The organism is Planctomycetia bacterium (genome assembly GCA_016795155.1).
Taxonomy (GTDB): Bacteria; Planctomycetota; Planctomycetia; order Gemmatales; family HRBIN36; genus JAEUIE01.
In genome coordinates, this window is record JAEUIE010000059.1 from 57,672 (window position 1) to 115,342 (window position 57,671).

The following is a 57,671-nucleotide window of genomic DNA, read 5'->3' on the forward strand; positions in this document are numbered from 1 at the left end:
ACAATGGCAGCAAATCCACCGAAAAATAATAGAAGTGTCAGGATGATGTGGGTCTTTATTGACATCAGCATTAAACCCTGAATGAAATAGGCCTCAGCAAACTCATTTCTGGTGAAGAATAACTATCCCGTTGAGTAAACGTTGGCGAAGCCAGAGTATCAGGTGAGGCATGCCTGAACAACTCTGATTATTTGCATATTACTTTTCAGGTTTCGCCATCCATTTACACGCGGATTACATCCTTCATCGCTTCTTGTTCACCGTCATCGCATCAAACAGTCTGCCTTCCGCATCGAATGCTTTGAAGTGCAGCGTGGCGTCGTGAACGGTGACGTAGCAGTAATGATAACACGAACGTTGCTCGGCTTTGAACCAGTGAGGCGTGGCGGAAAAGTCTTCGAGTTTGCCGCCGCCGCCACCACTGGTAATGTAAGTGGTACCTTGCTGATGGTCGATTTTCTTCTCCCGTAGAGGCCAGGTGCGTTCATAGACATGAATGTGGCCGTTGAACACGACATCGACCTTGTGCTTTTCGTAGAGGGCCACGAGGTGGCGTTGTACTCGAGGTTCGCCATCACCATTTTTGCCGTACCAGGAATAGCCAAAATCATCATCATCGGATGAATAGGCGGGGTGATGGTGAAAGACGACTTTCCAGGTCGCCTTGGATGCGGCTAGTTCTTTATCGAGCCATTGATATTGTTCACCGCTTGGGCTGAGATTTCGCAAATCGTTGGAATCGATGGCAAAGAAATCTGCGTTGCCATAGGTGAAACGGTAGTAATACTTCGGATCGGGCATGCTGAAGTAACGGTAATAGTGCGGATCGTTCTTCTCGTGGTTGCCAATGGTGGGAATCACTGCCACGCGGCGGAACAGCATGTTGGATGGCCCAAAAAGATCGTAAATCCACTGGCTCTTTTCTCTGCCATCGTCAACAACGTCGCCACAGTGCAGCACAAAGTTGGGCCGCCGATCCCACATCTGCCTGGCAATGCGGCCTGTGATTTCTGGGTTGCGTTGCGTGTCGCCCACCACCGTAAACGACCAGGCTTCATTAGATCGAACGGCTGTCATAAAGGTACTGAAATCGCTTTGCAGGACGCTGCCATCGCCAGCGGTAGTTTCAACCTGGTAGATATAGCGAGAGCTCGGCTTGAGGTTGGAGAGTTCCACACGATGCATCTCGCCCGCTACGCCTTCGATGCGATGCTGCAGTTTGGGCGCGATAGGCTTTTTAGTCTTGGCATCGTATTTGACGGTCTCCGCTTCGCTGTAGTGCAGCACGGTGGAGCCAGACTGATTGGTTTCCCACATGATGGTGATGCCATTCTGGGTAGGGTATTGCAGATAGGGTTCTATGAGAAATTTCAACTGCGGGTTGCTGCTGGTATGTTTGGTCTCAGGCTCGCTGGGTGAAGAACTGGCAACGCTGAGCCACCAGGTGGCCAGCACGAGGGCAAGAGCGCCGATGGCAACGAGGTAGTTTGATTTGCTCGTGGGCATGTGGAATCCGATCCAGGCGGGGACGATAAGTGCAGTATTCGGGCAGGAAGATATTCTACAGACGATCAAGACCTGATTATTGCTGCATCTGTTTAGGTTCAGTTTTATTTATTGCAGCCTGTGTTACAGATCGAGGATCGTAGCCATAGTATTCCTGGCCAAGTTGCCTGAGTTTCATCACCAGTTGTCTTGCTCCTTCGTGCCGTTCAAGACGTTGCTGAGGGGTCAGCGCCTGCAAGTCGCGCAGTTGCTCCATATCCACCTCAGCAATTTGCTCAGGCGTGGGGTTGAACCAATCTGAATTCATTTCCGGCAAGTGTGAACCCTTACTCTGCCTCTTCAAGATAAGTATACCCTTCCAGGCCTGCTTCGTAAAAGCGAAGGAACTCGCGTGATTCTTCGACACTGATGCGGCTGTTCTTGACTGCTTTCTCCACGTCGCGACGCATTAACTGGGATAACTTGTCTGCAGAGTATTGCACATAAGCCAGCACTTCACGGACAGAATCGCCCTTGATGACTTCCTCTATCACCGGGTCGCCATCTTCATCAATCTTGACGTGTACTGCGTTGGTGTCACCCAGCAGATTATGGAGATCGCCAAGAATTTCCTGATAGGCACCCACCAGGAATACACCCAGGTAATAAGGCTCATTGTGAGCAACGGTATGCAATTCGAGCGTGTTCTTGACATCTTTTAAATCAATGAACTGATCGATTTTGCCATCGCTATCACAGGTGATATCGCCAAGAATGCCCTTCCTCGTCGGGGCTTCTTTCAGGCGGTGAATCGGCATGATCGGGAACAGTTGCTTGATGGCCCACGCATCCGGCATCGACTGGAAGACGGAGAAATTGCAGAAATAGGTATCGGAGACCATCGCCTGCAAGCCGACCAGTTCTTCAGGAACATAATCTATTTCCTTGATGAGTTTCAGCAGTTTGCTGGAGAAACTCCAGAAGAGTCTTTCGGTCAGCCCGCGTGTCTCCAGGTCCAGGTGGCCTGTGTTGAAGAGCGTCAGTGTTTCATCGATAGCCTGCGAGGCGTCGTGATAACATTCCAAGTAGTTTTTCTTGTTTAGTTCTGTGCAGGCAGCGTAGAGTTCCGCCACAGGCTTGGGTGCATCTTCGGGCAGCTTGGGTGGAATCTGGAAGTGATCAAACCCACTGGTTCCGAGAACATCGAATACCAGCACGCTGTGATAAGCCACCATGCCTCGACCACTTTCGGTAATGATCGTAGGGTGAGGCACATTTGCTTCGTCACAAATATCCTTGATGCGGAAGACGATGTCGTTGGCATATTCCTGAAGCGTGTAATTGATGGATGATTCAAAGTCAGTCTGGGAACCATCGTAATCGATGCCGAGACCGCCCCCGACATCGAGGTATTTCATGCCCGCACCCAGGCGGTGCAGCTCTACATAAACACGGACTGCTTCGTTGATGGCGCCTTTGACGTTGCGGATATTGGTGATCTGGCTGCCCAGGTGGAAGTGGAGCAACTGCAGGCTATCCGCCATGCCTTCCTGCTTGAGATATTCAACTGCATCGAGAATTTCAGTGATAGTCAGGCCAAACTTGGAGCGATAGCCTGCAGAAAGTTTCCACCGGCCTGCACCGCGAGCCGCCAGCTTAGCGCGAACGCCGATTACGGGTTTGACACCCAACCCCTTCGCATGCTTCACAATGCTGGTCAGTTCGGTGAATTTTTCGACCACGGGAATGATGTTTTTTCCCAGCTTGCGTGCCAGCATGGTCATCTTGATGAATTCATCATCCTTGAAGCCATTGCAGATAATGGGTACATCGTGCCCACTGGTGAGAGCGAGCACTGCCAGTAGTTCCGGTTTGGAACCTGCTTCCAGTCCGAACTGTAATGGAGCACCGAAGTTAATGATCTCTTCAACTACCTGGCGCTGTTGATTCACCTTGATGGGATAGACGCTGCAATAACTGTTTTGATACTGGAACTCGAGCATGGCCTGCTGAAAGGCCTGGTGCATCTCGGTAATACGATGGCGAAGGATATCGGTAAATCTGAGCAGGATGGGTAACTGAATGCCTCGTGCCTGTAACTGGTCGATCAGTTTTTTCAGATCGATGCCGGGCTGATCGTTCTTATTCGGATGAACCACGACGTGGCCATCAGCATTTATGCTGAAATAGCCTTTGCCCCAGTTGCGGATGTTATAAGTGTCGTAAGCGTCCTGAATGGTCCACTGGTCCATCAGCTTCATCGTCGGGGTTCACCTGTATTAGAACATGAAAACAGTATTGCCATGATCGGTGTTTCCACGCAATCGTCAAGAACAGAACCGACAAAGGTACTGAAAGTTGCAATCTGACTGCTTGCCAACGGGAAAAAGTCGTTTATGCTGAGTTGCAACAACACCCTTTGAGAATAGACCATGTTACGCAAAGCTTTGCTCTTCTGTTGTCTCTGCAGCGTCGCATCCTTCGTTGGATGTGGAAGTTCCAAGTCGACCAGTGTGGTTCCCAAAGGCTCGGCAATCAGTGGCGATCTGCGGGTTACATTTATCAGCAACAATGCCCATGAATTCTGGAAGCTCGCTGAACTAGGTGTCAGGCAGGCCGAGAAAGACCTCGGCGTGAAAGCTGATTTCCGGATGCCCGCCAAAGGTAGCGCTGATGAACAAAGGCAGATTATCGAAGATCTGATTACCCAGGGTGTGAAACATTTTGCTGTCAGCCCTAACGATGCTGAGAACCAGGGCGAATACTACGATGCCAAGAGCAAGGAAGGGATTCAGATTATTACCGTCGATAATGATCTGCTTCCCGGTAGCAAACGGCTGTGCTTCCTGGGCACCAACAATTTTGCAGCAGGGCAATCGGCTGGTGAACTGGTGAAGAAAGCTGTACCTGGTGGGAAGGTAGTCATTTTTGTAGGCAAGTTGGATAACCTTAATGCACAGCAACGTCGCAACGGTGTGATTGCTTCGCTAGCCGGGTTAAAGACTATGGAAGAGGCCAACGCACTGGTGAAGAAAGGTTACCCCATTGCCGCTGGTGCTTATCAGATTCTCGATACCATGACGGACAATGCCGAAGATGCCCGCTGCAAAGCTAATGCCGAAGACATGATGATCAAACATCCAGATGTTGCATGCATGGTAGGTCTCTGGGCTTACAATGCGCCGCAGATTCTTCTGGCAGCCAAGGATCAGAAGAAATTAGACAAGCTGAAAATCGTCAGTTTCGATGAGCAGAAAGAAACGCTGGATGGCATTCGCTCCGGTGAAATCGTTGGCACCATTGTTCAGCAGCCTTATGAATTCGGCTATCGGAGCGTGAAGACTCTGGTGGAAGTGGCAAAAGGAAACAAATCCGTGCTGCCTGCCGATGGCATCGGTTACATTGAGCATCAGGTAATTGAAAAAGGCAATGTTGATGCCTTTGAGAAAAAGCTCAATGAATTACGTTCCAAAAAATAGCCGCTCAACCTATTTAACGTGGCACCAGATAAACCCCGGCTAGTCGATCATATAAGCCTCGCTGGGGCCAGATCAAAGTGCATACGGCACAGGCTGCGAGATAGATCAGGGCCAGCCACCAGGGTATCCAGTATATCCACCAGGCGCCGGAAGCAGGCTCGCTTCCCTGGCTGGCATCCTGAATCCAGACTGATGCAAGAATCAAAGCAAAGAACGGCAGCCAGATCAGGATCGATCGCCAGCCACACTGCAGCATGCTTGCTCGGTTCCCCACGCTGTTTTGCAGGTCGATGCCCATCAGTTTGAACGATAACCCGCCATGCGCAATCATCGCCCAGATTACCCAGAGAAGAAACCATGGTAAAATGGTCCAGAGGGCCAATTGCCAAGCAGTCAACCGATTGACTAGTGGCAGAACTTCCTGATCAAGCGGTTTGGGAACCAGTGCATGTCGCAACGTGCGCTGCAACTCATGAACTAGAACGGGATCACGTTCACCATTCTGGCTGTCAGCTCTGCTGTTGGATGCATTTGCCATGATCTCGACTGCAGCCAATTGAGGAAGAATGGCTGCCATGCTCAGTTGATTCCGCAATGCCTGCAATTGACTTCGATCAATCTGCTGCTGTTTGATCAACCAACCCTGACAGGCGGACATCAGTAGTTGATCGCGCGTCGTCGGGCTGAACAGGCGAATAGGTGCAGTCGATGCAAATTCGAGCAGCCCAGCTTGCCGAATCAATCGCGATTCAAAGACATTGTCACGCAGAAACTGCTTAAACAGTGGAATATTTTTTGGATCGCTGAACCATTCAATGTACCGATCCGCGCGGCGAACCTGGTGCGTTAGCTGAAGCGTGGGTTTGATCTCGGCGTAATATCGGCTGACTACCAGAATCGCCAGGAGGATGGGACTTAACAGCGTGCCTGCAATAAGCAGTTGCCCTAAGCGCATCATGGCGGTGACTTCGGCAGGTCTCTCTTTGGTCTTGCGCAGATCATCAGCCACTTCATCGGGCGACGTATAAGGTTCACGGGTCAAGCCTGATAAACGATTTAAAATCGGTCGATCGAAAGCTGGCACTGGAGCACGAACTGCACGCGGCTTGGCAGGTAGTGCAGCATTGCCTTCGAGCATGAACTGTGCAGCCTGTTTGAGAAACTGTACTGAACGCTGTGCTTCGCTGCTGGCAGTATCATCGATGCTGTCTTGAGTTGTATTGTGAAATCTCGCGCCGACAACCAATACCTGGCCTTCCGGCAACAGCCAGATTTGCTCCAGACTGAGTTCATCGGGGAAGGTATCGTCTTTCACTGCTGAAGCCAGTTCATCAGCCAGTTGCTTGAGCAGATACCGGGTAACACCCCAGGACAGTTTGCCTTCACTGGCTACCAGCTGAGTCAGTGAACAGCCTGTGTTGGGGGCAATGTAAGCATCCCAGTGATGGGTGATTTTGCTGGATCGATTGCTGAGTGCAACTTCACCACCGCCGAGCCAGCGGATGCGCGTGCTGCGACTGATCTCACGTCGTGCGGTGCTGATCTTTCCCTCTTCATGGGGCCGCATCACCAGCCATACTTTTCGATCGAGTATCAGATCTTTTCCAACCAGGTAAATTCGATCATCCAGGACACGATGGATACCATCAATGGCATAGTTGCCAATACGCGCCGGAATTCCCGGAGGCAACGGAGCCGGTGGTTCTGGGGGAAAGTATGGAAATTGAATCTGCTGGGGGGTGGGAGGCACCAGCACGACACAAGTTCTGCTGAGGATTTCATGCAACCCGCGATAGCCGCCCTGGGCACGCATGGAATCAAAGAGCAGCAAGATACCGATGCCGTGAAATATCCACTTGAACCAGTCGCTGCCAGTGAGAGCCAGCGCCAATAATCCTGGCAATGCCACAATGACAAAAAAACCTAATGCCCGCAGCAGCAGTTGTCTTCGCTTGGGCGGTTTTCCCGGTCGAAGGCCACCCACTTTCAGATGCAACAGCCATTTGCCGAAACTGGCTCCAGCCATCACCTCGGTGACGAGAAAATAAGCCAGAATCAATAGCCACATTCCGAGATCAACTGTCAGGTCGACCAGTTCAGGCCCCCAGATGATAGGAGGCATCAAGCGGGGAACCAGTTGGTGAATCAGAATCAATCCAGGAGATAACAACGCAAAATCGATCAATGCAGCACGGATGCGAACTCGCCTGGGCGCGTTCTGCAGATACCCTGGCAGAAACTGCAACAACGCTTGACGAAACTCCTGCAGGCTCATGTAACGAGCTTCACGGTCACGCTCCAAGCCGCGGAGAATCACACGATCCAGTTCGACCGGTACATCTGTTCTGAAATTAAGAATACTCTGCGGCTTTTCACTGACGATCCGGGCAATGGTGGCGGTGTTGTCACCACCTTCAAAGGGCGCCTGCCCGGTCAGCAGGAAGTACATGGTCGCAGCCACCGAATAAACATCGGTGCGGAAGTCGACCATTTCGCCCTTGATCTGTTCCGGCGATGCATAAAGCGGCGTGCCAACAAACGCCCCGGTTCGCGTGATGCCCTCCTCGTTCTCGCCAGTGGTCTGATCCTTATCGGGCGATTTACCAAGGTAGCTGTCTGAAACTGGCAACACTTTGGAGAGACCGAAGTCACCAACCTTGACATGTCCATCCGTGAGCACGAAGCAGTTGGACGGTTTGACATCACGATGAATGACGCCTAACTGATGTGCAGCCTGCAGGCCATCCATAACATCAAGAATCTTCTTGATAGCCTGCCCGATCTGCAACGGGCCTTGCTGGTTCACAATATCCTTGAGCGTAGCTCCGGGCATCAGCTCCATGACAATGTAAGGGCGGCCCTTATCTTCATCAGTATGGTAGACGAAGACACAGCGAGGATTGGTAATCAGGCTGGCCAGACGGCCTTCCTGTCGAAAGCGTTCGAGATTGTCTTCCGATGCTGCAATCTGAGGCTTGATCAGCTTAACTGCCACGCGTCTGCCGTTACTCGCATCCTCGGCTTCATAGACCGTTCCCATTCCACCGGCACCCAACTGGCGGATGACGGTATAACTGCCAATCTGTTTGGGGATAAGAGGCGTGCCACCGGCAAAGGTAATGATGCGGTCAGGCGGGGGAAGCTGGGTAACGCTTTGTGGATCGGTTGATGGCGCATCCTTAAAGGAATGCGTGGTAACCAGGTCTTTCTTGACGAGTTTCTTTCCGCAGAAAGCGCAAAACGAGGGACGATCTCCGCTGAACTCCAGGCTGCGCTCACAAGCATCGCACGTAACAACCATGAAGTTTGCCGAGTCTCCCTGAAATGTTCACTGTAAGGTAACATTGTGAATGGATGGGATGCATCAACAACCCATCTGCCATGCCGCGATTGGCACGGCTTCACCCCGCTACCTATCTTAAGACTTTGCAGCAGGTGCCCGCAAGTGAACATGAACAGCAAATCAATTGCTGCATCAGTTTTGGCAAGCAATAATGATCGTAACGAACTCATCGGCCTTCAGGCTGGCCCCGCCGACGAGTAACCCATCAACATTGGGCTGGGAAATCAACTGCTTGGCATTTCCCGCATTGACGCTGCCGCCATACTGGATGCAGAGTTTCTCTGCAACGGCTGCAGAATACTGCCTGGTCAACCAGCCACGAATGAACTGATGAACCTCTTCCGCCTGATCGGGAGTGGCAACGACACCGGTGCCGATGGCCCAGACAGGTTCATAGGCCAGCACCAGCTTTTCGGGGTCAGGCGTAATACCCTCCAGGCTGCCGACTAACTGGGATTCAACCACTTTTTCAGTCTGGTTCTGCTGTCGCTGTTCGAGCGTTTCACCAATGCAGAGAATGACATTCAGCCCGGCAGCCAAAGCTGCTTTCACTTTTTTATTGATCAGCTTATTGTCTTCACCTATTACCAACCGACGTTCGCTGTGCCCCACCAGGGTCCAGGTGCAGCCACAATCCAGAGCCATAGCCGGACTTACTTCACCGGTGAAGGCCCCTTTGGTTTCGCAGTAGACATTCTGGCTGCCGAGCACAACGGGACTGTTCTTAATCTGTGCATGAACCGTCATGAGATAGGGAAACGGCGGACACACCCCGGCACGCACACCCTGCAATTGGGGCAGTTTAACTGCAATGTGCTTCGCCAGCGACTCACACCCCTGGCGATCCAGGTTCATTTTCCAGTTACCTACCACAAACGGAATACGCATTGTCTATTTTCCTGAACTGTGATGACGCTATTTAAGGGGAGTTTGACTTGAAGGCAACAGGACTTCGGCAGCACGCAGATATCTGTTGTTTCAGAGAATTGATCTGGTAACATCAGACTCGCCTGAATGCTTTCTACCTAATTAGTGATCACTGGTTGAATACATGACCAAAATTGACGAAATTGCACCTGATGTTTTTCGGCTGTCGATCTATGTGCCTGGGATTGACATGCAGTTCAATCATTTCCTGGTTCGTGATGAGGAACCATTGCTGTTTCATGCTGGCCTTAAGAAAATGTTCCCTGCATTGCGGGAGGCGGTAGCCACATTGATAGACCCCACGACGCTACGGCATATTGCCTGGAGTCATTTCGAATCGGATGAGTGTGGCGGACTGAACGAGTGGCTGGAGCAGGCACCACATGCCCAGCCTGTCTGCACGCTGGTTGGCAAGATTGTCAGTGTGGATGACTTTGCCATCCGCCCTGCTTTGGGCATGACGGCAGACGATGTCCTTGTCACGGGCAAATACCGATACCGTTTCTATCGTTCACCTCACATACCGCATGGCTGGGATGCAGGTGTGCTGTTCGAAGAGACACAGAAAACATTGTTCTGTTCCGATCTGTTTCATCACTTCGGAGACGTTGCTCCTGTTACAACATCGGAACTGATTGAACCAACCCAACGGGCTATGCAGCAAATGCAGCAAGGCCCGCTGGCAGCTTACATGCCGTACACGCGGCAAACCGAAGGAGTGCTGCTATCACTGGCTGATCTCCAGCCGCAATCGCTGGCGGTGATGCATGGCTCGTCCTACATCGGCCAGGCTGGCCGATTGTTAAGTGAACTGGCAGGAGTGGTGAAGGCGAATTTTGATGTGGGGTAGGAGGCAGTAACAAATTTCCCATAACTATGCATTCCAACTGCAAGTGCACTAAGGCGACGTTGATAAGTGTGTATTGAGGAATGGTTCAGTAAAATTCAACAATCCAAGCTCTTCCAGTTTATAATGCTACCATGCAAAGATTGGCATGCTGGAGTTGATCCGTGCTGAAGTCAAGATATGAGTGGTCTACGTTGAAATTCCCGTGGTGGCAGCGATGGCTGCTACTGGCTGTATCTCTTGTATTAGTCATGCTGGCGTTTTTCGTATCTCTTATCGTCATGACTTGCTTTGCTGTAACATCAGTCTTCCGCCGACTCCGGCCAGCATCGTGGAGGGCTGCAGGAAGTGAGCGGCCAGTCGAATCTGAAGTATGCCCCTGGTGCAACGCAAGCCTCAAAGCAATGTTCGTAAAAGATGGCGTACAACTGGGAATTTGTCCGAGTTGTGATCGAGAAATGGAACGTTGGGCACTCGGCGGACATTGGTCACCCTGGCAGGCAACGGAGGCTATCGCGGGACGTCAGTTAACGTCATGAGCCAGAGCATATGAAAGTAACAACCAACGTTGGGGAAATACTCTCCCAACAGTGCAACACAGTAGTTAAACCACTAGCTCCTTCATCACATGCCCATGCACATCGGTCAGCCTGCGGTCGATGCCGTTGTTTCTCACTGTCAGTTTCAGATGATCGATCCCAAGCAGATGCAGCATGGTGGCATGGATGTCGTAAACCTGCGTCGGGCTGTTTCGATTCAGTGGTTTGTAGCCAAACTCGTCGCTGGGGCCGATGGTGATGCCGGGCTTGATACCGCCGCCGCAGAGCCAATTGGTGAAACAGAAGGGGTTATGATCACGCCCTGCTCCGCTTTGACTGCTGGGCATGCGGCCAAATTCGGTGGTCCACAGCACGATAGTGTCATCGAGCAAGCCACGTTGTTTCAGATCGGTCAGAAATGAAGCGATGCCTCGCGACATGCCTAGCGCCAGGGGGCCGTGGTCGCGGGCGATGTTCTCATGCGAATCCCAATTACGGCGGGGGAAACTGTTGTCGTTGCCGAGCCAGACCTGAATGAACCGCACGCCCCGTTCCAGCAGTCGACGGGCAATCAGGCACCGTCGGCTGAAGCAGATGGTTTCTTCCAGATCGTTAATCTCCGTGGAGAAACTCGGTGGTATAGCATCCAGATGATACAGCTTTTTAACATGCTCCGGCTCCTTTTCCCATTGCAACGCTTCGGGGGCAGCCAACTGCATGCGTGCTGCCAGTTCGTAACTGGCCAACCGGCCTGAGAGCCGCAGATCGTCAGCACGGCTCTGTGCGTGATGAGCATTCATCTGCTTCAGCAATTGTTGAGTTGCTGTTTCGCTCTCTGAGGAAACGTAGGCCCCCTGTTTATCGGGAAAAAGATACTGCACCGGCTGTTTCGATTCAGTACGGATGACCGTAGCACTGTGTTGTGATGGCAGGAAAGATGCATCCCAGTTTTTGGTGCCGTTGGAACCATAGCCTCGGTGATCGGGAAGCACGACAAAGGTGGGAAGATTGTCGTTCAGACTTCCGAGTCCGTAACTCACCCAGCATCCCATGCCGGGGAATCCTGGACGAGTGAAGCCGGTGGTCTGCAACAGTGTGCCCTGGCTATGTACTCCCGAACTGTTCACCATGTTGTGGACAAAGGCTAGATCATCCACCAGCGAGCCGAGTGGTGCAGCGATATCACTGAGCATCTTTCCCGATTTGCCGTAGAGTTTGAATTCCCACGGGCTCTTGAGCCAGGGGCCCAAGCCATCCTGGAAGGCTTCAACCGGTTCGCCAAAGTCGGATTTCTTGCCGTGGTGTTTGATAAGGGCTGGCTTGAAATCGTACAGATCGAGATGACTCGCCCCGCCCGCCATAAAGAACTGCACAACTCGTTTAGCCTTGGCTGGGTGATGGAGTCCATCCTTCTTATCTGAAGCGAGAGCTTGGTCACGTTGCAGCAGCGCGAACAACCCCGTTCCCAGCAGGCCACTGGTGGTGGAGTTCAGCCAGTCTCGACGCGAAAAGAGCATGCGGTCAATCCACAAAAGTAAATTCGTTCAGATTCCAGAGCAGCCTGCCCAGTTGCACGATGCCGTGCTTTTCGACGTACGCTTTCAAGGATTCCGCTTCTGTTGGCGTCGGGGCACGTTGCAGCACCCATTGCATGGCTTTTTCAATCTGTTTGTCGATGTCTTTTTCCTGCTGCAATTGTTCAGCAAAATGTCGGCTCATGACCAGTAGCAACGGATCATTGAGCAACGCCAGCGCTTGTAACGGCGATACTGTCTGGTTGCGTTTATCCACCAGAATAGACGGATCAGCGCAGTCCATCGTCGCCATCCACGGATTCTGCTGCGAGCGCACGATGGAACGATAGATGGCCCGGCGATGCAACTTGGGATCGTTCGGATCTTTCAATTCATACTGATAATGAGGCGAATGTTCCGGCTTTTCAACAACATAGTCCTGATAGCTGGGGCCACCCATGGTCAGGTCGAGTTTGCCAGCCGTCTGCAACACGCTGTCGCGGAGGGCTTCCGCTTCCAGACGACGGCGGTTCATTCGCCAGAGCAGGCGATTGCCTGAATCAACGGTAATGGCTTTTAGGGTTTCGTCACTCACCTGGCTGGTCTGCTGATAGACCGCGCTGGTAACGATCAATCGATGCAGTTTCTTGAATGAGCCATGCTTACGAAAGTCATCAGCAAGCCAATCGAGTAGTTCAGGATGCGAAGGCTTTTGCCCCATGCGGCCAAAGTCGTTGGGTGTTTCGACCAACCCTTGAGTGAAATGATAGAGCCAGACTCGGTTGACGATGGATCGCCAGGTGAGCGGATTATCTCGATGAACCAGCCAGCGTGCCAGGGCTGCCCGGCGTTCACCTTCAGGTGCTGCTTTGGGAAGGTCAAATGCTGCTGGCATATGTTTGAGCATGCTCATGGAGCCAGGTTGCACTTCTTTGCCTGGCCTGGTGACGTTGCCTCGCGTAAGTAGATAGATAGGCCGGGGAGTGCCAGCGGTTCCTTTGAAGTTGCCTTGTCCAAAATGCACCGTGCCGCTGTATACCTTGGACTGTGCCGGAAGCGTTTTGAGTTGTGATTCGAGATCGCTGATCTGCTTTTCGTGAAGAGCGATCCGTTCTGTTATCGAGGCGGGAACCAGCGAGCGATGCAGTGCCTGCAGCTTCAGTTCTAACTGACGCACACGATGCAGATCCAAAGGCTTGGGAACGATGCCATCTATCAGGTTAGTTTTTAACCAGCGTGGGCCAGCTTCAATGGAATCAAGTGAAGTCACCGTTGCCTTAAGAGACACGTTTTCACCGTCTGCATTGAAAACCCTCCACTCTGCCAGGGATAAGTGATAATCGTTTTGCCGATGCGCCAGTTCGGTTGCAGTTAAACGCAGATAGCGCACGTTAGCATTGACATCAACCGCTACCGGCATGGTGCCAGGATTGGGCTGTACCTCAGCCGTGCGATCAACCAGCATAATGGAATCGCGCATATCTTCGTGTAGCGAAGCAGTAATGCGATACCTTCTGGGAAAGCCAAAGCCCGGACCGATCTGATTGAAATCATCGTAGCAGCCAATGAGTTCCAGTTTGCGAATGGCAATAGGCTCTTTGAGATCGAGCTGTACCCATTTCTCGGTATTGGCCTTTTTCGCCAACTGGCTGTGATATCCATAAGCCGGTGATGAGTTGCCAGCCTGTTGCTTCAACTCAGCAATCTGTTTCTTGAGTTGTTCCAATTCAGGCGACGAGATTTGGCTTCGTTCCTGATGCAGTTTCTGCAATTCCATTTGTGATGCAGCCAGTTTCAGCTGAAGTTTCTCCCGCTGCCTGGCAACAGTTGGGTCTTTATCGTAAGCCTTGTCCGTGCGGTCAATAGCAGCAAAGACGGCCTGCAGACGATAGTAGTCCTCAGTGGGAATGGGATCGAACTTGTGCTGATGACACTGGGCACAATGAACGGTCGTACTTTGAAAAGTGTTAATGGTATTAGCTACCATGTCGTCGCGGTCGAGATGGCGAGCGATTTTGCCGTCGATTTTAGTTTCAGGCAGTTCGACGTGTCCGATGAAATCCCACGGACCTGCAGAAAGAAACCCCAGTGCCTCGATGCCATCGTGGGTGTAGGGATAGAGCACATCGCCGGCAATTTGCTCTTCAACAAACCTGCTGTAGGGTTTGTCTTCATTGAAAGCACGAATGACATAATCGCGGTAAGGCCAGGCATTCGGGCGAGGTTGATCCTTATCGTAGCCATGCGTTTCACCGTAATGAACGATATCGAGCCAGTGGCGTGCCCAGCGTTCGCCATAGCGAGGCGAAGCGAGGTATTCATCAACCTGCTTGGCGTAAGCATCAGGAGAAGTGTCTTTCAGAAACCGGTCCACTTCTTCCGGCGTGGGAGGTAAGCCGAGCAAATCGAATTTCAAACGACGAATGAGGGTGCGTTTATCGGCTTGCGAACTTGGTTTGAGCTGTTGCTTTTGCAACTTATCCCAGATGAATGAATCGATGGGTCTTTTCGACCAGGCACTGCCTTCTTCAGAATGTTTTGGGATTGGTGGTGTTGATAAGGGTTTGAGCGACCACCAGATTTCTGCAGGCTTGCTCGATTTATCTTCAGGCCATGCTGCTCCCTGATCAATCCATTGCCTGATGCGTTGTAGTTCATCTTTCGATAATCGCGCCCCTTTGGGGGGCATGATCATGTCGGGCTCAAGGCCAGCAACATAACGATAGAGGCTGCTTCTGTCGCTTTGCCCGGGAACAATCGCTTTGCCCAGATCGCCCCCCTGCAACGCCGCATCACGCTGGTCGAGGCGGAGACTGCTCTTCTGTTTCTTCTCGCCATGACACTGGTAGCAGTGCTGTTGGAAGATGGGCTTGATCTGCGCGTTGAAATCGATGTCAGGCTGTCTGTCTTGAGCAGCAAGATTTACTATCCACCATAGAAATGCTGCACTCAACAGTACAAGAGCGATTATTCCATTGCGTTGCATTAGGTTCAACATGTGCATTCTGGCAGGGAAGAAGCAGGCAGATTATTATCATGACACGAGGCGTGTTCAAAGTCAATTTCGTAAACGGCAGTCACGAATAACCGCCAGCATACTCACCTTTCGGTAAATGCATTGAAAATCCCTTCAAGCAAGGTTTGACCAACCGGTGCTCCGGTCTGGTTCGAAAGAATGGCAATCACTATTTTTTCCTTCGGAAAGATAGCAAGCACGGAGGAAACACCGTGTCCACCGCCGGGTTGCACGTACATATCTCTTCCTGCACGATCTTTCACGACACGCCAGCCAAGTGCGAATGGAGTAACATCGCCTGCCATCGTTTTCTCTGCCCGGAAAAGGTTCTCAAGTGATTCCGCACGCAGAAAGCCGGGATTCAGAAGTGCTGATCCAAAACGGACCATATCATCTGCGGTCGAGAGATACCCTGCTCCAGCATGCTTGTAACTGGGATCTGCGTACGGTGCATGCCTAGTCTGATTGTTTTCGCGCATGTAGAAACAAGTGCGATTGGGAATAATATCACGCCGCACGTTGAGAACCGTGTCGTTCATTTTTAAAGGCTGCGTGACATAGTGCTGCATCAGCTCTGTGTACGGCTTGCCTGTTGCCTGCTCCATGGCTCCAGCAATCAGTGTGAACGGGCCGGTGGTGTAGTGTGATCGTTCCCGTAATCCGTATTTAAGTTTCTCGCCGTAGAGCAACTTCAGCGCCTCACTGGCTGAATAAGTAGTTGAAGTATTTCGAGTGGCAGCATCAATGCTGTCGTCAAGTCCACTGAGATGGCAGCCAATGAGCCTGGCAGTTATCCCTTTTCCTTTGAATGGAAACTCCGACAGATACTGTTCAAGCGGTGCATCAATATCAAACAGTTTTTCTTCCTGCAGTCTCATGGCCAGGGCCATAGTCAGCGATTTCGAAATGCTGCCAAGACCGAACTTGGTCTGTTTTGTCGCCGCAACCTGGCGTTCCAGATCAGACAGACCAAAGCCTTCCGACCAGCTGAATCTTCCTTCTTTAGCGATTGCCATTCCAACGCCGGGAACGCCCGATCTCTTCATCATTTCATTTATAAATTTAATACTGGACATGGCCGCATTGACAGGCACGAATTGCTGAGCCAACAACAATGGCTGGTCTAGCACCAGCCACACTAACACCAACAGAAACTTGATGATAAAACGAATCATGAAATGACCTGCCTCCCGTGATGTGACTCTACTGTCATTAATACGATCATAATCTGACCAATCCTCTCGATGCAATTGTCAGCAGGCATATCTGCAGCAAAAAGTAATAGCACTCTGCAATCTCGAACGCTACACTTCTCATTACGAAATTTGAGGAGTCATTGTGTCTGCCATCAACACTTATCTCGATCTGCTTACCGAATCATTAGCGCAAGATACTCAGGCCAGGATGGATCAGTATCACCAGCAGCACAAGCTCTTCTTTGGCGACCGGCTGATGTGCATGGTGCTGCGTCCACGCATGATCAGCCTTGCACAGTATCATTTCCTTCAACAGCGGGTGCGCATCCTGCTGAGAGCATTCAACAAGATTCAGACTGCAGCACTAGCCGATATCACGTTTCGCCAGCAGTTCGGCTTAAGTCCGCAGGAAGATGAATTGGCGCTCCTGGAACCTGGGTTTCATGCATTCCCCACTTCGCGGTTCGATTCGTTTTACGTCTCCGATCAGGAACTGCGGTTTACGGAATACAACTCAGAGACGCCAGCCGGTGCAGCTTACAACGTCGCGTTATCGCATATGTTCATGGGGCTGCCTGCATTCCAGGAGTTCCAGCGGAAGTATCAGGTCTATCCGTTACCGACGCATTACGGCGTGATGTCGTCGCTTCTCAAAGCCTATTACCAGTGGCTGGGCCGTCGCGAACTCCCTCGCATCGCCATTCTCGACTGGAAAGAAGTACCCACTTTCAGCGAGTTTGTGCTGTATCAGAATCTGTTCAAACAACATGGCATTGATGCTGTCATCGCGGACCCTCGCGAAGTCACTTATAACGGCAACAAACTCTCTACGTCTGATGGTAAGCCGATTGATCTGATTTACAAACGTGTCCTGATCAGTGAACTGCTGGAACGGGGAGGCATGGAACATCCAGTGGTTCGTGCAGTCCGTGCCGGGCATGTGTGCATGATCAATCCGTTCCGATGCAAGATACTGTACAAGAAGGCAAGCTTTGCTGTTCTCTCCGATGAACGCAACGCCCATCTGTTTGATGCCAACGAGTTATCTGCAGTTCAGGAACATATCCCCTGGACACGCGTCGTCGCGGAACGCAAATCTCAACTACCGATGGTACGTATTGCTTGTCCGGAAACAGTGAATGAAGCTGCGCGCAAGGTAGCTGGGCAAACGGTTGACCTGGTACCTTTTATCCTTGCGAACAAGGATGCTCTGGTGCTCAAACCCAATGATGATTACGGCGGAAAAGGCATCGTGCTCGGATGGACGGTAGATCAATCAACCTGGGAAAAGGCGGTGCAAACTGCGTTGACTACACCATACATCGTGCAAGAACGGGTGCACTTGCCGAAGGAACCATTCCCCTACCTATCAGATGGAAAACTGCAGGTCAGCGAGATCATGGTGGATACCAATCCGTTTGTTTATCATGGTGAATATGTGGAAGGATTCCTTTCCCGCATCTCAGCACATGAACTATTGAACGTCACCGCAGGAACTGGCTCAACGGTTCCGAGCTTTGTGGTGGAGCCACGTCAATAGCCGGGCGCATTAATTCTTTGTGAATAAATGTAGAGAGTCTTGACATCCGAAAGAATTAGGAGTTTAATACCTAAACATTTAGGACTCGGTACGCGAGGAAGACCCGTGCAGATTGCTATACAACCGACCCCACGCGAGTTGGAAATCCTGAAAGCCCTTTGGGATCATGGGCCCAGTGGTGTACGAGAGGTGTACCAGATATTGGCTGAAGCCCAAGACGAGGATTTGGCCTATAATACGGTGCAAACACTGCTTCGTATAATGGAAGATAAGGGCTTGGTCAAACATCATGTAGAAGGCCGGGCATTTATTTATTCGCCAATATTTTCTCGCGAACAGAGTGTTTCCGGTTATGTAGAACGGGTATTTAATGGGGCGGCCAGCGAAATGGTGGCTACCTTGCTCAATAATGAGCGTCTGCCAGCGAAAGAATTAGAGAAGATACAGGATTTAATCAACGAAGCCAAACGTCGCCGTGCGTGAGGCCGTTGTAGAAGTATTGGCAGTAAGCAATGCCTGTGAGGAGTGGATCATCATGCCAGACGCACTGTTCTCGCTCGACGGTTGGCTGCTGCGTACCACCTTGGCTGGAGGCATTGTTTTATTCATTGGCAGTGTATGGATGCTCCTCACCAGGCAGCCGGTGCAACGGCAGAGAATCGGGGAATCAGCACTTCTGGCCGCCCTTCTGGTTGCCCTGCCCGCTGCATTGCCTGCCTGGTGGTCACTGCCTGGCACTGAAGCAGCCAGCCCTACTAACAGGGCACTTTTCAATGGAAACCTTTCAGATCACTTGAATGTTCAACCCGCCAAACCAGAAAAAAAAGAGTCTGCATTTGCGAATTCCCTCGAACTGGCTGAGCAGGATGCAGAACTCTTTGAAATTGTTGGCCTGTTGCAGTCGCTGAAGAATGATGACGGAAGCGATGCCAGCCATCAGGACGGCGGAGTAATTTACCAGGAAACTCCACCTGCTGAAGCTGAAACAGCCAAATGCAAAGTCAAGGGTCTGTCATTTTCAATGCAGTTCTGGACTTGGACACTTCGAGGAATTGGAGTGACCTACCTGACGATGGTTCTGGTGCTTCTGATTCGGTGCAGCATTGGTTATTACGGATTGTGGCGTTACTGGCGGCATCGTCGCCCTGCCCCTGCACATGTTCACACAGCCCTGGCTGAACTCGAACCTGATCCTGCACTCCGACCGCGCATTGGAGTCAATTCTCTGGTTCATGGACCTGTCAGTTATGGCCTATGGAAGCCGACCATTCTGCTTCCACCTCATTTCTGCAATGAAGGCGATCCAGAAAAACTACGCTGGATTCTGGCCCATGAATTAACCCATCTACGTCGTCGCGATGCCTGGGGCTGCCTGCTTCTGGCTTTGGGCGGCGCGTTCTACTTCCATGTTCCCTGGTACTGGTGGATGAAACGGCATGTACGTCTGGCTCAGGAATACCTGGCTGACGCTGCAGCAGTGAAGTTCTCGAGCGCCGTGGAATATGCCCAATACCTGGTCAGTTTAACCTCCTGTTCGTCGCGGCCCACGCTGGCCAGCAGCCAGGCAACAGGTGTTTTCGAAACCCCATCTGATTTATACCGGAGAGTTCACATGTTATTGCATCAACGGAGCGTGCTCGAACGGGGCACCCCGCGCTGGTGGACCGTTACTGCTGCGGCCAGCTTCCTGGCCCTGGCTACCTGCACTGCAGGAATGAAACTTCAGGCTGTGGAACCTGACGTTCATGTTGCCAATACAACTCAGGCTGACGATGACGAGCAGAAAGTTGACAAGAAATCAAGCGACGTTAAAAAAGAACGCAAAGTCAAAGTCATCGTCGATGGAAAAGAAGTTAGCGGCGATGAAAAGAACGTCATCGTTCTTCAAGGTGATGATAAAGGCGATGGTAAACTTGCTCTTCGGATGCAGATTGCAGGCTTGGATGACAAACAGAAAAAAATTGATGAGGCTCTGAAAAAACTCGATCAGGCACTCGAAAAGATGCCTAAGCAACTTGATGCAGAAACCAAAGCCCGGCTGGAAGAAGTAAAAAAAACTCTGAAGTCAATGAAGGAAAATCAGCAGGTCTGGCTCAAGGCAGCAGATGAAGCCAAGGGTGAGGCCGCCAAGTTACATCTTCGCTTGCACGATCTGCATCAAGATCATGCGGCTCTCACAGAGGATGCCAAGAAACATATCGAGCTTCATCTGCAGCAGGCACAAAAACATGCCAAGCTGCAGACTGAAAGAGCAGCCCAGGCAGAAAAGCTGGCCAGTGATCATCGCGATAAAGCATTAGCTGCGGAAAAACTGGCGAAGCAGGCTCAGGAAAAAGCGCTCGTTCGCTGGCGAGAAGCCAGGAGTGGCGACGACCGGGATGCTGCCATCAAGGAACTGGAAAAGGCCATTGCTGAAAAAGAAAAGGCACTGAAGTCGCTCAAAGACAATACTGCCAAGCGTGGTGATATGGTAGCTCGCGTGGCTCCTGCATCAAGCAAAGGTCGATTGGGTGTCATGGTAGCCACCATTGATCCCACACTGCGAAGCCATCTCGATATTGGCGACGATCAGGGATTGCTGATTCAGAACGTGGTGGAAGACAGTGCAGCATGGAACAATGGCAAAGGCTTGAAGAATGGCGACATTCTGCTCAACCTGGGTGGCAAATCCATCAGTTCCAGCCCTGAAAAGTTCGTAGAACTGGTGAAGTCACTCAAGGAAGGAACACACTCCGCTACGGTGCTTCGCAAGGGCAAGAAAGTCAACATTCAAGGTATTAAGCTCCCTGGTGCTGAGAAGATCAGCGATGAAGATACCAAACCAGCTGCAGCCCTGTCACCATTGGAACTGCATCTAGTTCCTGTATTGGATGGCAAAGTCGACCATGTAACACTGGCCCCTTCGATCAACAAGGCAGTTCAAGCACAGATGAAACTTGATCCTGTCGTTATCAAAGACCTCGTTACTATCAAGCCTGAGCTAGCTCAACTGGCTCATGGACAGTTGAAGCTGGAACCTGCAGTCAAGTTTAACCCTGTACTGGAAGTCAAACCCAACATGGTCCTTGAACATCCGATTACGATAGCCGGGGATGTCAAAAAGGCTCAGGTTGTTGACGCCGCCGTGGACCATGATCCTCAGGGTACAGTTACCAGCAAGCCTCGTTTGGGCGTTGTTCTCGATCAGGTCCCTGAAGTGGTAGCTACCCAGGTAGAACTGGCTGAAGATCGCGGCCTGTTAGTCAAGGAAGTTGTCGAAGGCTCAGCTGCTCAAAAAGCTGGTTTCCTGAAAAACGACATCCTGATTGAATTCGCTGATAAGGCTGTAACTCGTGATCATCCTGCATTTACTGAACGTGTGAAATCGCTCAAGCCAGGCAAGTACACCGCTACCGTGATTCGCAAGGGCAAGGAAATCCGCCTACGCGATATTAACCTGACTGCAGTCAAAAGCGTTGACGAAGAACGCAAAGCCAAGGCCAAAGAATGGATGGTGGAAGACACCAAGGAGAAGGAAACAGCCAAAGCTGAATCCAAGAAGAAAGACGGCTTTGACAAGAATAAGGAAGACTTCTTCCCCAACGCCAGGCCGAACTTCAACTTTGGCCGTCAGCAAGGCAATACCTCTGTCAGCATCAACAACGGCAAGTTTACTGCTACCACCACCAACGACGAAAAGACCGTTACAGTTGTTGGCCAGATGGTAAATGGCAAAGCCCAGCCCAGCAGCATCACCATCAAGACTGAAGACTCTGAAAAGAAGTATAAGACTGTAAAAGATGTGCCTGAAGAGGATCGTGCAGAAGTGGAAAAACTGCTCAGCAGCTTCAAGGGCAATGCGTTCATGCTGCGAGGCAACGAGTTCAATGCTGGCGCTTTCAACGATGCCTTTGAGCAACACATGAAGCAACTCGAGAAGCAGATGAAGGAAATGGGGCTGGATAACCCCGGCTTTGAACAAATGGAGAAGCAGATGCAGGAACTGCGCAAGCAACTGCAGCGTTTACGCCAGAATCGACAGAATAATGATGATGATAATCAGAACTAACCTGATTTGAACTAAACTCTGAAAACCCACGGAAGTCCTCCGTGGGTTTCTTGTTGTGTTCCTGAAAAAATGCGATAGGATTTGAGTCTGCCTAGTTCATCCTTCCAGTTGAGAGTTCGCATGCGCTGGTTTGCTGTTGTCTGCTTTGCTGTGGTGTTTTCCTTTCCGCTGCATGCCCAGAAAGAATATGGATTCGATAACCGGAAAGCGTCCGGCCAGCCTTACCTTTCACCTGAAGAGACTGTCAAGCGGATGAAACCGCTGCCTGGGTTTTCGGTTAAATTATTTGCCGCTGAACCGCTGATGACCAACCCGATTGCCATGACCGTTGATGATAAAGGTCGCGTCTGGATCATTGAAAGTTTCGAGTATCCCAAACTGACTCCGCCAGGAAAAGCGCCTCGTGATCGCATTGTCATTCTCGAAGATACCGATGGCGATGGCATAGCAGACAAGCGAACTGTCTTTGCCGAGGGCAAGGACTTTCCCGTTACGAAACAACGTGCTGCCCAGGGTCGCGGCGCCTTCGACATGGCCAGCGGCATTGAAGTCTACGGCAACGGCTGTTTCGTCGGCGCACCTCCCTATCTCTGGCATCTGAAAGATGAAAACAAGGATGGGAAGGCTGATTCCTTCGAAATTGTCGCCAGCGGTTTCGGTTCACAGGATACCCACGAAACTCTGAACACCTTCACATGGGGACCAGATGGCTGGCTCTACGGGCTGCATGGCGTGTTCACTATCTCCAAAGTGACCACGCCAGCACAAACGGGAGAGCCTGCCATCGATATGGATGCTGGCGTGTGGCGTTATCATCCCGTGAAGAAAACCTTTGAAATGTTCGCCGAAGGCACCAGCAATCCATGGGGCATGGATTTCAACAAGGATGGCGAATGCTTCATCTGCTGTTGTGTCATTCCTCATCTGTTTCATATCGTTCAAGGCGGCGTTTACATCAAGCAAGGCAGCAAGCCCAGCTACAATCCTTATGCCTACGGAGCACTCAAAGAAATCTGCGATCATACATTTCATAAGGAAAGCGGATGGGCACACGCCGGCCTGCTCTGTCTCGATGCACCACATTTTCCCAAGGAACTGCAGGGACAACTGATCTTCGGCTCGATTCATGGCTGTTCGATCAAACGCAATTCGCTCAAGCCACATGGTTCCACTTTCATTGCCAGCAGGGAAGATGATTTTCTGGTATCGGGCGATAAGAATTTCAGGCCTATTCAGATGCGTTGGGCGCCTGATGGCTCTATCCTGGTCAGCGATTGGCATGATCAGAATCCATGCCATCAGACCAAACCTGACGACTGGGATTACGAACGAGGCCGGATTTATCGGATTGTGCCCCCGCCGCATCCTCAGATCAGCCTGGACGCTAATCCTTTCCTTAGGAAACGCCAGCCACTCGAGAAACAACTTTCCAGCACTACTACGGAAATCATAAGACTGGATGAACACAAGCCTACTGATGCTCTGATTGCAATCTATGCAAAGCTGATCCAGGATGTATACGATCCTCGAATCCTGCAGAAACTGGCTTCACTCACTCTGCGATGGTCTAAACAGCATAGTGTGCTGCCTCTTCTGACCGCATGGTACACCAAGCCCATTCACACCGATACGGTTATTCCCTTCCTGCTCTGGCTGGCAACCGAACAGGAACTGCAACGAAACCGCACAGCACTTCTTCAGACACTCAGTTCACAAATCAGCCACAGTGATCTGGTGAATCAGCATCTGCTGGCCAGGGTAACTCGTCGTCTTTCCGCAACTAATGATGCTGAGGCGTTCGCCGCCTGTCTGGAACTGATGCAGCCAATCGAGAATCAACAGATACTGGAAAGAGGACTGCAGGGTTTGGCGGAAGGGTCACGAGGGCGAAAGCTGAGTCATGTCAAGGATCTTGCTGCCTGGCATCGGCTAACTCAACGGGCCAGGAAATACCAGAACGCTGCTGTAAATCGATTGTTGCAGCAGATCAGCATCTCATTGCATGATCCGGAAGCAGTCAAGCTTGCACAACATACTTTACTTGATAAGAACCAATCCGTCAGTGCCCGTATGGATGCCATCAGTCAATTGGGATTCATGCAGGATGCGACTGTCCTGCCGGCACTTCAACAACTGCTCGTCGATAATTCACCACTGGAACTCAAGAAAGCAGTTGCTCAGAGTTTACCTTCCTATCAGTATGAAGAATTAGGAAAGGAGATTATTGCAAACTGGAAGCAGTACTCCCCTGTACTACAGGCAGAACTGATTACCACTCTTCGCAGCAGAAAAGCCTGGGCGAAATCGCTGCTCCTAGCATTGGGTGATAAAACCGTTTCTCGCGAGCAGTTGCACGATAATGTAGCCTTGGCCATCAGGCAGTTCAAAGACAGGGAGCTTAACGAACTCCTCGACAAGCACTATGGCGTGTTTCACGAAAGTCCGGCAGAACTCGACAAGCTGCTACAGCAACTCCGTAAGGATGTTGCTCAGGGAACCGGAAACGCTGATGCCGGCAGGAAAATGTTCGAAAAACACTGCATGCAGTGTCATAAATTCGATGGCCAAGGGCATGATGTCGGGCCGAACCTGGATGGGGCAGAACGAACCCGTGAATATCTGCTTTCCAACATTGTTGATCCCAACCGGGTGGTAGGTACCCCCTATTTCACACGCACCATCGTTCTCAAGAATGGCAAACTCATTACCGGCCTCCTGGTGGAAGAAGACGCCAACACGATCAGACTGAAACGGGAAAACGCCATCATCGAAGTGATTGCCAAAGCTGACATTGAAGAACAGGCAACATCCACCAAATCCTTGATGCCTGAAGGCATGTCCAAAAATATGAGGATACAGGAGTTGCGAGACCTGATCCGCTACCTGGAGCATCCGACCAGAAAGTAATATGCCCGACCTCTCCCAACCATTGCTGCAGGCTGAGCATATCAGCAAAGCCTACCCCGGCGTGCAGGCCTTGCTCGATGTTTCACTGCACGTTCATCCCGGCGAATTAGTCGCCATTGTCGGCGAGAATGGTGCTGGCAAATCCACGTTGATGAAGATTATCGCAGGCATCGAACGGCCCGATGCAGGCGAACTGAACTGGCAGGGCTCACCACTGGCACTTCATGGCGTACAGTCAGCAGAAGCAAAAGGCATCGTACTCATCCATCAGGAACTGAATCTGGCTCACAATCTCGACCTGGCATCCAGCATCTTTCTCGGCAGGGAACAAACCTGGGGCGGCCCGCTGCGACTTCTGAAACGGGATATTTATCCCAAAGCTGAAAAACTGCTGCAGATGGTAGGGCTGAAACAATCGCCTTACACCAGGGTTGGCGAGCTGTCCGTTGGGCAGCAGCAACTGGTAGAAATCGCACGGGCCCTTGCACTCGATTCCCGGCTGCTCATCATGGATGAGCCGACCAGCAGTTTGACAGAACAAGAAACACAAACGCTATACCAGGTTATCGCACAACTGAAATCGCAGGGTGTTGCTATCCTTTACATCTCCCATCGGCTCAAGGAAATTGAAACGCTGGCAGACCGTGCTGTCGTTTTGCGTGATGGCAGATGGTCGGGAGAATTGAAGCGCGAAAGCATACAGGCTGACAATCTTATCAAACTGATGGTTGGAAGGGATATTCGCAGACATACATCGACTGGCGAAACTACACGACGCAATGATCCAGTACTGGTTACGAAAGACGTTTGCTGGGATGGTAATCATGCTGGCGTATCTCTGAAGGTACATGGTGGCGAGATTGTAGGTTTAGCCGGGCTGGTGGGTGCAGGACGCACAGAATTTGCCGAGGTACTATTTGGCATCAGACCACTACATCACGGCTCCATCACCTTGAAAGGCAGCCACTTTACACCTCGTTCTCCCCGTTATGCCATCGATCATGGGCTTTTTCTGGTGCCGGAGGATCGTCGTTTGCAGGGGCTTATGCTGAATGATTCTGTTCGCAACAATATCAGCCTGGCTACCCTCGATTTACGACAGAAGTTCAGCCTGATTCATTTTCAGTCAGAACGGGAGCAGTGTACGAAGTTGATTGGGCAACTGCATGTCCGTACGCCGTCGCCTATGCAGTTGGTGGGGTTACTCAGCGGAGGCAATCAGCAGAAAGTGGTGCTGGCCAAGGGGCTGGTTCGCACCCCGGAAGTATTGATCCTGGATGAGCCTACACGGGGCGTGGATGTAGGTGCCAAAGAAGAAATCTATAGCATCATGAAGGAACTGGCCCGACAGGGTGTAGCGATTTTGATGATTTCCAGTGATCTTGAAGAAGTATTGGGCATCAGTGATCGCGTGGTGGTGCTGCATCAGGGGCAGGTGGCAGGCATGCTGGATCGTGAGGAAATGAACGAAGAATCCGTCATGCAACTGGCGACAGGAAGACGGCAAACCGTCAGGATGGCATCATGAAAAAACTGATCGGGTTGGCTGCCTTCCTGTTCGTGCTGTATGCAGCGCTCATGTTCTCTGATCCGACTGCCCGCAGCCTGGCGAATCACATCAACCTGGCGAAACGCATCGGGCTTTTCGGCATACTCTGCCTGGGCGTTACTCCGCTCATCATCAGTGGCGGAATTGATCTATCAATCGGTGCTGTAGTTGGGTTCTGTGCCACCATGCTGGCCATTCTGGTGAATGACAAAGGCTGGAATCAACACGTAGCTGTAGCGACGGTTCTCAGCTGGGGACTTGTGATTGGATTTATCAACGGACTGTTGGTAACAAGATTGCGCCTGCAACCGTTTGTGGTGACGCTCTGTGGGCTATTCATTTATCGCGGACTGGCACGATGGATTGCTAACGATGGCATCAAAGGGCTTGGGGGAAAACTCAGCTTTTATTCCGACTGGTTTCGCAATGGCGACTGGCTGGGGGTGCCGAAATTTTTTGTCATCTTCCTGGTGCTGGCAGCGATCATGGCAGTGTTTCTGCATTTCAGCGTTTATGGAAGATATTGGCAGGCAATTGGCGCCAACGAAAAAACAGCGCTCTACAGCGGCATCCGTGTGAACTGGTACAAGATTCTGGCGTACATGATCTGCTCGCTATTTGCAGCTATTTTCAGCGTGCTCTATCTCACCGAGTATAATTCAGCCATTCCGTCATCTACTGGTAATTTCTTCGAACTTTATGCCATTGCCGGTGCTGTATTAGGTGGTGTGAGTCTGCGGGGTGGCGAAGGAAATGTTCTGGGAGTCATCATCGGAGCCATGATTCTCTGGATATTACCCAATTATGCACGTATGGCAGGCATTGCTGATTCACTGCAGGATTTCGTGATTGGCAGCGCGCTGCTGCTGGGTGCCATTGTCGATGAACTACTCCGTCGGCGGATGGCTCGCTGAGAACTGTTCTTTTTTCAGTGTCAGCCAGGTAACTTCCGGCTTGCAGAAATATCGCACCGGATGGCCGCCGCTCAGCCCCCGGCTGACATGCATTACGGTCTCGTTCTGTTGAAACACTCCGCAATCGTACTGTCTGCCGGTCTTACTCGGAACAAAGATGGAGCCGAAGCCAGGTACACGAATCTGTCCGCCGTGGTTGTGACCAGCTAAGACCAGATCAAACTTATTCTGCACCGTCCAGGCATACTGATCGGGAGAATGAATCAGGGCCAGACGAAAGAGATTATTCTGGTCACGATCTGGAACATCGGGGATGGGGTCAAGCCAAGGGGCTTCATTGCCTGCTATAAGAATGCGTTCATCACCCAACGAAATGGTTTCACATTTTCCACCCAAAGTAATGAATCCCATTTCATTCAGCAGTGCATTCACTTTGTCGGCATCGTATAAGGCATCATGATTGCCCCGAATAGCGAGTTTGCCGAGTCGAGGCTGCAACATCTGTAATAATTGGAGCCAGTGATAAAAATCCTTATGGTCAATGAGATCACCGGTGAGGATCAGGAGATCGAATGGCCTTTTTGCGCAGTAGTGAAACACACGTTCGAAGTAGCCTCGCCCTGGTCTGCCGCAGAAATGGAGATCGCTGATGTGAAGCAACCGGATGCCATCCCAAGTAGCAGGCAACCGCGGAATAACCAGTTCACGTTCAACCAGATCGACATGGAAGATTTCATTGCCTGGAAGGTGCGTTTTCCAGGCTCTTCTGCCAGTTCCAGCCGGTTTTCGACCCAAAGCCTGCGCGACATCAAAGGTATCTCGTTTGATAAACCGGTGTGCTACCGGTTCTTTTCTTAGCAGATAGGTAATCCACACCAGTGGAAACAAAATCATACCCAGCAAACCAATCAACCAGAGATATCCGGTGAAAAGCCAGTTCAGTGGCACGGGCCAGCTTTCCCAAAATGCATCCGGCGCCTGGAATCCATTGACCAGAAACCACCAGAGAGGAATGCCGCTCAATATGACATGCAGCACCAGACGAACGAGATCGGTCCAGAGTGCCTGCGAGCGAATACCATGCATCCAGTTGATCGCCCGCACCCAGATCAAGGCATGCCCCAGGCAGCAGACAACAAAAACGAAGAAGTAATATTGCTGGATAAATTCAGCCACGTTCAATGCTTTACCCGAAGTTGAAATGAAAACCTCCCCTTGTGAAGGGGAGGACTAAGCTTATTCTATGAATGTTGAAAGCAGATCACTCATTCATGTACATCCGCAATCGCTCGGTTACCACAGTTAGGATTTCTTCAACCATGCACGGTCGTTGACGGGCTTGTTCTCGGTGCTTCGTCCGCCAATCTTCATGATGAGCTTGTTGCCATAGACGTAGCCACTGAAGAGGAGGTTACGGTTGGCGCCATTGATCATCTTGACAGTAACGATCTCGACGTAGTTTCCTGTGATGGTCCCGCGCACCTGGACAACGGGGTGATTGGCCACGCCGGGATCGAGGTGGATGTGTCCATCGAAGGTCGTACCGGTCTTCTTGTGCACGTCGAGTCGCATGCGTGAGTTCTTGCCCGTTGGCCCTGAGCGAGTGCCTTCCCATTTAGTGCCACCCGTGAATTCGGCCATACCCGGGAGTTCCCTTTCGAAGTTCTCTTTCTCTTTGGTTATGGTCTGTGCTCCGGGGAGGTCATTAGCCTTGAGTAGCTGGTCAATGCGCTGTTCATATTCCTTCATGAGCGGGACGGATTTGGCGTTGATGAGGCGCGAGTAATCAAATGCCGCAGCGGCCAAGTCGTCGTTTTCGGGCCAACTGCCAGTGTCGATAAAGTACTGCTTATCCTGGGTCAGCTTGGTCATCAGGCTCGTTCTGGCGCTCCCCGACATATTCGCCTTGCGGACCTGGTTAATCATCTGATCGAATGTCTTGATGGCCTGCTCCCGCGCCTGAGCTCTCGCCTGATTGTACTCGCGTTTGAGTTTCTCCAGTTGTCCCTGAGCCATGATGCTTGAAGTCGCCAGGGCAACGAAGGCAAGTGTGAGAAGATTGCGAAGCGTCATAGTCTCCCCTTGGGGCGATGTGCAGACATTGAATTGATCCTACTGTATTCAATAGCAAACATGATTGCCAGCCTGGATTGGAGTAGCAAGTCGGCACTCCAACTAACCATGCCGACATCGCCTGGGTGCCATAGTTTGCCGGTATGTCCGGCTAACTATGGTTGGCAAGCGAAATTTTAATGTCACCCTTCTATAACCGTCATCACAAACAGTATTATGACAAAGAACACGCATGCGCCCGATGTCCGCTCATCCGCATAGAGATGTTAAGTGAAGTTGACTCAGAGTTTCGACATAGTTAGGCCGAGTACGGCCAAACTATGGCACCCGGGCATGTCCCAGGCAGCAGACAACAAAAACGAAGAAGTAATATTGCTGGATGAATTCAGCCACGTTCGATGCGATACCCGAAGTTCAAATGAAAACCTCCCCCGTCTGAGGGGGAGGAAAAATGTATTCTATGAATGTAATCGAACAATCATTCATCGCGACCATAAATGGTCAGCATGAAAATCTTTCTGATCGAGCGTTATGTGAGGCAACACTCGATCATGGGAATAGTATTCCACTTCCTGACCCTTATCATCAAAAGTAATAATTAAGGTAGGCAGATGTCGCTCCGGCAAATCGGCATCGGCACTGAAGTGCCAGTAACGAATTCCCCCATGAGGCAGAAGTGCTTCTTCGCCAGCGGGTATCTTCTGGATGACCACTTCCATGGGCGCTCGTGATTCTGCACGAGTCTGCAAACCCAATGTCTCGAAGGTCGAACAGCGGGGCTGGCCTGCAAGATATTTATCAACGGCCAGCCCAAATCGTTGGATGACATTGGCAAAGCCTGCCTCATTTAATCCACGCCGGCTGTTAGCAGTCGCCATGTCCGATTTCATGGAAACATCCATGCGGATACCGGAAAGTACATCACCCTTGCCAGTCAACACCTTAAGCATTTCATGATAAAGTTCAGGCACATAGAGAATTTCCCGGCCTTCATTTTCTCCGCCCGGCAAGCATTTAATGTGTACTGCAAAAGGCTTGTGCCGAACGGTCAGCATGACAACATCTTCCTGACATTGCCTGCCAGCCACCACTTCTCGGCGCCGCAAACGGACTCGATAGTCTTCGAGTTTTTCCATGGATTGCTGGGCATTGCTGAGAATTTCACGCAACTTGGCAGCCTGGGCTGGTTCCACTTGAACAGGATCAGCCGACTGCAGCAGAGCAGTACCAGTCAGCATGAGAAACAATAAGGGTACGCTCAGCGCGCAACGATTCCAGAAAATAATCCGCATGAAAGGCACTCCCTTGCCTTAAGTCGCGGGATCATACGCACAAGTGCCCGAATCAGGCAAGGCCAGTCATGTGGGGATTCTCATTCGACATCGTTGTTGAGGAATGTTATCTTGACAGAATAACAATACTCCCACTGCAGGTATCTCCATGCTGGTAAATGTTCTGTTGTTGCTTTTCCATCAAGCCGCTCCACTGCCCTCAACGTTTGCTGGCATACCACTGATTGACTTGGATCGCGACACGAGCAAACAGATTGTCGTGGATCGCGAAGAGAAGCAGTACCTGGGGCATCCGACAACCGTATTGCTGGAAGATGGCAAAACCATCCTGACCGTTTATCCCAAAGGGCATGGCAAAGGCGCTATCGTTTACAAACGCAGTTCTGATGGCGGAAAAACCTGGACCGAGCGACTGCCTGTTCCCGAAAACTGGTCGACCTCTCTGGAAACGCCCAGCATACATCGTGTGGTGGATGCACAAGGCAAAAAACGCTTGATCGTCTTTTCAGGCCTGTACCCAGCCCGCCTGGCTGTCTCAGAAGATGATGGGCAAAGCTGGTCACCACTGAAACCCGTAGGCGATTGGGGTGGCATCGTCGTGATGGGCAGCGTGGTTGAACTGAAAACACCGGGCCACTACCTGGCGTTCTTTCATGATGATGGCAGGTACATGACGAAGAATCCAGGCCCCACGGGCACCATGACGCTGTACCAGAGCCGTTCAGTGGATGGCGGCCTCACCTGGTCTGAACCGGAAAAACTTTATGCTGCCAGCCACATTCACCTGTGCGAGCCTGGTGTGATACGGTCTCCCGATGGCAAGCAATTAGCCATGTTGCTGCGCGAGAATCGCCGATCCAGAGAATCGCACATCATGTTCAGCGAAGATGAGGGCAAAAGCTGGACTCATCCTCGTGAATTGCCACGCTCCTTGACTGGGGATCGTCATACGGCAAAGTATGCACCCGATGGCAGGTTGGTGATATCCTTCCGTGACACTGCCAAGGAATCTCCAACGCAAGGCGACTGGATTGCCTGGGTGGGTACCTATTCTGATCTGGTGCATGGCAAACCGGGGCAATATCGTGTTCGATTAAAAGATAATCATCACAAGTGGGATTGTGCTTACCCAGGTGTTGAGGTGTTGCCTGATGGGACTTTTGTGACAACAACGTATGGTCACTGGGAAGCAGGGCAATCTCCTTACATTCTCGCAGTCCGGTTCAAACTGCAGGAACTGGATGCTCTGGTGAAATAATCGAGGTTATTCGATGCGGTTACGATGGATCGTAGCAACACTGCTGAGCCTGATCCTGATAGTGCTGGCCAGTTATGTGGCAGCAACGGGCTGGTACGCATTGCAGTTTGGCTGGGCCAAACCCTGGTGGCTACTGCTGCTTGGCCTGTTGCCTTTCCTTGCAGTTTATGCCTGGACACCTTTAACCAATCTCGGATCTTTCCGTCGCATACTCGTGTTGTTCCTGCGACTGGGTTTGCTGACATGCCTGATCCTTGCTCTGGCGGAACTCTCCACGGTGCATGAAGAAGAAGGCATGACGCTGATGGTCGTGGTGGACAGGTCGTACAGCATACCACAGGAGGTTGGCCCCAACACGGTTCGAGATGCCCGATGGGACCGGCTGGTAGATAACCTGAAGAATGCAACGCGAAATCGTGAGAAAGCACAAGATCGTGTCGGAGTGATCAGCTTTGCTACTCGCCCCAAGTTTGAATACCCCGCCAGTGATATCACCGAGCTGAACATTCGCGATGTAGGTACCGGCCTGGATCGTAACAATACTGATCTTGGCTCCGCCATTCGCATGGCTTTGGCATCGTTCCCGGAAGGCACCGCTCGACGCATTCTGCTGTTTTCCGATGGCAATGAGAACCGTGGCGATGCGGAAGCGGAAGCACGCACCGCCCGGCTCAACGGGGTGCCTATTGATGTGGTGCCACTGAAATACCACTATGAAGATGAGATTCTGGTGGATCGCATTGATGTTCCGAGTGAATCCCGACCGGGGCAGGATATTCCGCTGCGGGTAGTCGCACGCAACTATGCAGGCAAACCCGTGCCGGGAAGGCTGCGTATCGTTCGCACCATGGGAGAGAATACCGATCAGGCAGAACAGCGGTACACTCTTGATCCCGGATTGAATGTACTGTCAGTCAAATGGCCTGCGCGCTTTGGTCAAGGTGCAGGGTTGATTAACTATCGTGCCACGTTTATTCCTGACAAATTACCCAACGACAGGCAGGACAATAATGAAAGCTGGGCTCCGGTGATGCTGACTGCATCGGGCCGGCGCATCTTAATGGTAGTGCAGGATAAGTCATCAAGAGCCCATGAACCACTGATGCAGGCACTGACCAGGGTGCCCGGCCCCAAAGGTGAACGTGTCATCGATGTCTGGAACGCTGACATGTTGCCTGCAGATGATGACCAGGGCCGATTAACGCTATCCAATTATGATTCCATTGTTCTTTTCAACATTCCCTCGGAAGCGGTGCCGCGAGCTCAACAAGAAGCAATTCGCAAAACGGTGAGGGATCAAGGTACCGGGTTGGTCGTGATCGGTGGCCCATCCAGTTTTGGAGCTGGTGGCTGGCAGAATGAACCGCTTGAAGAAGCCATGCCTGTAGACAGTGCGCTGCGATCACGCAAGATACAAGCCAAAGGTGGTTTGGCGCTCATCATGCATGCCAGCGAAATGAACGAAGGGAATTTCTGGCAGAAGGAAATTGCCAAGCTGGCTATCAGCAAGCTCAGCCCGATAGATGAAGTGGGCATACTCTACTACACCTACGGCCTGGCTGGTGGAGGGAATAATGGTCACATCTGGCATGTGCCTCTGCAGGAAGTGGGCGATGACAAGAATCGAGGCAACATTTTAAGCGCGCTGGGTAGTATGCAGCCTGGCGATATGCCCCAGTTCGACCCCAGCATGAAGATGGCGTATGACTCGCTCACCGAAGAGAAGCGGGGCATTGCCACCAAGCATGTCATTCTGATCAGCGATGGCGATCATGGGCTGCTCACCGATATGAAACTGTTGGACAAATATAATGCCGCCAAAGTGACCATGACCACGATCGGTATCACCACGCATGGCCCGGCGGCGCAGGCTGCATTGGCAAAACTCAGTGCTGCTACCAAGGGCAGGCATTATGCAGTGGATGATCCACGCAAACTGCCGAGCATTTATGTCAAGGAAACCCGAATTCTCAACCAGAGTTACCTGTATGAAAAAGGGTTTGTACCGCGACTGACTTCCGAACTGGGCGATCCTTTCCGCGAGTGGGCCAAGTCGTTCCCCACGCTGTTCGGCTTCGTTCGTACTTCGCGGAAAGATTCCAACCTGGTGCAGGTGCTGATGCAGGCACCCTTGGCAGGTGAAGAAGAGAATCCCATTTACGCACAATGGCAATATGGACTGGGGCGTTCCGTAGCGTTTACCAGCGATGCCATGGGTTCCAATAACTCCTGGGCCCGCGATTGGGTGCAGAATCAGCAAACACTCTTCGGTGATTTCTGGACGCGAGTGGTCGATTGGTCGATGCGAAACCTCGATGACTCCGGCATTTCGCTGCAATCCCGTTACGAGAACGGGAAAATGCGGGTGACCGTGATTGATAATCGCGATCGCGAAGCCCGTGCCGCCAAGCCACTGGGCACCATTAAGGCGACGATTGGTTCCAGTGGGAATTCCGAGGCTCGAGAAATCACTTTGGAGCCGGTTTCAGCGGGTGTCTACGAGGGAAGCGTGGAAACCACCCAGGCAGGCAACTATTCGGTTGCGGCCAGCATGGTACAACCTGATAAAGAAGGCCCGGGTGGTATGCGTTCTGTCATCGTCGGTCGTGGAGCGCTGGCGGTACCCTACTCTCCTGAGTTTGCCACGGTGGAAGATAACGCAGGGTTACTGGAAAGACTGGCCAGCATTACGGGTGGTCGCGTTCTGGATGAAAACACCTTCAGCCAGGCGAATCTGTTTCTGCACGAAGGTTCCATGGCCCGCAGATTGCAGCCGATCTGGCATTGGCTGCTGTTCGCGACGGCATGCATGCTAGTGCTCGATGCAGCCATGCGTCGCATTGCCATTGATCCAGCACTGGTTGCCCAGCGAACCAAGAAGATGATGCAGGAAATGCGAGGTCCGAAGGAACTGGCCGAGACTTCACAGGAATACCTGGGTCGACTGAAAAAAGGAAAAGCGGCGGCTGGTGTTGCAGTATCGGAACCGGTTATCGTGAAGGAGACTGCTGCCAGAAAGTTTGAAGCATCTACCGATTTCAAACCCACTGAAGAGACTACCAAGCCTTCGGCTGCTTCAGCACCCAAGCCCTCTGCTTCTCCAACTGCAGCTGAAGACGATTTTGCAGCAAGGCTAATGAAAGCTAAGCAGAAAGCGCGAAAAGAAATGGATGAGCAAAAGGAGGGGTAGCCATGAATTTAAACCAGAAGATTTTTTGGTTTCTGTATGGCAGCTTTTATGGATTGATTCTCGGCTTCATTGCCCTTGTCTTCTGGCTGTTTGCGACCGGCAATTACATGATGAGTGTAGAAGTCTACGAATCAAAAAAAGCATATCTCCGTGCAGTTTCCTGGTCTATTATTATTGGAACCATGTGCATCACAGGATTAACAACTGTTTTCTTCGCTAATAATCATCGTAAATAGTGAATGAAATAGCTGTCATCAAGGCAAGTTGAGCAACGACGTGCTTCAGGAAAAACGATTCCATACAACTTGAGATATGCACGACCTCATCCTCGGTACCGCTGGCCACATTGATCATGGTAAGACCTCGCTGGTGCGTGCCCTGACAGGCATCGATTGTGATCGTCTGCCTGAAGAGAAGGCCCGTGGCATCACCATCGATATCGGCTTTGCGCATCTGAAGTTGGGTGATTATCGGCTCGGCATTGTCGATGTACCAGGCCATGAGCGGTTCATCAGGAACATGCTGGCTGGCGCAACGGGTATCGATCTTGCGCTGCTAGTGGTTTCTGCCAAAGAATCGATCAAGCCCCAGACTGTTGAACATCTGGAAATTCTGAAGCTTCTCGGCATTCGCCACGGAGTCATCGCTATCACCATGGCAGATCTGGTGGATGATGCAACGCGCGAACTGGTGGAACTCGAAATCAGAGAACTGGTTCAGAATACGTTCCTGGCAGAAGCACCCATTAATGCCACGTCAGCGGTCACCGGTTTGGGCATCTCGGAACTGAAACAGGCACTGGAGCAAGCAGCCCGCAAGGTGAGCACCCCTCAGCAGCAACCCTGGTTTCGCCTGGCCATTGATCGTGCATTTACCGTTCAGGGGCATGGAACCGTGGTAACTGGTACGGTTACCTCTGGTTCACTCAAACTCGGCGATGAAGTAGCCTGGCTGCCGGGTGGCGATCTGGTGCGAGTACGAAGTCTGCAGAACCATGATGAATCGGTTGAATGCATCAGCCGGGGCATGCGAGCAGCCCTGAACCTGGCAGGCGTCAAACTGGAAGAAGTCAGCCGGGGACAGGAACTGGCTACGCCGGGATATCTTGTTCCTTCCACGGTCTTAACCGTCCGAATCTACAATCTTCCTGCATTGAACAAGGCTATCAAGCACAAGGCACAGGTCAGGCTACATCTGGGCACCACTGAAGTGCTGGGAAGCGTTTCCCTGCTCGATTGTGATCAATTGATGCCGGGTAGTTGGGGGCTGGCACAACTTTACCTGGAAGAGCCGGTGCTGACTGTGTATGGCCAGGCCTTTGTCATTCGAAGCCCGTCAGCCACCACAACCCTGGGTGGCGGGCAGGTGTTGCAGCCAACTCCAGAGAAAATACGGCGACGTCATTTCGAATTGCTGGAACGCATCGAGAAACTCTGGTCGAGCCAGACGCCATTTGAGCGAGCTATGGAAGTGATCTGGTTTCTAGGACGACGAGGCGTGACCATTGCCGACCTCGTGCGCGGAGCCGGACTTGATCCACAACAGGCTGAATCCGTGCTGCAGGAAGCTATTAAGAACGGCCGTGTTAAAACACTAATCAATAAGGAAGGCAAACCTGTTCAAATTCATGCCGACATGATCCAGGACATTCAGGATCGTGTGATCCATGTACTGCGCTCGCTGCATGAAGCTCACCCCCTCATGTCTACCCACGATCGACAACAGGTGGTCTCTGCATTGAATTTCATTGGCGAAGATGCCTTCATTCAATCAGCCATTGATCATCTGCTTCAACAGAAAATTCTCCTGGGTGATACGAACCGCATTGCCTGGGCCGAGCACAAGCCCAAGTTGTCGGTGAATCAGCGTAAGCTGAAAGACAAGATGATTGAATCTTTCAAAACGGCCGGTTTCCAGCCACCGGAAATCAGCAGTTTTGCAGCGCAGGCGGGTGGCAATGCTGCAGTGCTGAAAGACATTACCGATGTCTGCATGGCCGAAGGTCTGCTGGTTCAAATCGCTGAAGGCATTTACCTGCACCGAGACCATGAACAATCTATGCGGGAAAAAGTGCGACAGCACCTGCAGGGCGGAACGGGCCTGACGGTCGCTGGCATACGTGACATACTCGCCACGACCCGCAAGTTTGCCGTGCCGCTTTGCGAGTATCTCGATCGCGTGGGTATCACTCGGCGTGATGGCGATTTACGATATTCTGCTTAGGAGACTTGTGAAAAACTTGCCAGATGTGGCAGGGTTATGCATGTACTCATGCATGACCCTGCGAAAACGCTAAGTTTTCGCACATCCAGCAGGGTCATCCAGAGTACTGGATAACCCTGCCACAACTTTTCAGCAGGCTTTTTAACCTTTGACACGACTATGAACGACCAGCTACGTCAATTTCCTGCAGTCCATGAATTATTGGCGCTGCCTTCTTTCAGTTCATTGATTGAAGAATATGGTCGCGAAGGCGTCACGCAGCAACTCAGGCAGATTCTCGATGCACTCCGCAAATCGGTTCAGCAGGGTGTTGACGTTGCCGAACAACTGAACAGCGAACATTTGAACATTCAACTCAAAGAATACCTGGCTAAAGCCAACCGCCTTAATCTGCAACCAGTTATCAATGCAACAGGCATCATGCTGCACACCAATCTGGGACGTGCACCGCTGGCACAAGAAGCTTTGCAGGCAGCAGTAATGGCTGGTGAGGGGTATCTCAATCTGGAACTTGATCTGAAAACAGGCAAGCGTTCTCACCGATCCCTGGCAGTGCGAAATCGACTTACTCAGCTGCTCCAATGCGAATCAGCCACTGTTGTTAACAATAACGCAGCAGCTACAGTCATTGCTCTGCGAGCATTGGCAAATGGTAAAGAAGTCATCGTTTCGCGTGGTGAACTGGTCGAAATTGGAGGCAGTTTTCGTATACCCGAAATTATGGCTGTCAGTGGCGCCATCCTGAAAGAAGTAGGCACCACGAATATCACTCGCATCAGCGATTACGCAACTGCGGTGACGGACAACACTGCATTGTTGTTACGAGTGCATGCCAGTAATTATCGCATTGAAGGCCATACAGAAGCACCCAGTCTTGAAGAGCTTGTTTCGTTAGGTCGCAAAGTGAAACTGCCGGTACTGGACGATATCGGCTCAGGCGCTCTGGTGGATATGAATACCTGGGGCCTTCATGATGAACCGCTAGCTCGTCACAGTCTTGAAATCGGCGCTGACCTGGTCATGTTCAGTGGAGATAAGCTGCTGGGCGGACCACAGGCAGGTATCTTGGCCGGGCGGGCTGATCTGATTCAGAAAATTGAAAGCGATCCGCTGATGCGTGCTTTCCGTGTCGACAAAATGACATTGGCAGCGCTGGAAGCAACGCTTCGCATTTACTCCAATCCGGATAAAGCCCTCGAGCAAATCCCCCTGCTGCGAATGCTCGAAATTCCGTTGGCTCTGTTACAGGAACGTGCTTATGCCCTGGCACGCTATCTTGGCAATGTGCCAGGATTGTCTGCACATGTCATCAATACAGAAGCAATGGCAGGCGGTGGTTCGCTGCCTGGAAAATCGGTTTCCAGTGCCGGACTGGCCATTCGTTCTGAAAAACATTCTGCTCAAACTTTATCACAGCGATTAAGGCAACAGCAACCTGCGATATTAGGTCGTATCGAGAATGATCAGTTGATCCTGGATCTGCGCACCGTACCAGCGGACCAAGATCAAACGGTTCTGGAGATGGTGCAAAAGGCTAATGCCTGAACCAATCGGTAGTTTCCACGCCATAATATTTCTTCAACAACTCATAGACTTTCGGATAATCCTTACTGAGCAGATCGGGCCTGCAATAGTAAAGCTCAGAAGCATAGGCAAACAACTCGGTAAGATTCTCGGATGCAGCCCGTGCGAAAAGCAGTGGTTTGCGGTGATGTTCGAACTGATGATGCAGTTGTTGCAAGGTTTCCTGCATCACCTGCTTCCATTGCCTGCGGGCATCCATTGATTCCAGTGGCGGGACACCATCGACACTGTTGTCGAGATAATCCAATTGATGTGCAAACTCATGAATGACAACATTCTCCCCTTCTTCAGGGTGTTTGCCATCATGCAGCACTTCATCCCAGGCGAGGATCACCGGGCCTCGATAGACTGCCTGCCCTTCTGCTGCCTTGTCAGGAACAAAGTCCTGATCTGCGTTATCATCCGGCCTGGTGGTCAGAAAGGGCTTGGGATAAACCAGAATGGAAGGAACGCGATCAAAATAATCGTGTGTGATCTTCAGAAGGGGAATCGCAGCCTGCGCTGCAATCGTAACCTTCATCTCTTCGGTAACCTGCAACCCGGCACAACCTTCCCAGATTTTTTCAGCAACAAGAATACGAGTGATCTGCTTCAGATCAGCATTCAGGTCAGGTGGCAGATGGCGAACGTGGGAAATATTAGCAGTGAGGATTTCTTGCCAGGCTGCTGGCCAGGGTTCCTGAAGCAGTTGTTTGCGGCGACGATTACGAAACCAGTTAATTAACATGCAATCATGGTATGTAAATACCAACAGGCGATGCAAATCGCATCGCCTGATTCGCTAAGAATTGAATTAATAGCTGATGCGTGAAGGGGGTTCCATCCAGAAATCGCGTGGACTGCGAAGGTATGGATGCCACTGGAAGCCTTCGCCTTGTCCATTACCGTTGCCATAGCCGCCAGGGCCACGTCGGCTCCAGGGGTCTGGAGGAATAGGTCGCTGACAGGCCGGGTAGAAGCAGTGGCCACTATACTTGGAGCAAGTGGGGATGCAGCTTGGGCAAGCCTGAGGGCAGCGGGGAGCAAAACTTTGAGCCTGGGCAGAACTGGCGATCCCCAGCACTCCAGCCAGGGCAGCCAGCACAACAACGAAACGCATGATAACCCTCCGGTGGAAGCGTTCCAGGTGAATAACCATTACCTTTCAGCTATCGTCACAGGTTCACCAGAGCCATCATGCGGCATGGCAGTATGCAGCGCAAATCCACCAAGAGACAGTGTTAGAAACGAGAACTTGTTCACAATACCATTAAACCCGTTCGCAGTGCTGTTTGCTACCTTCCGACTGGCTGTTCCAATTGCTGCAAATGCTACAAACGGCAATAGCCTTCGATGTACATCGAAGGCTATTGTTTCGAATATCTTTGTTTGCTTATTTGCAGGTACGGCACCAGCCTGGGGTACCACCACCGTGGCCATATCCACCACCGTTAGGAGCATAGCAAGGTGCGCCAGCGCCAGCGGTTGACCAATGCATGGTTGGAGTGACATAAACTGGAGCGTAGACGGGAGGAGCACACTGCTGAGGAGCAGCGCCGCCACCGATCTGGTAGCCATGATACTTGTAGTAAATCACCCAGTCGCACTTGTCGAGTTTCTTGTAGAAGCAGTGCAGAGCACGATAGTAGTCGTGCCAGAATCTCTGCCAGCGTTCTTCTTCTTCGCTGCAGTAGTATCCAATCTTGTTGGATCGGGACCAGAATCCACCCGTTTTCGGTCCACAGTTGCCGTTACCGCAACCTGTGTTACAAGGTCCGCCAAAATCAGCCTGAGCAAAGTTGCTGGCCAGCAGCAGGCTGAGACCGGCCAACAGGACGAGCACGAACTTTCGCATGGTCACTCCTTATCGCTGGTGGGCCTGGTGTTCCGCGGTGTTCCTGTGCCGCGATTCCCCGGCGCGTTCCTGGCGCAGCGTACGAATTGTTGCCGTCCACTGTGCTTCCTGGTGGACTGGCACCCCTTTTCACGACAACGTATGTCATGACAGGAGTATCATCGGCTGAACGAACTAGAAAGTATGGAAAATCTACCGTAACTCGCAGAATTAACAAAGAACGCAGCTTATGCATCTTTACACACTTCAGACTTACCAGTAATCTCGCATGGGAATACGCTTGTTATGCGATGCAAACAGAGAGATAATCGGGTTATTCGACGAACCTGGGAACGCCAGAAACAATGATTCGTCCTCCTGAAATTGAGAATACAGTCGAGCCTGAGCAGTTCAAATCTGCGGAAGAATTCCTGCCCCTGGTTTATAACGAACTACATCGATTAGCTTCGATTCATCTCTCGAAAGAAAAGCCGGGGCAGACATTGCAGCCAACTGCACTGGTACATGAAGTTTTTCTGCGGCTGATCGGGCCAGGCAACGCATCAGGGTTTGCCAATCGACGCCATTTCTTTGGTGCAGCAGCACAAGCCATGCGAAGAATTCTGGTGGAACATGCCCGGATGAAGGGACGGGAGAAACATGGTGGTAAGCGATCTCGAACTCAACTCGATCTGAATACCCTTCAGGAAATTGAACCTGACGCAGAATTATTGACTCTTCACGAAGCTCTTGAAGCGTTTGCCCGCCACGATACGGTGAAGGCTCAATTGGTAGAATTGCGTTTCTTCGGCGGTTTAACATTGGAACAGGCGGCTGAGTGTCTGGACATTTCTCTCTCAACAGCTGACCGGGCCTGGCGATATGCCCGTGCTTGGCTCTATACCGCCATGGCTGAAGAATCTTCAGAAAAACTTGAATGATTTGACGTGTTTGTTCTCCTGACGTCGCATGGAGGGGTAGGCACGAACCCAGGGGCGTTACCGATCTGGGTCGTGATTCTGTGAAATTCCATTCTTCATCAGGAGCCTCGTCATGTCTCGATTGACTCGTCGAATTCGCGACTGCGTTGTTCTGGCCACCGTTTTCTGTTGCATGCAGGTCTTTCCGCCTTGTTTGTCAGCCGACGAATCGGCGGTCAAGATGGTGAAGCTCGATGGGGCCATTGATAGGACGGAATCGGAACCGATCCATCCATTCGCCTTATCTGGAATAGCGTCTCACCTGGGCAGGTTTACTGCCGTGGGAGAAGTGGCTTTCGTCTCTGGCGAGCAGCCAGATTCAGAGACAGGAACTGGAGTTGTGGTCTTTGCCTCTGCCAATGGCGATCAGTTGGTGGGAGTTGTGGCTTTTGATCTGGCTGCATCGGAAAATGATACTCATGACACCAGTATCCATTTTGCCTGGCGAGATAGTGTTACATTCAGTAACGGTACAGTGGCCCGCAATACAGGACGATTCGTAAGAGATCGTCCACCAGGCCTGGTGGTCATTGGCCAGACGGTCTGTGTGCGCATCCCCTTTACCAACCGATACATTTGTACCATTGTTTATCGCTAACGTTAATCGGTGCAAACTATTAACTCAGTTCCTGTTTAGCTGCAGCCATGCTCTGGCAGGATGTCATTGTCCAAACAGTCAATCATGTATGTTCTTTCTCAGGAGGCCAGGTCATGAATCGTTTCATTCGCCGCATGCGCGACAGCGTTGTTTTGGCTACCATCCTCTGTTTCTTGCAGGTATTTCCGCCTTCGCTGCTGGCAGAATCCCCTGTAAAAATGAAAAACTTCACGGGCCAGATCGATATTACCGCACCAGGACCAGTGATTCCGTTCACTTTGGAAGGAACCGCTTCGCATCTGGGCAGGTTCACCAGCGTTGGTGAGGTAGAATTCACACCTGGTCAGCAGCCAGGCACCCTGGTTGGTCAGGGAGTGGTAGTACTCACCGCCGCCAACGGTGATCTGCTAGTGGGTGAAGTCACCTGGACCGTTGGGGCAATAGAGGGCGATATCCGCTCCTCCAGCATTCACTTCAGCTGGAGAGATTCTGTAACATTCAGCGATGGCACTGTGGTGAGTAATACCGGTCGGTTCATCACTGATCGTCCGCCCGGACTGGTTGTTATTGCCATCATTGCAATCCTGATAGGACTGCTGCTGCCTGCTGTACAGAAAGTAAGGTAAACTCGCCCTTCTGCATCAAACTTATGCACCGTTGAGGTAGTAGCTTCGTCCATGCTTCTACCTCATATGTCCCACTCTCGTTTATCGTCTTCAAGAGAAATCAGCATGTCAACACCATTCGCCAACCCAACCGATTATGTCAAAACACACATGATGCACTTTGGCAATTTCACGCTCAAGGGGCTGAATCAAATCATGAACGAAAGCATCATCACCTCACACGAAGATCGCAGGGCACTGAAAAATTATCTACTATGGCTTCATGGCCGTTTCTCAGGTTGCCATATACCTGAACCACCCAAATCGGATTCCCGCCACATGTAATCAGTTTGTCCCACAAGCCAGTTCAGATACAGACTTGATTTACGCCGTAACTGATTTCAAATCTGATGAAATGTTGTTACACTGTTCCAATCAAACGAGTAATGCTCCATGTCTGAGGAATCGCTCTTTGTGGCAGCCTTGGAAGCATCTGGAACAGATGCACGGCGCAGGCTGTTGGATGAGCAATGCCAGGATAACCCTGCACTGCGTCAACGTGTCGAACGACTGTTAGCCAACCATGATCGCGCTTGCGGAATCCTTGATCGAAATGATGGCCGTTTCTTGACTCCGGGCAATGGCTCGTCCGGGATTCACTCACGCAAGGAATACATTGGAAAAACCGTTGGACCATATCGACTGACTGAACTGCTGGGCGAAGGTGGTTTTGGACTTGTATTCTCCGCAGAACAGCAATCGCCGTTGCACAGAACGGTGGCCCTGAAAATCATCAGACCCGGAATGGACAGTAGGGAAATCCTTGCCAGGTTTGATCGAGAACGTTCGGCGCTGGCCTTGATGGATCACCCCAACATCGCCAGGGTGCTGGATGCAGGCACCACCGAAAATGGCCATCCTTATTTTGTGATGGAACGTGTTCATGGCGAACCCATCACTACCTATGCGGATCAGAAGCATCTGGGAATACCCGAACGATTACAGCTGTTTTTGCATGTTTGCCAAGCTGTACAACATGCTCATCAGAAAGGAATAATCCATCGAGACTTAAAACCCACCAATATTATGGTTGCTGAGCATGATGGACAGCCAACCGTCAAAGTGATCGATTTTGGCATTGCCAAGGCGCTGCAGCAGCAGCCGGGCGATAGTTCCTTTTACACCTGTACCGCCCAGATGCTGGGGACTCCCAGTTATATGAGCCCTGAGCAGGTGGAAATGAACCATGATGATATTGATACGCGTACCGACATCTACTCGCTGGGCGTTCTGCTGTATGAGCTTCTGACGGGAACGACTCCGTTTGAGCGAGAACGACTCGAATCCGCCGGGTTCGACGAATGGCGTCGCATTATTCGTGAAGAGGAACCGGTACTGCCCAGTTCGAGAATCACCACGTTGTGCATGGAGGCGACCACCGTTTCCACCAATCGCCGAAGCGAGGCGCGTCAACTCAGCCGTCTTTGCAAGGGTGAACTCGATTGGATTGCCATGAAGGCGCTCGACAAGGATCGCAGCCGTCGATACGCCACTGCAATCGATCTGGCACGTGACGTTGAACACTACCTGCATCATGAGCCGGTCGACGCATCGCCTCCTTCATCGCTGTACCGGTTCCGAAAAATGCTGCGTCGTCATCGTGCTGCCGTCCTGGTAACTCTGCTGATCATGTTCCTGTTGATAGCTGGCATCATAGGTACGAGCATTGGACTGCTACAGGCGAAGCAGGCACAATTGAACGAAGAGCAGCGTGCCGAACAGGAAAAACTGCAACGCCAGCGTGCTGAGCGAGCAGAGTTGGAAGCCAGGCATCAGGCTAATGAAGCCAAAAAGACCTCAGCGGTGGCATCGGCACTGGTGCAGTTCCTACGCAAGGATTTACTCGGGCAAGCAGGCAGCATAACTCAACTAGGCAGTCAACAACGCCCGAACCCTCAACTGACAGTACGCGAGGCACTCGATAGAGCTTCTGCCAGACTGGGTGACCGGTTCAAGCAGGAACCTGATGTTGAAGCCGCCATCCTTTCCACCATGGCAACAAGTTATCAACAATTGGGCCAGTATGATAAGGCAGCCAGTTTATTTCAACAATCACTGAAGCTCCGTAACAATGAAACTGACCAGGATCGTGAAGAAGTACTGCAAACGCAAAACCAACTGGCACTGGTACTGCGTGAACTTGGACGAACGAAGGAAGCTATAGTCTTGCACGAAAAGGTACGTGATGCCTATTCCAGACTCCTGGGGCATGAACACCCCTACACACTTACGGCAATGGACAATCTGGCCGTGGCATTTCGGGATGCCGGTCGTCGCACTGAAGCAATGAAACTCTTAGAGCAGGTACGAGAAGCACGTACAAGAGTGCTGGGCGCTGAAGACCCGGCAACCCTTGTGACGTATCACAATATTGCCACCATGCATTTGGAAGCAGGCAATAACATCCAGGCGATTGCTGAACTGGAGCCCATTTGCGAAGCGAAAAAGAGAGTTCTGGGGCCAGACCATCTCGATACGCTGCCTTCCATTTCCAACCTGGCTACGGCATACTGGAAAACACGACAGCTTGACAAGTCGATCCCGCTTTTTGAAAGCGTTTTAGGCGCGCAGCGAAATCAACTGGGCAACACGCATCCGGCAACGATCGGAACCATGGCCAATCTGGGAGTCAATTATCGTGATGCTGGCCGGCTTGATGAAGCTATTACTCTTCTGAAACAGGCACTTGAAACGAGTAAGCAGCAGGCCGTTCAACTCTGGGTCAGTAATGAACTCTTGCTCGCATACACCAAGGCAGGAATGAAACCTGAAACGGTCCGCATGATACATAAGAACCTGTCGTTACACGAAGTGAAGACTAATCAAACGAGCCTGGAGTATGCAGCTGTTTTGGCCAATCATGCTGCCACGCTGATGGGCATGAAGGAATGGGGTGAAGCTGAAAGCATGCTCCGAAAATGCCTGGCCATTCGGCAGACTAAGGCGTCGGATAACTGGCTGACATTTCATGCTCAATCACAACTGGGCGGATGCCTGCTTTCACAAAAACAATACGCCGAAGCCGAAACACTTCTGCTTCAAGGGTACCGGGGATTACGCAATATAACGCCGAAGCAGTCGGAACAGCAGCACAGTCGACTCATTCTAGCCATGGATCGCCTCATTCAACTTTACACTGAAATCAATAAGCCCGACGAAGTGAAGAAGTGGCAAACCGAAAAGGAATCACTTTCCAAACTGACTGGAATTAAGTGAATCAATCAGAACTCCTGCCACAGGTCTACGAGGAACTCCGCCGCCTGGCGGCAGCCAGGTTGGCTCACGAACGGGGCGATCATACGCTCGATGCCACCGCCCTGGTACATGAAGCCTATCTGAAACTAGGGGGCGAGCGTTCCTTCAGCAGCAAAAGCGGGTTCATGCAGGCTGCGGCCCAGGCGATGCGACGAATTCTGGTCGATCACGCTCGCCGCCGGAATGCCCAGAAGCGGGATGGCGGGCAGCGTCTCCATCTGGATCCTGACCAGTTCGCTGTGGCCGGACTGCGAGACGACCTGGTGGAAGCCCTCGACGAAGCATTGCAACGGTTGGCCCAGGCAGAGCCTCGCATCGCCGAACTGGTGCAACTCCGTTACTTCGCCGGTGCCAGTATCCCCGAAGTGGCTGCCATTCTTGAGATTGCTCCCCGCACCGCTGATGCCTGGTGGGCCTATGCCAAGGCCTGGCTGACGGCTGAACTTCAGAAATATTGATTATTTTCTTTTCAGACTGCGCGATCGGAGCTCAAAATACGCTGTTGAAGTTGAAGCCCCTAATTATTCAAAGTCGTTGCCATGAATGAACTCGATCTGTTTACCGCAGCCCTGTCGATTCAGGATTCCCAGGCTCGTGCTGCTTATCTGAATGAGCACTGCCAGGGCAATATGCCGTTGCGCCAACGGCTGGAAGAGCTGCTCAAGGCTTATCATCAGGCGGACCAGGTGCTGCCTGAAGTGCCCGCCATCGATCCCAACATGACCGAGCTGTTCACCGGTCAGAAGAAGGATCACCAGATCGGCACGATCATTGCCGCCAAGTACAAGCTGTTGGAAGAGATCGGCGAAGGCGGTATGGGCACGGTCTTCGTCGCTGAGCAGACCGAACCGGTGAAGCGCAAGGTAGCAGTCAAACTGATCAAGCCCGGTATGGATTCCAAGAGTGTGCTGGCACGCTTCGAAGCGGAACGACAGGCCCTGGCGATGATGGATCATCCCAATATTGCCAAGGTGCTTGATGCAGGATTGACCGAGGAGCGTCGGCCCTACTTTGTCATGGAGTACATCAAGGGACTGCCACTCACCAAATACTGCGACGATGCGAAGCTCTCCATTGATGAACGGCTGAAGCTGTTCATCCAGATCTGCCAGGCGGTGCAGCATGCTCATCAGAAGGGCATCATCCATCGTGATCTGAAGCCCACCAATATCCTGATCGCTCTGTATGATGGCAAACCGGTGCCCAAGGTGATTGACTTCGGCCTGGCCAAGGCGCTGCATCAATCGCTCACAGAGAAGACACTGCATACCGGCCACGAAATGGTGCTGGGCACGCCGCTCTACATGAGCCCGGAGCAGGCGGAACTCAATAACCTCGATATCGATACTCGCTCCGACATCTATTCGCTGGGGGTCATTCTGTATGAACTTCTCACCGGTGTAACACCTCTGGAGAAACAGCGATTCAAGGAAGCAGCCTGGGCCGAGGTGCTCAGGATCATCAAGGAAGAGGAACCAAGCAAGCCGAGCACGAAGCTGAACAGTTCTGAAAGCCTGCCTTCAGTGGCAGCACAGCGGCAGATGGATCCGAAGAAGTTATCGTCATTAATGCGCGGCGATCTCGACTGGATCGTGATGAAGGCTTTGGAGAAAGATCGTAATCGGCGGTATGAGACAGCCGATGGGTTTGCAGCGGATGTACTGAGGTATCTGTCGGGGGAGGCAGTGACGGCTGCACCGCCCACTGCTGGATATCGGCTGAGGAAGTTTTTGAAACGGAACAAAGGAAAAGTGATTGCAGCGGGGCTGGTGTTTCTGGCATTAATGTTGGGAATAGCCGGGACAACATGGGGTATGTTAGAAGCCAATCAGGCGTGGCTGGCTGAGAACAAAAGGGCCGAGGGTGAGCGACTTGCCAAACTTGATGCAGAACACAAACAATCTGAATTAGTGATCCAGAAGGAGAGAGCGGAGAAGAGTGAGGAGTTAGCCAGGCATCGGCTATTGGAAGTTTCAGCAGAACGAGACGAGAAGGAAAAGGCTCGCAAGGAAGCAGAAAGCATCACTTCCTTTCTTTGCGATATTTTTCAAAGCCCCGACCCGATAAGGGATGGGAGAGAGATTACTGTTGCAGAAACATTAGACAAAGCATCGAGAAAGTTGGACGATGATGTTTCCATTGAACCTGATACTAGAGTCAACCTGCAAGCATCTCTTGGACGAACTTACTATTCCTTAGGTCTCGCTAAGCAGGCAATACCTCTACAGGAAAAGGTACGGGATTACTGGAATTCTAAACACGGTGTAAATCACCCCATCACGCTAAAGGCAATGAACTATTTGGCTGATTCATACTGTGATGTCGACCGCTGGGAAGAGGCAAGTCAGATTAGTGAACAGGTACTACGTTTCCGACATCAACTATTAGGGTCAGAACATCCTGATACATTAATTGCAATGAAAGACATGGCGAATATACTTGAACACCAAGGCTTGATAAAAAAAAGTTTGGTTATGACAGAGGAATTATTGAAATTATGCAACAAGGTCCACGGCCCTGAACATTCTGAAACATTAACAGCGATGCACAATCTAGCAGCTATTTATTTTAATGCTGGACGCAAACCAGAGGCTTTAAAACTAGGTCAGCAAGTATTGGAACTCCGTCGCAAAGTCAGCGGCAATGATCATCGAGACACGATTACAGCCTTGAGGGCATTGTCCTATTTTTATTTTGATGCCGGAATGAGAGATGATGCATGCGGGATGATGGAACAAGTAGTTCAACTTCGCCAAAAAAAATTTGGTCCAGAACATTCCAGTACTCTTAATGCGATGAGCACTCTGGGTGAATATCACTCAAAAATGAATCGTCATCAGGATGCTGTTAAGATTTTTGAAAAAGTGGTGACTCTACGACGTAAAGTTAACGGTGCGCAACACTCAGCAACTGCTAGAGATTTGTACTTGCTCGCAACATCCTACTTTGAAGTTGGCCGTCGTGACGAGTCAATTGCTTTACATGAGGAGGCAGTAAAAATAATGCAGAAAGTGCTTGGGTCAAAGCATCCACAGACGTTGGCAGTCATGAATAACTTATCTATGTCGTATTTCAATATAAACGCTCATGAAAAGGCTATCGCTTTACGGGAAGAATTAGTGGATCTTTGTAAGGAAGCACTTGGTTCCGATCACCAAGACACCCTGAGTACCATAGGAAACTTGATATTTTCATATACCACAGTGGGTAGATTCGAAAAAGCATTGAAACTGCAAGATGAATTATTGAAGCTACATAGAAGGATTTATGGGAATGAGAATCCAGTTACGATCAAAGTCATGCATCATCTTGCAAAAATATATTCTGATATGAAATGCTGGGATGATGCAATCCATTTGCATGAAGAAATATTGGTTATCAAAAGAAAAATAAATGGAGAAGAACACCAGGATACACTGTTTACTAAAGGCTGGCTTGCATTCACCTATTGCCAATCGGGCCGCCATTTTGATGAAATCAAACTTCGACGTGAGATTTTAACCGTTTATCGAAAGCAGTTGCCTAAAGACAGTCCAAAATTGGCGGAGCATTTAGTCAACCTTGGATCCGCTTTATTGAAGGTAAATTTATTTCAGGAAGCAGAATCTGTTCTAGGCGAGTGTTTGGCCATCCGCGAAAAGAACCAACCCGTAGCTTGGAGTACCTTTAATACGTATTCCATGCTCGGCAGCACTCTCCTAGGTCAAAAGAAATATTCCGATGCGGAACGGTTACTTCTGAAGGGCTTTGAGGGTATGAGAGCATGCTACGGCAAGACTCCGGAGACTGACACTGCCCGACAGAGTATGCAACAACGCCTCCCCGAAGCCCTCGACAGACTCATCCAGCTTTACACGGAAACCAACAATCCCGACGAAGTGAAGAAGTGGCAGGCGGAGAAGGAGAAATTACCCAAGCCAGTTGAGCCAGTGAAGAAATAGAATGTTGAGCATGGGTACGTCAGCCATCCAGATTGATGCCAGCAAGCACTATCTTCATGAAGCAGAGCCATTACGGTATTGCTTTACCATAGAACTGGGCAAGACTCTGGCTCTTCTGGGTCGTTCTGGCTCCGGCAAAACCACCCTGCTACGGTTGCTGGCCGGGTTGGAACAGCCTAGCAAGGGGGCAATAGTCTGGCCGGATGTCATTACCCGCTTGAGTCATCCATTCGGCATGGTTTTCCAGCAGACCGTGCTGATTCCGCACTTAAACGTCAGGGAGAACTTGGCGATTGGCTGGCGATTACACTATAATGAGTTCCGTAAGCTCTGGTGGGCGAGAACGGAACCTTCCGAACTCCGCCAGCGGCTGGACGAAGCGATTCCTCTCCTGGAGTTGGAACCGTACCTGTCGCGACTCCCTTCGGAACTCTCCGGAGGTCAAAGGCAACGAGTCGCCCTCGGTCGGTGCTTGATCCGCCGCCCGGCGGTTTTTTTGTTGGATGAACCTCTCTCCCACCTCGACCTGGCGATTGCCCTGCGAATACGTGACCGATTGGTTACATGCTTCCAGCGATGGCAGTCCACGGTTGTCTGGGTGACTCACGATCCCGCTGAAGCAAAGGCTGTAGCAGACCGTGTCATATCCCTGGATGAGCCTTCTATTACGGTGACTACCACGAGTGACACATGAACGGCCCAGAAATACTTCGCATTGTTGATGCCATGCACCGCGACAAGGGCATTCCCAAAGACATGATCTTTGAAGGCATTGAACAGGGCATGCACCTGGCTGCTCGCAAACACTTTGGCGTCATCGATCAGGAAACCGATGACATTGAAGTCAAAATTGATCGCCAAACGGGCGTCATGACAGCCAGCAAGGCCGGCATTGAACTTGACCCACAGATTCTAGGCCGCATTGCTGCCCAGGTAGCCAAGCAGGTATTCATCCAGAAAATACGCGAAGCTGAATCGAATGTCGTCTTCCGCGATTATGGCGAACGCAAGGGCGAACTGGTCATCGGCACGGTGCAGCGTATCGAAGGTGGTTCTGCAATTCTAAGCTTGGGAAAAAGCGAAGCATTTCTGCCTCGTTCCGAAATGATTCCCGGCGAAACTCCGCATGTCGGTCAGCGTATCAAGGCAATCATTCTCGAAGTACGCAAAATGGGCAACCGTGTTCGTATTGTCCTTTCCAGAACCCATCCTGATTTTGTCCGCAGATTGTTTGAACAGGAAATACCCGAAATCGCAGATCGCACGATCCAGATTCGTTCGATAGCCCGCGAAGCGGGTTATCGCACGAAGATTTCTGCCAGTTCGATCGATAGCAAGGTTGATGCAGTCGGTGCCTGCGTGGGTGTGCGAGGCAGCCGCATCAAGAACATCGTTGACGAACTGGGTGGCGAGCGTATTGACATCGTTCGCTGGAATGAATCGCTTCAGGTAATGATTCCCAATGCTTTGCAGCCAGCCAACATCACAGAAGTGTTCCTTTACACCAAGCTGGGTCGCGCCATTGTCATGGTGCCTGAAGACCAACTGAGCCTGGCGATTGGCCGACGTGGGCAAAACGTCCGGCTGGCATCCAAGCTGGTGGGCTGGGACATGGAAATCATGACTGAGGATGAGCTTTCGGAAAGCATTGAGAAAGCCGAAGGTTACTTCCGACTGATCCCGGGCATGACTGATGACATGGTGGAAGTGCTGATTTCCGAAGGCTTCCTCTCTTATGACGATCTGACATTCCAGGAGACAGCCGACCTGGCTGAAATGCTGGGGGTAACGGAAGAAGAAGCGATCAACATTATCAACTTCGCTGAAGAAGCTTCTGCAGAACTGGAAAAGATCAGCGAAGAACAGAGGTCTGGCGGACAAAGTGGGTCGACTGCAGTTGAAGAAACAGCCGCTGAGACAACTACAGAGACTGCTGTATCAGAAATTCCGGCGGAAACGTCAGCTGAAAATGTAGAAGTAACCGTTTCTGAATCTGAAGCACCGAGTACAGAATCAGGTGATGAAGCGGCCGAACCGAGTACACCAACCGTTGATGAAACATTAGCTTCCGATGTTCCTGAAGTTGTTACCGAATCATCAGTCGAAGCAACTTCTTCCACCGAAGCCGTTTCCGAAGCTAAACCAGAAACAGTGTAAAGGTAGAATTGAATTCATAAATGCGGGACCATCAACGGTACCGCCTGCTTTAATTAATGTTGTAAACCGCGGTGTCATCATCAAACAAAAAACCCCATTTTCATCATCAGACATGCTCTGTTATTACCATTTTCGACAGATGGATCCAATTCAATAACGCATTGATTCATCTAGAGTGTTCAGAAACTATTATGAAATAGGGCTTTCCATCAAGGAATTCGTCTCTTACACTAATCTATGCTCAAATGAGAAGAAATGTCTTCGATTTGAACACTCATGCCCATGAGTGGTCGAAGCTGTTTTAACTCTTCCGAAGCAGGCCAAGACCGCCGGGAGCGGCCTATGTGAGCAGATTGACTACAGGGGTGATGCTTGTCGACGACGAAGGAAGCCAAGGTACGCATATATCAATTGGCAAAAGATCTGGATGTGGAAACCAGCATCTTACTTGACATCTGCAATGATGCTGGCTTTGATAAAGTTCGCAGCCAACTTAGCAGCGTTGATCACGATCAGATTGATCTCATCAAAAAGGTACTCAAGCAAAAGGCAACCCCGCCAGCTCCAGCAGTTCCTCCACCTCCAGTATTAAAGCAGCCTATTGCGGCCAAGCCTCCCACCCTGGCCCCCAAAACGCCTGTCGTATCACAGGCCAAGGTGATCCCTGAAGAAGAAACTCCGGAAGTTGTTGCGGAAATAGTAGAAGAACCTGCTGCTCAACCTGAACCGGTTGCACCTCCACCACCGAAAACGTTATTGACTGCCGACCTGAAAAGTTCAATTCGTAACCTGAACACTGCTCGGCCAGTTCGCTCACGTCATGCACCACCCCCTGCTGCTCCGCAACAACCGGCACCGGTAGCGCCAGCGGCTCGTGAACCAGCTACCGAAAAGCCAGCACCAACGGTTACCCCGGCTCCTGGACCAGCTAAAGCAGCAACCGTTACCCCGCTACCCAAGCCAGCAGCACCCATCAGACCGATGGCTACGCAGAATCCAACCAAGCCACCTGTATTGAACCAACCAGGCGGAGCTGCTGCTGCCGGTGAACGCCGTTCCGCACTGGATCGCGCCAGACCGACTACCTCGTACACTCCGCCGGCATCCCAGGCGCGCCGCAAGATTGTCATGCCAGGCGCAGTGCCTAGTGCCCCCTCTGCTCAACCGGGAGTACTCAAGCCTTCTGTCAAGTTCACGCCTGACATGCTGGCTGGCATCAATACGACCAAGGGGCCAGTAACTGCGAAGGATATTATTCGCAAAATCGAAGAAAAGCATTTCGAAGATAAAGCCAAATCCAAAAAGGATCATGGCGACGATCTGGTCGATGAAGATGATGACAAATTACGTCCCGGACAGGTGAAAGGCCGTGAAGAGAGGCACAAAAAGCGATCCATGCGGGCAAAGGCTCGCGAGGACGATATCCGCAAACTCACACAGTTGCTAGACGATGATGATGATACCCCCTCGCCACAGCGGCTGCATCGCGTTCATCGCGCACCGCGGCAAGGCACCCTGCCCCGCAAAGGTACTATTGTTGATGTCCATACCCCCATCACGGTGCGTTCGCTTTCTGAAAACCTTGGCGTCAAAGCGACCGATCTCATCAAGAAACTGATGGCCAAGGGACAGATGGTCACCATCAATACCGGCCTGGATGAACTGGCTGCAGAAGAACTGGCCATTGAACTGGGCATTGAGATCAAGATCATCAAAGAGCAGGAAGCCGAAGAGCTGGTGCTGGCTGAATTCAGCAAGAAGACCGAAGAACATGCACTGATACACCGGCCACCTATTGTCACAGTCATGGGCCATGTCGATCACGGCAAAACAAGTCTGCTCGACCGTATCCGTGAAAGCAACGTGGTAGCCAGCGAAGCGGGTGGCATTACGCAACATATCCGCGCCTGGAAGGTAAACCATGGCGGGAAAGACATTACTTTCCTCGATACACCCGGCCATGCTGCCTTCACGCAGATGCGCGCCCGTGGTGCCAATGTCACTGATATCGTGGTGCTGGTAGTGGCAGCTGATGACGGCATCATGCCTCAAACGGATGAAGCCATCAGTCACGCCAAGGCTGCTGGTGTGCCCATCATCGTGGCGATCAACAAAGTTGACCTGCCCAATGCCAACCTGAATCGCACCCGTCAACAGTTGTATTCCAAGGAGCTGATTCCCGATGATATGGGTGGCGATACACCATTTATTGAAACGATTGCCAACAAGGATCGGCCTCGCGGTATCAACGAATTACTCGACATGATCCTGCTGGTTGCAGAACTGAAAGACCTCAAAGCTGACCCCGAACGTGCTGCGACAGGCACTTGCCTGGAAGCCAGAGTCAATGGTGATGAAGGTGTAGTGGCCAACTTCCTGGTACAGGATGGCACACTCCGCCGGGGCGACACGATATTGTGCGGTACCACGGTAGGACGCGTTCGTCAGATGTACAGCGACCTGGGCAAAACGCTGGACGAAGCTGGCCCCTCAACTCCTGTCCGCATCATCGGCCTCGATGAGGCTCCCGAAGCCAGCGACAAATTCTATGTCGTGGATGATATCGCCCAGGCTCGCGAAATCGCTGAATCGCGTATCCAAAAACAACGTGATGCAATTAACATTAAACGCAGTACCTTCCGACTCGAAGACCTGGGCAAAGCCAAGGCAACTGAGCTGAAGATCATCCTGAAAGCGGATGTCAAAGGCTCTATCGAAGCGATCAAGAAAGATCTGGAAAAGCTTACCCACGATGAAGTGAAGATCAAACTTCTGCATACCGCGGTCGGTGGCATTACCGAAAGTGATGTCCAGTTGGCGTTGGCATCTCCGGAAGACAGCCTGATCATCGGCTTCAATGTGGTGCCTGATGATGATGCACGCAAGCTGGCAGATGTCAATAATATTCAGCTCAAGCTGTACGACATCATTTACAAACTCTCCGACGATTTGAAGCTGGCTCTAGAAGGCAAGCTCAAGCCGAAAGAAGAAGTCATCCACCTGGGCCGTGCGGTCGTCCGCGATACATTCAAGATCAGCCGTGTTGGCACGGTGGCTGGCTGCCATGTCACCAGCGGCACCATCGAACGCTCCGCCAAGGTTCGCCTGATTCGCGATGGCGTGGTGATCTACCCGCCATCAGAACGCACCGCAGCACTCGATTCACTCAAGCGTCATAAGGATGATGTCCGCGAAGTACGCGAAGGCTACGAGTGCGGCATCAAGATCGCCGGCTTTGACGATGTGAAAGTGGGCGATGTGATCGAAGCATTCCGCGTGGAACAGGTACAGCGGACGCTGTAGCCTGAACAAGTGCTAATCTTTTGCGAGGTGGAGCATGTCTCCACCTCCATGTTTTTCAAGTCAAATCATGAACAAGCTACCACTTTCAGCTGTTCAGCAGACACTGCAACAGGCCCCGCCCCGCATTGCTGTGGTCTTAGGTTCAGGATTAAGCGTTCTAGCAGAATGCCTGCAACTCATCAGTCAGTGGAGTTTCGTAGAACTTCCGGGCATGGTGGCTTCCAGTATCCAGGGCCATCGCGGGCAGTTGCTGTATGGAACCTGGAATTCCATTCCTGTGTTAATGTTCGCTGGCCGTATCCACTATTACGAAGGGCACGGCTGGGATGCAACACTGGCTCCCATCAGGTTGGCGGCTGATCTGGGCATTGAGCGTTTGATTCTGACCAATGCCGCAGGCGGCATTCGCGAAGGATTCAAACCTGGTACTCTCATGCTGATTCAGCATCACTTGAAATGTACGCAGCCACGCTGGTGGGCGAAGGGTGTCCAGAAGAGCGACCCTATCTGGTACGATTACCAACTCAACGACAAAGTGCTGCAACTTGCAGGATCATTTTCCATTCCGCTGGAATACGGCTTTTATGCCTGCCTCACCGGTCCCAGCTATGAAACACCAGCAGAGATCAGGATGCTTCAAACACTGGGAATCTCTGCAGTAGGAATGTCTACGGCACTCGAAGCGGAAGAGGCGTATCAACGTAAGATTCAGACCATTGCGATTTCCTGCATCACCAATGTTGGCGCAGGGCTTTCTGCAACACCTCCGCATCATGAAGAGGTGATGCTGGAATCGCAACGGGCGGCACATCAACTGGGTAATCTGCTCGAAGGCATACTGACCATACTCTGATTCGACTTGATACTCTACACCAACGCATGTTCTGGTTTGTAGAATAGCAACATCTTTGATCAACCGATAGGTGATGCCATGCCAGCCTATGTCAAACGTGGTTCCATTCCTCCCAAGCGGCATATTGAACATCGCGTCAAGCCGGGCTACAAGAACGAAGGCATCTATTACGAAGAAGTCGTCACCACGGTTGGTTTTGAGCGTGCCTATTCGATCTGTTATCATCTCAGGCCGCCTACTCGGGTTCGCAAGGTGGAACCAGCTGGCATCATGCCTCTGGAAATTGTCGAAGGCGAAATGCTCCGCCATCACCACCTGAAAAGCAAGAACATCCCGGCACGTGGAGATATTGTTTCGGGCAGATTGCCACTGATGACCAATGCCGATGTCACCATCAGCCGTTGTCGGCCTTCCGAATCACAGTCAGAACTATTCCGCAACGCATCGTGCGACGAAGTCATTTTTGTGCATCACGGGCGAGGCAAACTGCATTCTCCGCTCGGCATCCTGCCTTTCAAACCATTCGATTACATTGTCGTTCCCCGATGCACTACTTATCGCATCGAATTTGATGAAGGCATCTCGCCTGACCTGCTCATCGTGGAATCAACAGGCGATTTGCGTATCCCGGAACGCTACTTGAATCCAGACGGTCAATTACGGCTCGGTGCGCCCTATTCGGAACGAGACTTTCATGGGCCCACGGATATCCACGTCATTGATCAGGAAAAAGACATTCCCGTGCTGGTAAAAGATGGTGATCGATACACTCGCTACATCCTGGCCAGCCATCCATTTGATGTGGTCGGCTGGGATGGCATGCTTTATCCCTTTACTTTCAATGCTGATGATTTTGAACCCATCACGGGCACGATTCATCAGCCTCCACCTATTCATCAGACCTTTGAAACCAAGGGCTTTGTGCTTTGCACGTTTGCTCCGCGATTTCTGGATCATCATCCCGATGCGGTAAAGGTGCCCTACGTTCATTCCAACGTTGGTGCAGATGAAGTGCTCTACTATGTGAGAGGCAACTTCGGCAGCCGACGCGGCGTGGAAACTTCATCCTTCACACTGCATCCACGTGGCATTCCGCATGGCCCTCATCCAGGCACCATTGTTGCCAGCCGTGAGGTCATCCGCACGGATGAGCTGGCGGTCATGGTAGATACACATTTGCCT

General features: G+C 51.4%; 39 protein-coding genes (1 of these 39 only partly in view). 25 read left to right on the forward strand and 14 right to left on the reverse strand.

The window, feature by feature from the left end:
• Positions 1–243 precede the first annotated feature (243 nt).
• The 3 genes from JNJ77_20790 to speA form a co-directional block, all read right to left on the reverse strand.
• The gene (locus JNJ77_20790; GenBank protein MBL8825038.1) at positions 244–1,506 is read right to left on the reverse strand and encodes a metallophosphoesterase family protein; all 1,263 of its coding nucleotides are present in this window, start codon (positions 1,504–1,506) and stop codon (positions 244–246) included.
• A gap of 76 nt (positions 1,507–1,582) precedes the next feature.
• Positions 1,583–1,813, reverse strand: coding sequence for a hypothetical protein (locus tag JNJ77_20795; GenBank protein MBL8825039.1), 231 nt, complete (start codon positions 1,811–1,813; stop codon positions 1,583–1,585).
• A 19-nt stretch (positions 1,814–1,832) separates the two neighbouring features.
• On the reverse strand, positions 1,833–3,746 hold the full coding sequence (gene speA / locus JNJ77_20800; GenBank protein ID MBL8825040.1) for a biosynthetic arginine decarboxylase: 1,914 nt from the start codon (positions 3,744–3,746) through the stop codon (positions 1,833–1,835).
• A 171-nt stretch (positions 3,747–3,917) separates the two neighbouring features.
• On the opposite strand from speA, the gene JNJ77_20805 reads away from it, so the two are divergent.
• Positions 3,918–4,964: a sugar-binding protein gene (locus tag JNJ77_20805; protein ID MBL8825041.1), complete on the forward strand. Its 1,047-nt coding sequence runs from the start codon at positions 3,918–3,920 to the stop codon at positions 4,962–4,964.
• 13 nt (positions 4,965–4,977) lie between these two features.
• Here the strand turns inward: JNJ77_20805 and JNJ77_20810 are convergent, their stop codons facing one another.
• Together JNJ77_20810 and JNJ77_20815 are read right to left on the reverse strand one after the other, a co-directional pair.
• Complete coding sequence (locus JNJ77_20810) at positions 4,978–8,265, reverse strand: protein kinase (protein MBL8825042.1); 3,288 nt, start codon at positions 8,263–8,265, stop codon at positions 4,978–4,980.
• Between the two features lie 174 nt (positions 8,266–8,439).
• Positions 8,440–9,195 (reverse strand): triose-phosphate isomerase, encoded by a 756-nt coding sequence (locus tag JNJ77_20815; GenBank protein MBL8825043.1) that lies wholly within the window; start codon positions 9,193–9,195, stop codon positions 8,440–8,442.
• A 163-nt stretch (positions 9,196–9,358) separates the two neighbouring features.
• On the opposite strand from JNJ77_20815, the gene JNJ77_20820 reads away from it, so the two are divergent.
• Positions 9,359–10,084: an MBL fold metallo-hydrolase gene (locus JNJ77_20820; protein MBL8825044.1), complete on the forward strand. Its 726-nt coding sequence runs from the start codon at positions 9,359–9,361 to the stop codon at positions 10,082–10,084.
• Between the two features lie 601 nt (positions 10,085–10,685).
• Here JNJ77_20820 and JNJ77_20825 read toward each other — a convergent pair.
• From JNJ77_20825 to JNJ77_20835, 3 genes are all read right to left on the reverse strand, one after another.
• Positions 10,686–12,137 carry a DUF1501 domain-containing protein gene (locus JNJ77_20825; protein ID MBL8825045.1) on the reverse strand — a complete coding sequence of 484 codons (1,452 nt, stop codon included), beginning with the start codon at positions 12,135–12,137 and terminating at the stop codon, positions 10,686–10,688.
• A 4-nt stretch (positions 12,138–12,141) separates the two neighbouring features.
• The gene (locus JNJ77_20830; protein MBL8825046.1) at positions 12,142–15,120 is read right to left on the reverse strand and encodes a DUF1553 domain-containing protein; all 2,979 of its coding nucleotides are present in this window, start codon (positions 15,118–15,120) and stop codon (positions 12,142–12,144) included.
• Between the two features lie 113 nt (positions 15,121–15,233).
• Complete coding sequence (locus JNJ77_20835) at positions 15,234–16,325, reverse strand: beta-lactamase family protein (protein ID MBL8825047.1); 1,092 nt, start codon at positions 16,323–16,325, stop codon at positions 15,234–15,236.
• 160 nt (positions 16,326–16,485) lie between these two features.
• Between JNJ77_20835 and JNJ77_20840 the strand changes: the two genes are divergently transcribed.
• The 6 genes from JNJ77_20840 (at position 16,486) to JNJ77_20865 (ending at position 27,304) form a co-directional block, all read left to right on the forward strand.
• Positions 16,486–17,886 carry a hypothetical protein gene (locus tag JNJ77_20840; protein ID MBL8825048.1) on the forward strand — a complete coding sequence of 467 codons (1,401 nt, stop codon included), beginning with the start codon at positions 16,486–16,488 and terminating at the stop codon, positions 17,884–17,886.
• Positions 17,887–17,991: 105 nt separating this feature from the next.
• A complete protein-coding gene (locus tag JNJ77_20845; GenBank protein MBL8825049.1) occupies positions 17,992–18,369 on the forward strand; it encodes a BlaI/MecI/CopY family transcriptional regulator in 378 nt (125 codons plus the stop codon).
• Between the two features lie 52 nt (positions 18,370–18,421).
• Complete coding sequence (locus tag JNJ77_20850; GenBank protein MBL8825050.1) at positions 18,422–21,934, forward strand: hypothetical protein; 3,513 nt, start codon at positions 18,422–18,424, stop codon at positions 21,932–21,934.
• A gap of 120 nt (positions 21,935–22,054) precedes the next feature.
• Positions 22,055–24,841 (forward strand): c-type cytochrome, encoded by a 2,787-nt coding sequence (locus tag JNJ77_20855; protein MBL8825051.1) that lies wholly within the window; start codon positions 22,055–22,057, stop codon positions 24,839–24,841.
• 1 nt (position 24,842) lies between these two features.
• Positions 24,843–26,369, forward strand: a complete 1,527-nt coding sequence (locus JNJ77_20860; GenBank protein MBL8825052.1) for a sugar ABC transporter ATP-binding protein — start codon at positions 24,843–24,845, stop codon at positions 26,367–26,369.
• Positions 26,366–27,304 carry an ABC transporter permease gene (locus tag JNJ77_20865; GenBank protein MBL8825053.1) on the forward strand — a complete coding sequence of 313 codons (939 nt, stop codon included), beginning with the start codon at positions 26,366–26,368 and terminating at the stop codon, positions 27,302–27,304. Before JNJ77_20860 ends, JNJ77_20865 begins: the two co-directional genes overlap by 4 nt.
• Here the strand turns inward: JNJ77_20865 and JNJ77_20870 are convergent.
• From JNJ77_20870 to JNJ77_20880, 3 genes are all read right to left on the reverse strand, one after another.
• Entirely contained in the window at positions 27,278–28,480 is a 1,203-nt protein-coding gene (locus JNJ77_20870; GenBank protein MBL8825054.1) for a metallophosphoesterase, read from the reverse strand. The genes JNJ77_20865 and JNJ77_20870 overlap by 27 nt on opposite strands.
• Before the next feature lie 126 nt (positions 28,481–28,606).
• Complete coding sequence (locus JNJ77_20875; GenBank protein ID MBL8825055.1) at positions 28,607–29,377, reverse strand: hypothetical protein; 771 nt, start codon at positions 29,375–29,377, stop codon at positions 28,607–28,609.
• Between the two features lie 482 nt (positions 29,378–29,859).
• Complete coding sequence (locus tag JNJ77_20880; protein MBL8825056.1) at positions 29,860–30,669, reverse strand: DUF1571 domain-containing protein; 810 nt, start codon at positions 30,667–30,669, stop codon at positions 29,860–29,862.
• A gap of 148 nt (positions 30,670–30,817) precedes the next feature.
• On the opposite strand from JNJ77_20880, the gene JNJ77_20885 reads away from it, so the two are divergent.
• The 5 genes from JNJ77_20885 (at position 30,818) to selA (ending at position 38,885) form a co-directional block, all read left to right on the forward strand.
• Positions 30,818–31,927 (forward strand): exo-alpha-sialidase, encoded by a 1,110-nt coding sequence (locus tag JNJ77_20885; GenBank protein MBL8825057.1) that lies wholly within the window; start codon positions 30,818–30,820, stop codon positions 31,925–31,927.
• A gap of 13 nt (positions 31,928–31,940) precedes the next feature.
• Positions 31,941–35,117, forward strand: coding sequence for a VWA domain-containing protein (locus JNJ77_20890; GenBank protein MBL8825058.1), 3,177 nt, complete (start codon positions 31,941–31,943; stop codon positions 35,115–35,117).
• Positions 35,118–35,119: 2 nt separating this feature from the next.
• Positions 35,120–35,353, forward strand: a complete 234-nt coding sequence (locus JNJ77_20895; GenBank protein MBL8825059.1) for a hypothetical protein — start codon at positions 35,120–35,122, stop codon at positions 35,351–35,353.
• A 76-nt stretch (positions 35,354–35,429) separates the two neighbouring features.
• Complete coding sequence (gene selB, locus JNJ77_20900) at positions 35,430–37,340, forward strand: selenocysteine-specific translation elongation factor (GenBank protein ID MBL8825060.1); 1,911 nt, start codon at positions 35,430–35,432, stop codon at positions 37,338–37,340.
• Between the two features lie 159 nt (positions 37,341–37,499).
• Entirely contained in the window at positions 37,500–38,885 is a 1,386-nt protein-coding gene (gene selA, locus JNJ77_20905; GenBank protein ID MBL8825061.1) for an L-seryl-tRNA(Sec) selenium transferase, read from the forward strand.
• Here selA and JNJ77_20910 read toward each other — a convergent pair.
• The 3 genes from JNJ77_20910 to JNJ77_20920 all read right to left on the reverse strand — a co-directional run bounded on the left by JNJ77_20910 (position 38,875) and on the right by JNJ77_20920 (position 40,758).
• The gene (locus JNJ77_20910) at positions 38,875–39,651 is read right to left on the reverse strand and encodes a zinc-dependent peptidase (GenBank protein ID MBL8825062.1); all 777 of its coding nucleotides are present in this window, start codon (positions 39,649–39,651) and stop codon (positions 38,875–38,877) included. The genes selA and JNJ77_20910 overlap by 11 nt on opposite strands.
• A 66-nt stretch (positions 39,652–39,717) precedes the next feature.
• Positions 39,718–40,023, reverse strand: coding sequence for a hypothetical protein (locus tag JNJ77_20915; GenBank protein ID MBL8825063.1), 306 nt, complete (start codon positions 40,021–40,023; stop codon positions 39,718–39,720).
• 273 nt (positions 40,024–40,296) lie between these two features.
• Entirely contained in the window at positions 40,297–40,758 is a 462-nt protein-coding gene (locus JNJ77_20920) for a hypothetical protein (GenBank protein MBL8825064.1), read from the reverse strand.
• A 344-nt stretch (positions 40,759–41,102) separates the two neighbouring features.
• On the opposite strand from JNJ77_20920, the gene JNJ77_20925 reads away from it, so the two are divergent.
• The 12 genes from JNJ77_20925 to JNJ77_20980 all read left to right on the forward strand — a co-directional run.
• Entirely contained in the window at positions 41,103–41,678 is a 576-nt protein-coding gene (locus JNJ77_20925) for a sigma-70 family RNA polymerase sigma factor (protein MBL8825065.1), read from the forward strand.
• Positions 41,679–41,790: 112 nt separating this feature from the next.
• Positions 41,791–42,315, forward strand: a complete 525-nt coding sequence (locus tag JNJ77_20930; protein ID MBL8825066.1) for a hypothetical protein — start codon at positions 41,791–41,793, stop codon at positions 42,313–42,315.
• Between the two features lie 113 nt (positions 42,316–42,428).
• Entirely contained in the window at positions 42,429–42,941 is a 513-nt protein-coding gene (locus JNJ77_20935) for a hypothetical protein (protein ID MBL8825067.1), read from the forward strand.
• A 105-nt stretch (positions 42,942–43,046) separates the two neighbouring features.
• The gene (locus tag JNJ77_20940) at positions 43,047–43,265 is read left to right on the forward strand and encodes a hypothetical protein (protein MBL8825068.1); all 219 of its coding nucleotides are present in this window, start codon (positions 43,047–43,049) and stop codon (positions 43,263–43,265) included.
• A gap of 108 nt (positions 43,266–43,373) precedes the next feature.
• Positions 43,374–46,196, forward strand: a complete 2,823-nt coding sequence (locus JNJ77_20945; GenBank protein MBL8825069.1) for a serine/threonine protein kinase — start codon at positions 43,374–43,376, stop codon at positions 46,194–46,196.
• Positions 46,193–46,693 (forward strand): sigma-70 family RNA polymerase sigma factor, encoded by a 501-nt coding sequence (locus JNJ77_20950; GenBank protein MBL8825070.1) that lies wholly within the window; start codon positions 46,193–46,195, stop codon positions 46,691–46,693. The genes JNJ77_20945 and JNJ77_20950 overlap by 4 nt, the downstream gene beginning before the upstream one ends.
• A gap of 81 nt (positions 46,694–46,774) precedes the next feature.
• The gene (locus JNJ77_20955; GenBank protein MBL8825071.1) at positions 46,775–50,176 is read left to right on the forward strand and encodes a tetratricopeptide repeat protein; all 3,402 of its coding nucleotides are present in this window, start codon (positions 46,775–46,777) and stop codon (positions 50,174–50,176) included.
• Between the two features lie 10 nt (positions 50,177–50,186).
• Positions 50,187–50,870: an ATP-binding cassette domain-containing protein gene (locus tag JNJ77_20960; GenBank protein MBL8825072.1), complete on the forward strand. Its 684-nt coding sequence runs from the start codon at positions 50,187–50,189 to the stop codon at positions 50,868–50,870.
• Positions 50,867–52,333, forward strand: coding sequence for a transcription termination factor NusA (gene nusA, locus JNJ77_20965; protein ID MBL8825073.1), 1,467 nt, complete (start codon positions 50,867–50,869; stop codon positions 52,331–52,333). The genes JNJ77_20960 and nusA overlap by 4 nt, the downstream gene beginning before the upstream one ends.
• 402 nt (positions 52,334–52,735) lie before the next feature.
• Positions 52,736–55,636 (forward strand): translation initiation factor IF-2, encoded by a 2,901-nt coding sequence (gene infB / locus JNJ77_20970; GenBank protein MBL8825074.1) that lies wholly within the window; start codon positions 52,736–52,738, stop codon positions 55,634–55,636.
• Between the two features lie 67 nt (positions 55,637–55,703).
• Positions 55,704–56,489 (forward strand): purine-nucleoside phosphorylase, encoded by a 786-nt coding sequence (locus JNJ77_20975; GenBank protein ID MBL8825075.1) that lies wholly within the window; start codon positions 55,704–55,706, stop codon positions 56,487–56,489.
• Positions 56,490–56,567: 78 nt separating this feature from the next.
• Positions 56,568–57,671 carry the 5' portion of a homogentisate 1,2-dioxygenase gene (locus JNJ77_20980; protein MBL8825076.1) on the forward strand. Its footprint extends 66 nt past the window's final position, so only the first 1,104 of its 1,170 coding nucleotides appear in the window; the start codon lies at positions 56,568–56,570; its stop codon lies beyond the right edge, outside the window.

What these genes read in the sequence shown, in the direction of transcription:
- JNJ77_20790 (MBL8825038.1), bottom strand. Translation starts at nt 1,506, where the DNA reads ATGCCCACGAGCAAATCAAACTACCTCGTTGCCATCGGCGCTCTTGCC.
- JNJ77_20795 (MBL8825039.1), bottom strand. Translation starts at nt 1,813, where the DNA reads ATGAATTCAGATTGGTTCAACCCCACGCCTGAGCAAATTGCTGAGGTG.
- speA (MBL8825040.1), bottom strand. Translation starts at nt 3,746, where the DNA reads ATGAAGCTGATGGACCAGTGGACCATTCAGGACGCTTACGACACTTAT.
- JNJ77_20805 (MBL8825041.1), top strand. Translation starts at nt 3,918, where the DNA reads ATGTTACGCAAAGCTTTGCTCTTCTGTTGTCTCTGCAGCGTCGCATCC.
- JNJ77_20810 (MBL8825042.1), bottom strand. Translation starts at nt 8,265, where the DNA reads ATGGTTGTTACGTGCGATGCTTGTGAGCGCAGCCTGGAGTTCAGCGGA.
- JNJ77_20815 (MBL8825043.1), bottom strand. Translation starts at nt 9,195, where the DNA reads ATGCGTATTCCGTTTGTGGTAGGTAACTGGAAAATGAACCTGGATCGC.
- JNJ77_20820 (MBL8825044.1), top strand. Translation starts at nt 9,359, where the DNA reads ATGACCAAAATTGACGAAATTGCACCTGATGTTTTTCGGCTGTCGATC.
- JNJ77_20825 (MBL8825045.1), bottom strand. Translation starts at nt 12,137, where the DNA reads ATGCTCTTTTCGCGTCGAGACTGGCTGAACTCCACCACCAGTGGCCTG.
- JNJ77_20830 (MBL8825046.1), bottom strand. Translation starts at nt 15,120, where the DNA reads ATGCAACGCAATGGAATAATCGCTCTTGTACTGTTGAGTGCAGCATTT.
- JNJ77_20835 (MBL8825047.1), bottom strand. Translation starts at nt 16,325, where the DNA reads ATGATTCGTTTTATCATCAAGTTTCTGTTGGTGTTAGTGTGGCTGGTG.
- JNJ77_20850 (MBL8825050.1), top strand. Translation starts at nt 18,422, where the DNA reads ATGCCAGACGCACTGTTCTCGCTCGACGGTTGGCTGCTGCGTACCACC.
- JNJ77_20855 (MBL8825051.1), top strand. Translation starts at nt 22,055, where the DNA reads ATGCGCTGGTTTGCTGTTGTCTGCTTTGCTGTGGTGTTTTCCTTTCCG.
- JNJ77_20860 (MBL8825052.1), top strand. Translation starts at nt 24,843, where the DNA reads ATGCCCGACCTCTCCCAACCATTGCTGCAGGCTGAGCATATCAGCAAA.
- JNJ77_20865 (MBL8825053.1), top strand. Translation starts at nt 26,366, where the DNA reads ATGAAAAAACTGATCGGGTTGGCTGCCTTCCTGTTCGTGCTGTATGCA.
- JNJ77_20875 (MBL8825055.1), bottom strand. Translation starts at nt 29,377, where the DNA reads ATGACGCTTCGCAATCTTCTCACACTTGCCTTCGTTGCCCTGGCGACT.
- JNJ77_20880 (MBL8825056.1), bottom strand. Translation starts at nt 30,669, where the DNA reads ATGCGGATTATTTTCTGGAATCGTTGCGCGCTGAGCGTACCCTTATTG.
- JNJ77_20885 (MBL8825057.1), top strand. Translation starts at nt 30,818, where the DNA reads ATGCTGGTAAATGTTCTGTTGTTGCTTTTCCATCAAGCCGCTCCACTG.
- JNJ77_20890 (MBL8825058.1), top strand. Translation starts at nt 31,941, where the DNA reads ATGCGGTTACGATGGATCGTAGCAACACTGCTGAGCCTGATCCTGATA.
- JNJ77_20895 (MBL8825059.1), top strand. Translation starts at nt 35,120, where the DNA reads ATGAATTTAAACCAGAAGATTTTTTGGTTTCTGTATGGCAGCTTTTAT.
- selB (MBL8825060.1), top strand. Translation starts at nt 35,430, where the DNA reads ATGCACGACCTCATCCTCGGTACCGCTGGCCACATTGATCATGGTAAG.
- selA (MBL8825061.1), top strand. Translation starts at nt 37,500, where the DNA reads ATGAACGACCAGCTACGTCAATTTCCTGCAGTCCATGAATTATTGGCG.
- JNJ77_20910 (MBL8825062.1), bottom strand. Translation starts at nt 39,651, where the DNA reads ATGTTAATTAACTGGTTTCGTAATCGTCGCCGCAAACAACTGCTTCAG.
- JNJ77_20915 (MBL8825063.1), bottom strand. Translation starts at nt 40,023, where the DNA reads ATGCGTTTCGTTGTTGTGCTGGCTGCCCTGGCTGGAGTGCTGGGGATC.
- JNJ77_20920 (MBL8825064.1), bottom strand. Translation starts at nt 40,758, where the DNA reads ATGCGAAAGTTCGTGCTCGTCCTGTTGGCCGGTCTCAGCCTGCTGCTG.
- JNJ77_20925 (MBL8825065.1), top strand. Translation starts at nt 41,103, where the DNA reads ATGATTCGTCCTCCTGAAATTGAGAATACAGTCGAGCCTGAGCAGTTC.
- JNJ77_20930 (MBL8825066.1), top strand. Translation starts at nt 41,791, where the DNA reads ATGTCTCGATTGACTCGTCGAATTCGCGACTGCGTTGTTCTGGCCACC.
- JNJ77_20935 (MBL8825067.1), top strand. Translation starts at nt 42,429, where the DNA reads ATGAATCGTTTCATTCGCCGCATGCGCGACAGCGTTGTTTTGGCTACC.
- JNJ77_20940 (MBL8825068.1), top strand. Translation starts at nt 43,047, where the DNA reads ATGTCAACACCATTCGCCAACCCAACCGATTATGTCAAAACACACATG.
- JNJ77_20945 (MBL8825069.1), top strand. Translation starts at nt 43,374, where the DNA reads ATGTCTGAGGAATCGCTCTTTGTGGCAGCCTTGGAAGCATCTGGAACA.
- JNJ77_20955 (MBL8825071.1), top strand. Translation starts at nt 46,775, where the DNA reads ATGAATGAACTCGATCTGTTTACCGCAGCCCTGTCGATTCAGGATTCC.
- JNJ77_20960 (MBL8825072.1), top strand. Translation starts at nt 50,187, where the DNA reads ATGGGTACGTCAGCCATCCAGATTGATGCCAGCAAGCACTATCTTCAT.
- nusA (MBL8825073.1), top strand. Translation starts at nt 50,867, where the DNA reads ATGAACGGCCCAGAAATACTTCGCATTGTTGATGCCATGCACCGCGAC.
- JNJ77_20975 (MBL8825075.1), top strand. Translation starts at nt 55,704, where the DNA reads ATGAACAAGCTACCACTTTCAGCTGTTCAGCAGACACTGCAACAGGCC.